We start from the raw sequence: 57,439 nt of genomic DNA on the forward strand, positions 1-57,439 counted from the left end.
GCCGCGTTTTGCTTCTCGATCTGTGAATGGAACGTGGTTTGGAGCTGCGAGGCGAATTGCGAAACTCAAAGGCCGTAAAAACCGTACAACCACGCTACAGCACTCAGCTTGAGCCACTCACTCTGAATTACGCTCAACACCAAGTAATACGGGGCATCCAGCCATGCCAACCTACGTTCACCTAAGAACGCCTTCTCTAGGCATACCAGTTCGCCCAGCAACTCATAATGTCTTGGTCGTAGGTTCGAGTCCTACTGGGCCCACCAAACTTAAAAGCCGCGCAATGCGCGGCTTTTGTGTGTCTGGAAGCCTGTAATATGCTCCCCATCGCCGCCCATACCGGAGCCCCCCCCTTGCCCGCCCTTGATGAAATCGACCGCCAACTAATAGCCGCCCTGCAAATCAACGCCCGCGAAAGCGTGGCCATGCTTGCCCGGCAGTTGGGCATCGCGCGCACCACGGTGACCTCACGCCTGGCGCGCCTGGAGAAAACCCAGGTGATCACCGGTTATGGTGTGCGTCTCGGCCAGCGGGTGGTGGACGGTGGTTTGCAGGCGTATGTGGGCATCACCGTGCAGGCACGCTCGGGTAAAGAAGTGTTGCGCAGACTGAGTGCCATGGCGCAGGTGCAACAGTTGTGCGCGGTCAGTGGCGAGTTCGATTACGTGGCCTGGCTGCGCACTGACTCGCCGGAGCAGTTGGACCAATTACTCGACCAGATCGGCAGTGTGGCCGGCGTGGAGAAAACCACGACCTCAATCATCTTGAGTAACAAATTGGATCGCGGTCAGCCAATCTGACCACCAATTTCGTCATTACGACTAAAAACAGTCCAATCCGACGACACTTTGCGTCTTATTAACGAACGCTACGCTCCCTAAACTGGCTGCCATCTTTTCCTATACTCAGCGGGTCACGTCCGCCCAGTCGCCAGTAAGGTCAGCCATGAGCATTCCGTCCAGCACCATCAGCAAGACCAATCGCCACCCTGCAGACGGTAAGAAACCCATCACCATCTTTGGCCCGGATTTTCCGTTTGCCTTTGATGATTGGATCGAGCACCCGGCCGGCCTGGGCAGCATCCCCGTCGCCAACCATGGCGCCGAAGTGGCGATCGTCGGTGCAGGGATCGCGGGCCTGGTTGCCGCCTACGAGCTGATGAAACTGGGCCTCAAGCCGGTGGTGTATGAAGCTTCGAAAATGGGCGGCCGCCTGCGCTCCCAAGCCTTTGAAGGCGCCGAAGGCATCATCGCCGAACTGGGTGGCATGCGCTTCCCGGTGTCGTCCACCGCGTTCTACCACTACGTGGACAAACTCGGCCTGGAAACCAAACCCTTCCCCAACCCGCTGACGCCAGCCTCCGGCAGCACGGTGATTGACCTGGAAGGCCAGACTCACTACGCACAAAAACTGTCCGATCTTCCTGCACTGTTTCAAGAAGTCGCCGACGCCTGGGCCGACGCCTTGGAAGCCGGCTCGCAGTTCGGCGATATCCAGCAAGCCATCCGCGACCGTGACGTGCCACGCCTCAAAGAGCTGTGGAATAAGCTGGTGCCACTGTGGGACGACCGCACCTTCTACGACTTCGTTGCCACGTCGAAGGCTTTCGCCAAGTTGTCGTTTCACCATCGCGAAGTATTCGGCCAGGTCGGTTTCGGCACTGGCGGCTGGGATTCGGACTTCCCCAACTCGATGCTGGAACTCTTCCGCGTGGTGATGACCAACTGCGACGATCACCAACACTTGGTCGTCGGCGGCGTGGCCCAGGTGCCGATGGGCATTTGGCGCCATGTGCCGGAGCGTTGCGCCCACTGGCCGGCCGGCACTAGCCTCAGTTCGTTGCACCGTGGTGCGCCGCGGGCCGGGGTGAAACGCATCGCTCATGCCGCCGACGGCCGCTTTGCCGTCACCGACAACTACGGCGACACCCGCGAATACGCCGCCGTGCTGACCACCTGCCAAAGCTGGCTGCTGACCACCCAGATCGAATGCGACGAAACCCTGTTCTCGCAAAAGATGTGGATGGCCCTGGACCGCACCCGCTACATGCAGTCATCAAAAACGTTCGTGATGGTTGACCGCCCGTTCTGGAAAGACAAAGACCCGGAAACCGGCCGCGACCTGATGAGCATGACCCTCACGGATCGCCTGACCCGTGGCACTTATCTGTTCGACAATGGTGACGATAAGCCGGGGGTGATTTGCCTGTCTTACTCGTGGATGAGCGATGCACTGAAGATGCTGCCGCAGCCCATCGATAAACGCGTGAAACTGGCCCTCGACGCGCTGAACAAGATCTACCCGAAAGTCGACATCAAGGCGCGCATCATCGGCGACCCGATCACGGTGTCCTGGGAAGCCGACCCGCATTTCCTCGGTGCCTTCAAAGGTGCATTGCCCGGTCACTATCGCTATAACCAGCGTATGTATGCGCACTTCATGCAGAAAGACATGCCCGCCGAGCAACGTGGGATTTTTATCGCAGGTGACGACGTTTCCTGGACCCCGGCCTGGGTCGAAGGCGCAGTGCAAACCTCATTGAACGCGGTATGGGGCATCATGACCCACTTCGGCGGCAGTACTCATCCGGAGAACCCAGGGCCGGGTGATGTGTTCGACGAAATCGGGCCGATCGCCCTGGCCGAATAAGGAGCTGAGCATGCGTGTTGCCCTTTACCAATGCCCACCACTGCCGCTGGACGTGGCCGGCAACCTCAAGCGCCTGCACCAACTGGCCCATGAAGCGTGCGGCGCCGATGTGCTGGTGCTGCCGGAGATGTTTCTCAGCGGCTACAACATCGGCGCTGAAGCGGTTGGCGCGTTAGCTGAAGCGCAAGACGGGCCATCCGCACAGGCGATTGCCGAACTGGCCAAAGGCGCCGGGCTTGCCATTCTGTACGGTTACCCGGAACGTGCCGAGGACGGCCAGCTCTACAACGCCGTGCAGTTGATCGACGCCCATGGCCAGCGCCTGTGCAACTACCGCAAGACGCATCTGTTTGGCGATTTGGACCACTCGATGTTCAGTGCCGGTGACGACGATTTCCCGCTGGTGGAACTCAACGGTTGGAAGCTTGGATTCCTGATCTGCTACGACCTGGAGTTCCCGGAAAACACCCGGCGCCTGGCCCTTGCCGGTGCCGAGTTGATCCTGGTGCCCACCGCCAATATGGTGCCGTTCGACTTTGTGGCCGATGTCACCGTGCGGGCGCGGGCCTTCGAGAACCAATGCTATGTGGCCTACGCCAATTACTGCGGGCACGAAGGCGAGATCCTGTACTGCGGGCAAAGTAGCATCGCTGCACCGAACGGCGAGCGTATAGCCCAGGCTGGCCTGGATGAAGCCTTGATTGTCGGTACGCTGGAGCGCCAATCGATCATCAATGCGCGCGCCGCCAATCACTATCTGCATGACCGCCGCCCCGAGTTGTACGGCGCGCTGTACAAGCCCTGACCCGACGGGTTGGGTAGCGGTTTGTTAATATAGCCACTTCCTATGTTTCGGAAGTGCCCATGCCTGCGCCGGCCCACCCTCATCACCTTCACCTGACCCTGGCCAATGGCTTGCGGGTTTCCTTGCATCATGCCCCGCGTTTGAAGCGTTGCGCTGCCGTTTTGCGGGTGTCGGCCGGCAGCCATGACGTGCCATTGGCCTGGCCGGGGTTGGCTCACTTTCTGGAACATTTGTTGTTTCTCGGCACCGAGCGTTTTCCCACCACAGAGGGGTTGATGGCCTACGTGCAGCGTCATGGGGGCCAAGTCAATGCGAGCACCCGTGAGCGCACCACGGCTTTCTTCTTTGAGCTGCCGGCGTCAACGTTTACGAGTGGCCTGGAGCGCTTGGCCGACATGCTGTCCCATCCACGCCTGGCGCTGGAGGATCAGCTACGCGAGCGCGAGGTGTTGCACGCAGAGTTTGTCGCCTGGTCCCAGGATGTCGGGGCGCAGCAACAAGTCGCGTTGCTGCAAGGCCTGGCCGCAGACCATCCGCTGCGGGGTTTTCATGCGGGCAACCGCGACAGCTTGCCGGTGGAGCGTGAGGCATTTCAGCAGGCATTGCGGGAATTCCACGCGCATTTCTATCAGAGCGGGCAGATGACGCTGAGCCTGGCCGGCCCACTGTCGCTGGATGAACTGCAAAGCCTGGCACAGCAGTTCAGTGAGCAACTGACCTCAGGACCTCTACGCCCACAATCTGCGCCACCGGCTTTGATGAAGGGTGAAGCGCGGAGCTATCAGCACATCGCCAATGACCACCTGCACCACGTCATCACTTGTGACGCGCCGCGTGAAGCACTGGATTTTCTCTGTGCCTGGCTGAATGCCTCGGCACCCGGCGGATTGCTGGCTGAACTGAAAGCGCGGCAACTGGCCAGTGCACTGCAGGCGTCGGTGCTTTATCACTTCGCCGGGCAAGCTGTGTTGGATATCGACGTCACGCTCAGCGCCCAAGATAAGTCGGCTACGCAGATAGAGGCGTTGCTGCACGATTGGCTGAGCTTTTTCGCACAGAGGGATTGGACTTCACTACGGGAAGAGTTCGCGCTGTTGGCCGTTCGTCAACGACAGGTCCAAGGCGCGCTGGCCTTGGCCAGACACGACAGCCAGGCTCTTTCGGAACAGGATGTCGTCGCCCTCAAAGCCATGCTTGGTTCGCTGCGGCTGCCACCCTCCGCGCACACTTGGCAACTGCCGCCGAACAACCCGTTCCTACGACCATCAGTCAAGGAAGAACGCGCCGGCCTGATTCGCGGCCAGACCAGCGCACACCGGGGGTTGCGCACCTTCGCCCAGGATCGCTCCCGCGGACGTCGGGAGGTGTCGGCATTGAACTTCAGCCAGGCGCTGGCGGATGACAGTGGTGAAGGTGCACTGTATTTGCAATGGCAGTCGGCCCCCACCGGCCTGGAGAGCGCATTGCAGGCGTTGCGTGAAAATGCGCGTCAGGCGGGTGTCGAATTGTCGTTCGAAAGCCTGGGCAATGACGCGCTGGTAAAAATGATAGGGCTGCTGGAACCCATACCCTCCGTGCTGGACGTGTTGGCGCAGAGTCTGATTCAACCGCAAGAGGCGCAACCTGCCTCACCGCCGATGATCGCCATTCGGGAGTTGCTCAAAGCCCTGCCCGCTTGCTGCACCGTTATCACGCCTCGTTCTGAATCGTGGGCCACCGCATGTTGGCAAGGCCTGGGACTGGGGTTTCCTGCCGCGTATGAGGCCGCTGTCAAAGCAGCAGCCGCCCGACTGCCCGGGCAACCCGCAAACATAAATCACAGGGTGCCATCCCTCAGCGGCCAACGTATCTGGCATGAAGTGAAAACCGACTCCAACGACGCCGCCCTGCTGCTTTTTTGCCCAACACCCGGTCAATCCCTGGCGGACGAGGCCGCGTGGCGACTGCTCGGCCATCTGCTCCAAGGGCCGTTCTACCAAAAGCTACGGGTAGAACTGCAAATCGGCTACGCCGTGTTCAGCGCCATCCGGCAGATAAACGGCCAGACCGGCCTGCTATTCGGCGTACAGTCCCCCAGCGTTTCCCTGGAAGGCATCGCCGAGCACCTGCAAACCTTCCTGGCGCAACTGCCAGCACTGATCAATGGCTGCGACGACCTCGGCAACCTGGATCTGGCGCAACAATTTTCAGCGCAGGCACTGCCCAATGCTCAAGCTGCCGACCTGCTCTGGCACGCCCATCTGGCTGGCCATCCGTCGGGTTATCTGGAACAACTGCAATCCCAGATCCAAGCCTGTAGCCTCGAAGCGTTGCAACTGGCCGCCCAGCAATTGAACGACGCCACAGGCGGCTGGCGCTGCGTCGCCAACGGCGCGCGCATTTCGGCTACCTGGCAAGCGGCAGACTGATCATTGCCGCCCTTGCAAAAGGCTTTTTCCACCAAGACAGCGCTAACTTTAAAATAATTGCGTAACATTCCCACGCATACCTGTGAACATCTCCGACTGGAGGTGGACTATATGTATTACTTGGTAGTGAACGTCCCATCCCTTCGTAGGAGTAAGAACATGACTTGGTCCAAACCTGCTTACACTGATCTGCGCATCGGTTTCGAAGTCACCATGTACTTCGCCAGCCGTTAATCCGCTGGGTAATACAACGCCTCGGTTCGCCCGGGGCGTTTTTGTTTTGAGCTTGATGGAGCGACCATGTTTGTCCAGATTTTAGGTTCCGCCGCCGGCGGTGGTTTCCCGCAGTGGAACTGCAACTGCGTGAACTGCGCTGGTTTGCGCGATGGCAGCCTGCGGGCGCAAGCGCGTACCCAGTCATCCATCGCGATCTCCGACGATGGTGTGAATTGGGTGCTGTGCAATGCCTCGCCGGATATCCGCGCGCAACTCCAGAGCTTCGCGCCGATGCAACCGGGCCGCGCCCTGCGTGACACCGGCATCAGCGCGATCATCCTGATGGACAGCCAGATCGACCACACCACCGGCCTGTTGAGCCTGCGCGAGGGTTGCCCGCACCAGGTGTGGTGCACCGACATGGTCCATGAAGACCTGAGCACCGGCTTCCCGCTGTTCACCATGCTGACCCACTGGAACGGCGGCCTGGCCTGGAACCGCATCGACCTGGACGCCAGCTTCAGCATCCCGGCCTGCCCCAACCTGCGTTTCACCCCGCTGCCACTGCGCAGCGCCGCACCGCCTTATTCGCCACACCGTTTCGACCCGCACCCCGGTGACAATATCGGCCTGATCGTCGAAGACCTGCGCACCGGCGGCAAACTGTTCTACGCCCCAGGCCTGGGCAAGGTCGACGCGCCACTGCTGGAAATCATGGCCGGCAGCGACTGCCTGCTGGTGGACGGCACGATGTGGGATGACGATGAAATGCAGCGCCGGGGTGTCGGCACCCGCACCGGCCGCGAGATGGGCCACCTGGCACAGAACGGCCCCGGTGGCATGCTCGAGGTGCTGGAGCAATTGCCCGAGCAGCGCAAGGTGCTTATCCATATCAACAACACCAACCCGATCCTTGATGAAGACTCCCCCGAGCGAGCGGAATTGGTGCGGCGCAATGTCGAAGTGGCGTACGACGGCATGAGCATTGAATTGTAGGAGCAGACAATATGACTGACGCACCGCTAACGCCCGCCGAATTTGAAGCAGCCCTGCGCGCCAAGGGCGCCTTCTACCATATCCATCACCCGTATCACGTGGCGATGTACGAAGGCCGTGCCACCCGTGAACAAATCCAGGGCTGGGTCGCCAACCGTTTCTACTATCAGGTGAACATCCCGCTGAAGGACGCCGCGATCCTGGCCAACTGCCCGGACCGTGAAATACGTCGCGAGTGGATCCAGCGTCTGCTCGACCACGATGGCGCACCGGGTGAAGACGGCGGTATCGAAGCCTGGCTGCGTTTGGGCCAAGCGGTCGGCCTCGACCCTGACCAGTTGCGTTCCCAGGAACTGGTGCTGCCCGGCGTGCGCTTTGCGGTAGACGCCTACGTGAACTTTGCGCGCCGCGCCAATTGGCAGGAAGCCGCCAGCAGCTCGTTGACCGAGCTGTTCGCGCCGCAGATCCACCAGTCGCGCCTCGACAGCTGGCCACAGCATTACCCGTGGATCGACCCAGCCGGTTATACGTATTTCCGCACCCGCCTGGGCCAGGCCCGGCGCGATGTGGAGCACGGGTTGGCGATCACCCTGCAGCACTACACCACCCGTGACGGCCAAGAGCGCATGCTGGAAATTCTCCAGTTCAAACTGGACATCCTGTGGAGCATGCTGGATGCCATGAGCATGGCCTATGAACTCAAACGCCCGCCGTATCACAGCGTGACCGAGCAGCGGGTGTGGCATAAAGGGATCACCCTATGAGCTTTGATCGCAGCAAAAAACCCACCTGGCGCCAGGGCTATCGTTACCAGTACGAGCCTGCGCAAAAAGGCCATGTGCTGCTGTATCCCGAGGGCATGATCAAGCTCAACGACAGCGCCGCACTGATTGGTGGTTTGATCGACGGCGAGCGCGACGTGACCGCGATCATCGCCGAGCTGGATAAACAATTCCCCGGCGTACCCGAGCTCGGCGAAGACATCGAGCAATTCATGGAGGTCGCCCGTGCTGAGCACTGGATCACCCTTGCCTGAAAAGCCAGCCATCGGACTGCCGCTGTGGCTGCTGGCTGAGCTGACCTACCGCTGCCCGTTGCAGTGCCCGTACTGCTCCAACCCGCTGGATTTTGCCGAGCAGGGCAAGGAGCTGAGTACCGAGCAGTGGATCAAGGTGTTTCGTGAGGCTCGCGAGATGGGCGCCGCACAACTGGGGTTTTCCGGCGGTGAGCCGCTGGTGCGCCAGGACCTCGCCGAGCTGATCGCAGAGGCGCGCAAGTTGGGTTTCTACACCAACCTGATCACTTCCGGCATCGGCTTGACCGAGCAGAAAATCAGCGATTTCAAGAAGGCTGGCCTGGACCATATCCAGATCAGTTTCCAGGCCAGCGACGAACAGGTGAACAACCTGCTGGCCGGCTCGAAAAAAGCTTTCGCGCAAAAACTGGAAATGGCCCGTGCGGTGAAAGCCCACGGCTACCCGATGGTGCTGAACTTCGTCACCCATCGGCACAACATCGACAAGATCGACCGCATCATTGAGCTGTGCATTGCGTTGGAAGCGGACTTTGTCGAACTCGCCACCTGCCAGTTCTACGGCTGGGCGCAGCTCAATCGTGTGGGGTTGCTGCCGACCCGGGAACAGCTGGTGCGCGCCGAACGCATCACCAATGAATACCGCGCCAAGCTGGAAGCCGAAGGCCACCCATGCAAGCTGATCTTCGTCACCCCGGATTACTACGAGGAGCGTCCGAAAGCCTGCATGAACGGCTGGGGCAGTATTTTTCTGACAGTCACGCCAGACGGCACCGCCCTACCCTGCCATGGCGCACGACAGATGCCGGTGCAATTTCCCAACGTGCGTGACCACAGCATGCAGCACATCTGGTACGACTCGTTTGGCTTCAACCGCTTTCGCGGTTACGACTGGATGCCCGAGCCGTGCCGTTCATGCGACGAAAAGGAAAAAGACTTCGGCGGCTGCCGTTGCCAGGCCTTCATGCTCACAGGGGATGCGAGCAATGCCGACCCGGTGTGCAGCAAGTCCGAGCAGCACGGCATCATCCTGCAGGCGCGGGAAGAAGCCGAACACGCGACCCAGACCATCGAGCAGTTGGCCTTTCGCAATGAGCGCAACTCACGGCTCATCGCAAAAGGCTGACGGCCTCAGCGCTTGGCGATGATGTACACCGCGTGGATAACGCCTGGGAAGTAACCGCACAGGGTCAGCAAGATGTTCAGCCAGAACGCGCCGCCGAGACCCACTTGCAGGAACACACCCAGTGGCGGCAGCAGAATGGCGATGATGATACGAATGATGTCCATGGGTAAGCTCCGAAAAATCGGCTCGTGCGAGCCGTGTAGCTAATCGACCTTGGGCGTTCGTGAGGGTTCAGTGGGATCTGGCGTTGGGCCATCCAGACAAAAAAACGCCCCCAACCAAAAGAATCAGGCTGGAGGCGTCGCGTAGACCGCGAGACGGTTCAGGAATAGGGATTAAACGGCGATGCCCTTGCGGCATTGCAACTGCCCGGTGCGCACCCGGGAAAAGGCACGGGCCAGGCGCAGGAGCATTTCGTCGATGTTACTTTTGCTCACCGTCAGGGCCGGGGTGAAACGCAGGCAGTTGGGTTGTGGGGCGTTGAGGATCAGGCCTTCATGCAAGGCCGCTTTTACCACCGCATCCGCAGAATCATCCGACAGCGTCAGGCCCCACATCAGGCCGTGGCCGCGCAGTTGGCCATGGTCGTAGCGATAGGCCAGGCGTGTCAGGCCTTCGCCGAGGTAAAGGCCGGACTCACGCACCTGCTCTAGAAAGCCGTGGTCCAGTACCGTATCGAGTACCGCCAGCCCGGCCGATGCCATCAACGCATTGCCATGATGGGTGCCTTCCAGTTCGCCCACCTCAAAACAGCAGGCTTTACCGCGAGCCAGCAGCGCGGCGAGGGGCACGCCGCCGCCCAGGCCTTTGCCGAGAGTGATGATGTCGGCACGTACGCCGTACTGTTGTTCGGCGAGCAAGGTGCCGCAGCGGCCTATGCCGGTTTGCACCTCGTCGAGGATCAGCAGGATCCCCAACTCGCGACAAAGCCTCTCGACCCCTTTGAGGTAGTGCTCCGTCGCAGGGATCACCCCGGCTTCGCTCTGGATCGGCTCGAGCAGGATGGCGACGGTTTGCGCATCGACTGCCGCATGCAGGGCCGGCAGGTCGTTGAAGGGTACGTGGCTGAAACCTGGCAACTGTGGTTCAAAACGGTTTTCAACAGTGCCCGCCGACGCCGACATCGCCGCAAAGCTGCGACCATGGCAACCACCGCTCACGCTGATGATGCGGTAGGCGCCACCGCGATGCAGCTGGCCCCATTTGCGCGCCAATTTGATCGCGGCTTCAACGGCTTCCGCACCGCTGTTCAGCAGATACGCCTGGTCACTGCCGGTACGGTGGCACAAGCGTTCGGCGAGGTTGAGTTGAGCGCGGTTGTACAGGCCGCTCCCCGGGTTGATCAGCGCCTGGGTCTGGTCGGCCAGCGCCTTGATCAACACCTGCGGGCTGTGGCCTAGGCTGTTGGCCGCGTTGCCCTGGCTGAAATCCAGGTAGGCACGGTCGCCACTGTCCCACAGCCAGGAACCCTGGCCGCGCGCAAATACTTGCGGCGATCGCCTTAGGGAGGGCATCAGGGATTCACTGGAAGGATTATCCCTGGGCGTCTCCAGCATCAAATCATCCAGGCTCGGCGCAGGGCGACGAAACAGATTCATAGCTCACCCCCAATAGCAACCGGACGTTGGTCGGTACAACGTGCCGATACGGCCTGGAGGTTTTTTGTCTTGCCTATGTAAACGCTATCAACATCAACGCTGTTCATTGCCCGATCCGGCCCTGTAAGCCCTGCGAATAGGCGCTAGACTAGGCGTCTCAAGGGCCAACGGCCATTTCGATTTTCCAGCTTTTTCGATAAGTAAGCCTTATGGATTTCAAGCAACTGCGTTATTTCGTCGCGGTGTATGAGGAAGGCCACGTAGGCCGTGCTGCGGAGCGCTTGTCGATCTCCCAACCGGCGCTGTCCCAGCAGATTCGCCACTTGGAACAGAACCTCGATGTGAGCCTGTTCGAGCGCAGCAGCAAGCGCCTGCTGCCCACCCTGGCTGCCCACACGTTGTACAACCATGCTCTGCCGCTGATCGATGGCATGCAGCAAGCCGTGGAGGCGTTGCGTAACTTCAAGGGCCAGGCGATGCGCACCTTGGCCATTGGCGTGCTGCAAACCGTGCACACCAGCCTGGTGCCGCAGATGCTCGAGCGCGTGCGCAAGGCCCAGCCGCACTTGGTGGTGCAGATCTACGAGTTGACCGGGATTGAGATTGAACGGCGATTGCTCAACGGTTCGCTGGACATCGGTATCAGCTACTTGCCGCCCCGCCAGCCGGGGCTGCACGGCGTGTTGTTGTATGAAGACGAATTGAAGGTGGTCATCCCGGAGGATCATCCCCTGCGCGAATTCAAGAAGGTCTCGCTGAAGCAGGCGGCGGAGTTACCCATGTTGCTGCTGGGCGAGGAGTTCCAGGTCAGGCAGATCTGGCAGGGCCAACTGGCCAACCTCGGCCGTCGCCCGCAAGTGCAGGCCGAGCTCAATACCATGGTGGGGATTCTCGACAGCTTGCCTCACACAAAGCTGGCGACAGTACTGCCGGGGCGCTCCCAGGACGAACACAATAGCCAGGCGCTGTTGTGGAAACCCTTGAGTGAACCCAGGGTGGCGCTGAAAGTGGGCTTGGTGTGCCGCGACGTGCAGCGCCAGCAGGCGACGGTGGCGTTGCTGCGCACCTTGCTGGAAGACGTGATGAATGCGCCGCAGGCACCGGCATGACTTTTTCGCAGGCAAAAGAAAACCCCGCCTAAGCGGGGCTTTGCAGACTGTTTCCCTGACATCCATTTCACTCCGCCGTCCTGGCAGAATCCTACGTGTCCGTGTTGTTGCTTTGCGCTTCCTGCGCGACGTCCATGTGAAGTAGATTAGCCGTGGATCCAATATGGCGATAGAGGACGAATAGCAGCACGTCATGTAAGAGAATGCTTACATGCCCTCCAATCCCTTAGAACAGGGCTTCATCCAGCAGAAACAGCGATTCGCTGCCGGCTTTTACCGACGCACTCAGCGAATGGATACGTGGCAACAGGCGCGCAAAGTAGAAGCGCGCGGTGCCCAGCTTGCTGGCGTAGAAGTCTTCTTCAGCCTCCTTGCCCAGCGCCGCCTTGGCCATGCGCGCCCACATATAGCCGTAGGCCATGTATCCAAATGCATGCAAATACTCAACGGACGCCGCGCCGATTTCATTCGGGTCTGTTTTGACGCGATCCAGCACCCAGGCGGTCAGTTCATCCAGGTCATCCACTGCCGCACTTAGCGGTTTGGTGAATTCAGCCAGCTCGGCACCGGCCGAGGCAATGAACGCGCGGATCTCATCGGCAAACAAGGTGTAGAACGCCCCGCCGCTGCCGACGATCTTGCGCCCCATCAGGTCCAGCGCCTGGATGCCGTTGGTGCCTTCGTAGATCTGGGTGATGCGCACATCGCGCACCAGTTGCTCCTGGCCCCACTCGCGAATATAGCCGTGGCCGCCAAACACTTGCTGGCCGAGCACCGTGGTTTCCAGGCCCAAGTCGCTCAAGAACGCCTTGGCCACTGGGGTCAGCAACGCCACCAGGTTATCCGCACGTTCGCGGGCAACGGCATCGTCGCTGAACTTGGCGATATCCAGTTGCGTCGCCACGTAGGTGGAGAAGGCACGGCCGCCTTCGTTCGCGGCCTTCATGGTCAGCAGCATCCGGCGCACGTCCGGGTGCACGATGATCGGGTCAGCCGCTTTTTCCTTGGCCTGCGCGCCGGTCGGCGCACGGCTTTGCAAGCGGTCACGTGCGTATTCAATGGCGTTCTGGTAAGAGCGCTCGCCGGACGCCAGGCCCTGGATACCCACACCCAAACGCTCATAATTCATCATGGTGAACATCGCCGCCAAACCACGGTTCGGCTCGCCCACCAGATAACCCACGGCTTCGTCGAAGTTCATCACACAGGTCGCGGACGCCTGGATCCCCATCTTATGCTCGATCGAGCCACAGCTCACCGGGTTGCGTGCGCCCAGGCTGCCGTCGGCATTCACCATGAACTTCGGCACCAGGAACAGCGAAATCCCCTTGGGACCGGCCGGCGCATCCGGCAGCTTGGCAAGCACCAAGTGGATGATGTTGTCGGTGAGGTCGTGTTCGCCACCGGTGATAAAGATCTTGGTCCCGCTGACTTTGTAGGAACCGTCCGCCTGCGGCTCAGCCTTGGTACGGATCATCCCCAAGTCGGTACCGGCATGGGACTCGGTCAGGCACATGGAGCCTGCCCATTCACCGGAATACATCTTCGGCAGGTAGGCGGCCTTGAGTGCTTCGCTGGCGTGCGTGGCAATCGACACGCAGGCGCCGGAGGTCAGCATCGGGTACAAACCGAATGCCAGGCTCGACGAGTTGATCATCTCTTCGACCTGGGCTGACACAGCCTTGGGCATGCCCATGCCACCGAAGGCAGGGTCGCCACCTACGCCAACCCAACCGCCTTCGGCGTAGGTTTTGTAGGCCTGCGGGAAACCGTCCGGCGTAAACACCGCGGTGTTGTCCCAGCGGCAACCTTGTTCATCGCCACTGCGACTGAGCGGGGCGATGGATTTGGCAGTGACCTTGCCGGCTTCTTCGAGGATGGCCTCTACGGTTTCGGCGTCAACGGTGTCTGCCAATGCCGGCAATTGGGCCCACGTGTCGGCGACCTCAAAGACTTCGTTGAGGACGAAGCGCATATCACGCAGCGGCGCTTTGTAATCAGCCATGGCAAACCTCGTAAGAACGTGAAAGTGATTCGGTAGGATCGGTTTTACAGGCTCCGAGTGTACCCGAACAACTTTTCAGACACATAGGGTCCACTTGTGACTGATAGGTATTTTTAAGTCATCACAGCGAAAATGCCTCCGCGGGCAGACTCATCAGGCATTCGCTGCCCGCTTCCACAGCCGCGCGGTGGGTGGCGGTACGCGGCAGCAGGCGCTTGAAGTAGAAGTCGCAAGTGGCCAGCTTGGCCTTGGCGAAATCAGCGTCTTGCTGGTCAAGGGCAGCAATCGCCATGCGCAGCCACAGGTAAGCGAGCACCACGTAACCGCTGTACATCAAGTAATCCACTGCCGCCGCACCGACTTCATCGGGGTTCTTCATCGCGGCCATACCGACCTGGGTGGTCAGTTCGCCCCATTCACCGTTCAGTTGATTGAGCTGCGCTACATAGGCCCTGAGTTGCGGATGCTCGGCCTGCGCGGCGCAGAACTTGTGCACGATTTTGGTAAACCCGCGCAGCAACTTGCCCTGACTGCCCAGCACCTTGCGCCCCAGCAAGTCGAGGGCCTGGATACCGTTGGTGCCTTCATAGATCGGCGCAATCCGCGCATCCCGGGCCAGTTGCTCCATGCCCCATTCGCGAATATAGCCGTGGCCACCGAAGACCTGCATGCCATGGTTGGCCACCTCCAGCCCGGTATCGGTCATAAAGGCTTTGCACAGTGGCGTGAGGAAAGCCAGCAGGTCTTCGGCGTCCTGGCGTTGGCCGGCGTCGCTGCTCAGGTGCGCGGTGTCGAGCAGTTGCGCGGTGAAGTAGGCCAGCGCGCGGTTGCCTTCGTTGAAGGCTTTCATGGTCAGCAACATGCGGCGCACGTCGGGGTGCACAATGATAGGGTCGGCAGCTTTTTCCGGAGCCTTGGCGCCGGTCAGCGAGCGCATTTGCAGGCGATCGTTGGCGTACTTGATCGCCCCCTGGAAGCTTGCCTCGCCGCTGCACAGGCCCTGCATGCCGGTGCCCAGGCGCGCATGGTTCATCATGGTGAACATGCAGTTGAGGCCTTTGTTCGCCTCGCCGATCAGGAAACCTCTGGCACCGTCAAAGTTCAGCACACAGGTAGCCGAGGCCTTGATGCCCATCTTGTGCTCGATAGAGCCGCAGTGCACCGCGTTGCGCTCGCCGGAATCGGCATGGAACTTGGGCACGATAAACAGCGAGATGCCCTTGGTGCCCGCCGGCGCATCCGGCAGCTTGGCCAGCACCAGGTGGATAATGTTGGTACTCATGTCGTGTTCGCCGGCAGAGATGAAGATCTTGCTGCCGGTGACCGCATAGCTGCCATCCGCCTGAGGCACGGCACGGGTCTTGATCAGGCCGAGGTCGGTGCCGCAATGGGCTTCGGTGAGGCACATGGTGCCGGTCCATTCGCCGGCGGTGAGTTTGTTCAGGAACGTATCTTTTTGCTCGGCGGTGCCATGGGCGTGGATCGCCGACATTGCGCCGTGGGTCAGCCCTGGGTACATGCCCCAGGAGGTATTGCTGGAGCCGATCATTTCGCTGAGCACCAGACCAAGTGACTGCGGCAAGCCCTGGCCGCCATAGGCCGGGTCCGCCGCCACGCCGTGCCATCCGCCTTCAACGTACTGGGCGAACGCTTCCTTGAAACCCTTGGGCGTGGTGACGACGCCATTGTCGAAATGGCAGCCTTCTTCATCACCGCTACGGTTGAGCGGCGACAGCACGTTCTCGCAAAATTTGGCGCCTTCTTCGAGGATCGCATTGACCATGTCCGGGCTGGCGTCGGTTGCACCCAACGCGGCGTAGTGGCCGTGGAAATCAAATACGTTGTCGATCAGAAAGCGCATGTCGCGCAGGGGAGCTTTGTAGTCAGGCATGGCGATGTCTCCGGCAGCAGATGGTTTAACCCTACTGCCGGCCACGGCTCTCGACAATCACTGTAGGGCTGCTGAATACAGCACCATTACTCAACCGGCAGCGCTTTCCCGCACAGCGCCACGGCGGGTCTGGCCAGCGGCGACCACACAGTTACGCCCGGCGCCCTTGGCGGCGTACAGCGCCTGGTCGGCAGACTTGAGGACTTCCTCCGGTGTGCGCTGCTCAGCCTGGCGTTCGGCCACGCCGATACTGATGGTCACCGAAACACTCGATGCGCCACTGCCCGCCCGTCGCTGGCGGCCTTGGTGGTCGTCCTGGGGGCGGTCCAGGTTGCGTAATTTGATAGCGTAATCGGCGATGATTACGCGGATTTCTTCCAGGTGCGGCAAGCATTCTTCCACCGTCTTGCCGGCGAACACCACGGCGAACTCTTCACCGCCATACCGGTAAGCACGCCCGCCGCCGTTGACCTTCGACAGCTTGCTCGCCACCAAACGCAGCACCTGGTCGCCGACGTCATGGCCATGGGTATCGTTGAAGCGCTTGAAGTGGTCGACGTCGCTCATCGCCAGCACATAATTGCGGCCCAACCGCTGCATACGCTCGTTCAGCGCGCGTCGTCCCGGCAAGCCGGTCAGCTCATCGCGGAAGGCCATTTGATAGGCCTCGTGGGCGACGCCGGCGGCGATCATCAGCATCACCTGGCTGCACATGATATTCAGGGTGAACGGCAGGATGAACGTCTGCGGCAACATCCAGAACAACCCCAGCAAACCCACCAGTTGCGCGGCGTGCAGCGGGCGCGGCTGGTACCAGTATTGCGCGGCCAGGGTCAGGAAGCCGATCAGGAACATCGGATACGACAGTTGGATCAGGCTCATCCAGGCGCCATGCAGCACTGGCCAGCGAATCTCCGCCAACCAGTTCACCACCGCCACGGGGAAACTCTGCTCGAGTGCCAGCGCCACGCTGCCTATCGCCAGCAACACTGCGCCACGGGCGACGAAATCACGGAACAGGTGTGTCTTCTCCTGCCACAGCGCGTAAATGCTGAACAACAACGGCAACAACAGGCAGCACAGGTGAAACACCACTGCCGCGTCTTCGCGCACGCGGCCGTTGTCGCGGTAGAAGTCGGTCTGGGTATCGAGCAGGAAGTAGGCGATATACACCGTGATCATCAGGAACAGTTCACGCTGACGCCGGTACACCGCGCAGTACGAACCGCCGAGCAACAGCACCAAGGTCGGCAACACATTGAACAGTGACGTGAAGAAAACGTTGAGGTCTTTGATATATGCAGCCGAGAGCCCGGCCAGCAACAGCAGTAACGAAGGGAGAAAATGACTGAAACTGACAGCGGACACGCGCGACAAGGGTAAAACTCCGACCCGCAAAAAATGGTGGCAATATGCCTCTACACAGACAGTTAAGCACAACCCGTCGCGCATGTATCACATTGCCATCACTGTAACGGCAGCCGGCCGCAATCCCTGAGTGCTGTGCTGCGGTTTTTTATCGCGCACAAAAAAGCCGCTGCTCTTGTCACGGAGCAGCGGCTGTGGAAGTGAACCTGGTGAGGCTTAGTAAGCCAGGCCGAAGTCTTCTTCTTTCATGTCCATCAGGTTGTTGGCGCCCGATAGCATGGTGGCTTTATGGGTCTGGGTACGCGGCAGGATACGCTGGAAGTAGAAGCGCGCGGTCTGCAGCTTGGCGGTGTAGAACGCCTCTTCGGTGGTGCCAGCAGCCAGTTTTTCGGCAGCCAGGCGCGCCATGTCGGCCCAGAAGTAAGCCAGGCACGCATAACCGGAGTACATCAGGTAGTCCACCGAGGCGGCACCCACTTCTTCACGGTCTTTCATCGCGGCCATGCCGACCTTCATGGTCAACTCGCCCCACTCTTTGTTCAGCGCAGCCAGCGGAGTAACAAACTCCTGAACGGCTTCGTTGCCTTCGTTGGCCTGGCAGAACTTGTGGACGATCTTGGTGAAGCCCTTGAGCGCTTCGCCCTGGGTCATCAGCACTTTACGGCCGAGCAGGTCCAGCGCCTGGATACCGGTGGTGCCTTCGTACAGCATCGAAATGCGGCTATCACGAACGTTCTGCTCCATGCCCCACTCGGCGATGAAGCCGTGGCCACCGTAGATCTGTACGCCGTGGTTGGCAGACTCAAAACCGACTTCGGTCATGAACGCCTTGGCGATCGGGGTCATGAAGGCCAGCAGGCCGTCAGCCTGTTTCTTGGCTTCGTCGTCGGTGCCGTATTTGACGATGTCCACTTGCTTGGCGGTGAAGTACACCATCGCACGGTTGCCTTCGGCGAAGGCTTTCATGGTCAGCAGCATGCGGCGCACGTCTGGGTGCACGATGATCGGGTCAGCGGCTTTTTCCGGCGCTTTCGGGCCAGTCAGCGAGCGCATTTGCAGGCGGTCGCGGGCGTATTTCAGGCCGCCCTGGAATCCGATCTCGGCGTGGGCCAGGCCTTGCAGCGCGGTGCCCAGGCGAGCGGTGTTCATAAAGGTGAACATGCAGTTCAGGCCTTTATTCGCCGGGCCGATCAGGAAGCCGGTAGCCGCGTCGAAGTTCATCACGCAGGTAGCGTTGCCGTGGATGCCCATCTTGTGTTCCAGGGAGCCACAGGTCACCGCGTTGCGCTCACCCACCGAACCGTCGGCGTTTGGCATGAATTTCGGCACGATGAACAGCGAGATGCCTTTGGTGCCAGCCGGTGCGTCCGGCAGGCGGGCCAGTACGATGTGGACGATGTTGTCGGCCATGTCGTGTTCACCGGCCGAGATGAAGATCTTGGTGCCGGAGACTTTGTAGGAACCGTCAGCCTGAGGCTCGGCCTTGGTGCGCAGCATGCCCAGGTCGGTGCCGCAGTGTGGCTCGGTCAGGCACATGGTGCCGGTCCATTCACCCGACACCAGTTTGGTCAGGTAGGCCTCTTGCTGCTCTGGGGTGCCATGCTCGGAAATGGTGTTCATCGCACCGTGGGACAGGCCCGGGTACATGCCCCATGACCAGTTGGCTTCGCCAACCATTTCGCTGACTGCCAGGCCCAGTGACTCCGGCAGGCCTTGGCCACCGTGCGCCACGTCGTGGGCCAGGCTTGGCCAGCCGCCTTCAACGAATTGCTTGTAGGCTTCTTTGAAACCAGCAGGGGTCTTAACGCCTGACTCACTCCAGGTGCACCCTTCGATGTCGCCCACGCGGTTCAGCGGTGCCAGCACTTGTTCACAGAACTTGGCGCCTTCTTCAAGGATGGCGTCAACCATGTCCGGGGTAGCGTCCTGGCAAGCCGGCAGGCTCTGATAGTGCGCTTCATAGCCGAGCAGTTCGTCACGAACGAAGCGAATATCACGCAAGGGGGCCTTGTAGTCAGGCATAGCGATAAACCTCTGCTGATGTATCTGGAATGAACAACCGCGTGGATGCGTTATGGCGGTCAAACAGGTGTTTGAAACATACGTTTACCACCTGGGGATGTCAAGCGTCGTCCGGATGCCGTTTGTCATGACGTGGGTCAATGGCGCGCACGGCAACGTCTGCGGCGGATTGCCACACCAAAATGAGTGTAGAAGTTCGAGAGGACGAAGCAGAACAAATGTGGGGCGGCTTGCCTGCGCTACAGGCGCCTCGCTGCATCAACAGGACCGCGCAGATGCTATCGCAGGCAAGCCATCTCCCACAGGAAAGCCGGTGTGCAGGCGCAGAGAGCGTTAAGCGTAGGTATCGATCAACGTGCCGAGCATTTCATCCGAAGCCTTGGCGACTTTTACGCCGAGCTCGACTTGGAACTTGCCTTGGGCCATTTCCACCATGTTGCTGGCCGAGTTGGACAGCTGGGCGCGGTCGTTGGCCTGCAGACGGTCGCTTTGCGCATCCGATGGCTGGGTCGTCGCGGCGCTGGCAATCTTGCCCGCAGCCTGGTCGACACGGTTCTGCCCGGCCTGAATAGTGCTCAGCCCCGAGTAAAACGCGCTGCTTCCAGAGATTTCCATGGCGTAAGCCTGCCTTTAGAGAATCGTGAGCTGTGATTGAAGCAGAGTTGCCCACAAAACACCCGACAAAAACACTAATGGCATAATGCCTCAGCGATAGCCAAAATCAGTCAAGCAAGTCTAACTGTAGGTACTCCGCCACGGTTTCAGCCCCCGCATGCTTAAGTTTCGGCACACGGCCCAGGCATGGCGCAGGCAACCGCTCTGCCAGGGTGGCGAGGTTTTCTTCCAGACGGGAGGTCTTGGGGTCGATGATATTGGCCACCCACCCGGCCAACTGCAAACCGTCTCGCGCGATGGCTTCGGCGGTAAGCAAGGCGTGACTGATGCACCCCAGCCGCACGCCCACCACCAAAATCACGGGCAGTTTGAGCGCCATGGCCAGGTCCGACAAATTCGCCTGATCGGCCAATGGCACACGCCATCCGCCGGCGCCTTCGATCAGGGTGAAATCCGCTTGCCTGGCCAGAACCTGCTGCATAGGTTTGAGCAAAGAGTGAACGGTGAGCGAGACACCCGCTTCCCGCGCCGCCAGATGGGGCGCGATGGCCGGTTCGAATGCCACCGGGTTGACCTCGGCATAACTCAGGGGCAATGAGCATTCGGCCAACAACGCCAGCGCATCGGCATTACGCAAGCCTTTGGGCGTGACCTGGCAGCCGGAAGCCACCGGTTTGCCGGCAGCGGTGCTTTTGCCAGCTTGCCGCGCCGCGTGTAACAGGCCGGCGGCAATGGTGGTCTTGCCGACATCGGTGTCGGTGCCAGTGATGAAGTAAGCGGCGGTCATAGCGGTTTCTCCAGTACGGCATACACCACTTGGTAAGTCGCCGGCAGGCCCTGGGCCTGACGGAACTGCTCATACGCTTGCACCAGTGCAACAATCCGCGCACGCCCCGTCAAGCCTCCCGGCCGGCCGGGGTTGAGGTTATGCGCGCCCAAGGCCTTCAGCTCATGGGTCAGGCTGCGCACGTCCGGGTAGTGCAACACATGGGGGCGGCGCTCCAGGCTCGCTACTCGCAGGCCACTGGCCGCGCACCGCTGCTGATAAGCCTCGAAGGTGCGAAAGCGGTTGACGTGGACCAGGCCATCCGCGGCGCGCCAGCTTTCGCGCAGTTCTTCCAGGGTGCCCACGCAAAGACTGGCAAACGCCAGAACACCCCCCGGTTGCAGCACACGATAGGCTTCACTGAGCACCGCCTCGAAGTTCGCGCACCATTGCACCGCCAGACTGGAGAAGATCAGCCCGCAACTGGCATCGTGCAGCGGTAAACGCTCGGCGTCCCCCGCGATGAAATGTCTAGCGCCACCCAACGGCCGCGCGTGGTTGAGCATGCCTTCTGCAATATCCAGCGCCACGCCCTGGCTGGCGGGCAACCGTTCACCCAACACACGGCTGAAATAACCGGTGCCGCAGCCCATGTCCAACCAGCGTTGCGGCGCGATGCCTGCTGGCAGACGCGCCAGCAATTGGCTGCCCACGGCCCGCTGCAACTCGGCAACGCTGTCGTAACTGGCCGCCGCGCGGGAAAAGGAGGCCGCCACCTGGCGCTTGTCCGGCAAGCCACCCGGCAGCGAGGCGTGGGATAAATCAGTCATCGACGCACTCATGCAAAAAGGCCTGGATGGCCCCCGCTACACCGTGGGGGTCTTCCAGAAGAAACGCGTGGCCGGCCTGTTCAATCAGGCCGATTTCAACATCGGGGAGCAGGGCCAGCAGGGCGCTGGCGGCTTCGGCGGGCACCAGCTCGTCCATGCCGGCAAACAGGTGCAGCTGCGGGCCACGGAAGGCCAGCAAAGCGTCGCGCGTATCGAGTTGGGCGAGCAGCTCTAGCCCGGGCATCAACACACTCGTCGGTGTATTCGGCGCGCCACTGACCAGCAGGCGCGACAGCCCGCGTGGGTCCTCCGCGCCCTTGGCACACAACAGGCCGAAGCGCTTGAGGGTGACCTGGGAGTCGGCATGGCAGCCGGCGAGGAACGCGTCAAAGGTCTCGGCGGGCATCGCACTCGGCCAGCCGTCATGGGCAACGAAACATGGATTGCTGGCCAGGGTCAGCAGGCCGCAGCAGCGCTCTGCGCGTCGCGCCGCCAGCGCCGAAGCGAGCATGCCACCCAGCGACCAACCGCCCAGCCAGGCGTTGTCCGGCAGCGTGGCGTCGAGTTCGTCGAGCCATTCATTCAGGTCACTGGAGCCCAGCGCCGGCAGCGGCTCGATCTGCACCCGCAGGTGCTCGTCCAGGCCTTGCAAGGCGGCGGCCAAAGGCTCCAGCGGCGATACGCCAAGGCCCCAGCCGGGCAGTAATATCAGTCGATCACGCATGGTTGGGCTCCGTGGCGCCTAACAAGCGGAAACACGCTTCCAATGCATTTAACAATAGCCGCACCTGCGCCTCACTGTGGGCCGCGGTCAAGGTCACGCGTAAGCGCGCGCTGCCAGCCGGCACGGTAGGTGGGCGGATCGCGGTCACCATCAAGCCGCGTTCGCGCAGCATGTGCGACAGACGCATGGCTTTGGCACTGTCGCCGATCAGGATCGGCTGGATAGGCGTAAAGCTGTCCATCAAGTCCAAGCCGAGCTGCTCCGCGCCCTGGCGGAACTGGCGAATGAGGCTGTTGAGGTGCTCGCGCCGCCAGTGCTCGGTACGCAACAGTTCCAGGCTTTTCAAGGTAGCGCAGGCCAGGGCGGGCGGTTGGCTGGTGGTGTAGATGTAAGGCCGGGCGAATTGGATCAGGCTTTCGATCAGTTCTTCGCTGCCGGCCACAAAGGCCCCCGCCGTACCGAAGGCCTTGCCGAGGGTGCCGACCAGCACCGGCACCTCCTCCTGGCTGAGGCCGAAATGCTCGACGATCCCGCCGCCGTGGGCGCCCAAAGGGCCGAAACCGTGGGCGTCGTCCACCATCAACAAGGCGCCCTTTGCCTTGGTTTCACGGGCCAGCGCGGGCAAATCCGCCAGGTCGCCGTCCATGCTGAACACGCCGTCGGTAACCACCAGCGTATTACCGGTTGCCTTCTCCAGGCGCTTGACCAGGCTTTCAGCGTCGTTGTGCAGGTAGCGATTGAAGCGCGCACCGGACAGCAGGCCGGCATCCAGCAGCGAGGCGTGGTTAAGCCGGTCTTCCAGCACCGTGTCGCCCTGCCCCACCAACGCCGTGACCGCACCGAGGTTGGCCATGTAGCCGGTGGTAAACAGCAAGGCGCGTGGGCGACCGGTCAGGTCCGCCAGGGCTTCTTCCAGTTCATGGTGCGGCGTGGCATGCCCGACCACCAAGTGCGAAGCGCCACCGCCCACGCCCCAACGGGAGGCACCGGCGCGCCAGGCCTCGATCACCTGCGGATGATTGGCCAGGCCCAGGTAATCGTTATTGCAAAACGCCAGCAACGGCTGGCCGTCCACCACCACTTCCGGGCCTTGGGGGCTACCCAGCAGCGGGCGTCGGCGATAGAGGTGTTCGGCACGGCGGGCAGCGAGGCGCGCGGCGAGATCAAAAGACATGCAGGCCTCATTTAAGCAGACTGAGCGCGGTCGAAGTGTGGGAGCGCATCCAAGGTGAGACCGGGGGGGGTCACACTGCGGCGTTATAGAACTGCTCACTGCTCTTCTGCTCCACCAACGCCTGCTCGATCGCGGCCTGATGCACTTCATCCGCGTGCTCTTCCCGCGCTTGCGGCAGGATGCCCAGGCGCGAGAACAGTTGCATGTCCTTGTCAGCCTGTGGGTTGGCGGTGGTCAGCAATTTGTCGCCGTAGAAGATCGAGTTGGCACCGGCAAAAAACGCCAAAGCCTGCATCTGCTCGTTCATCGCCTCACGGCCGGCCGACAGGCGCACGTGGGATTGCGGCATCAGGATGCGCGCCACGGCCAGCATGCGGATGAAGTCGAAGGGGTCGATATCCTCGGCATTTTCCAGCGGCGTACCGGCGACCTTCACCAGCATGTTGATCGGCACTGACTCAGGATGCTCAGGCAGGTTGGCCAGTTGGATCAGCAAGTTGGCGCGGTCGTCGAGGGACTCGCCCATGCCAAGGATGCCACCAGAGCAGATCTTCATCCCCGAATCACGCACATAGGCCAGGGTTTGCAGGCGCTCGCCATAGGTGCGGGTAGTGATAATGCTGCCGTAGAACTCCGGCGAGGTATCGAGGTTGTGGTTGTAGTAGTCAAGGCCGGCCTGGGCCAGGGCCTCGGTCTGGTCCTGGTCCAAGCGGCCGAGGGTCATGCAGGTTTCCAGGCCCATGGCCTTCACGCCTTTGACCATCTGCAGCACGTAAGGCATGTCTTTGGCCGACGGGTGCTTCCAGGCGGCGCCCATGCAGAAACGCGTCGAGCCGATGGCTTTGGCGCGAGCGGCCTCTTCGAGGACCTTCTGCACTTCCATCAGCTTTTCTTTTTCGAGGCCCGTGTTGTAGTGGCCCGACTGCGGACAATATTTGCAATCTTCCGGGCAGGCACCCGTTTTGATCGAGAGCAGCGTCGACACTTGCACACGGTTGGCGTCGAAATGCGCGCGGTGCACGGTCTGCGCCTGGAACAACAGGTCATTGAACGGCTGCACGAACAGCGCTTTGACTTCGGCGAGAGACCAATCGTGACGCAAAGTGGCGGTGGTGCTGGCGCTCATGGGCGATTCCTTGATTATGCTTTGGCAAACGCTGTGGGAAGGGCAATACCCACAGGCACGACACGGATGCTCGGCATATTTAAGGAAGATTCATGCACTGTCAACCAGAGCATAAACACCAGGTTTACATCTGGTTAAAAACCGTACAGACCTGCTTGATCTGCGATGAGGCGACGCAATCCACCCATTGTGTGTGCAACGTCTGCGAAACCGAGCTGCCTTGGCTGCTGGAGCACTGCGACGTGTGCGCCCTTCCACTGCCGATGGAGGGTTTGGTGTGCGGCCAATGCCAGAGACAACCACCGCCCTTTAAACAGGTGATCGCCCCCTGGACCTACAGCTTTCCCATCGACAGCCTGATCAGCCGCTTCAAACACCAGGCGCGCTGGCCCTTCGGGCAGATGCTCGCAAGACTATTGGCGCAACACCTGCAACACCGCCTGGACAACACTGAACTCACACGCCCGGATTGCTTGCTGCCGGTGCCCATGGCGCGCAAACGCCTGCGCGAGCGCGGCTATAACCAGGCCTTGATGCTGACGCGTTGGCTCAGCAGCGAGCTGAACCTCCCCCACGATGAACATGTGTTGTTACGCCCTCATGATACGGTCGCCCAGCAAGCCCTCGACGCCAAGACTCGCAAGCGCAATCTGCTCGGCGCCTTTGCCCTGGCCCCCGGCGCCCAAGTGCAAGACCGGCACTTTGCCTTGGTGGACGACGTACTCACCACCGGCGCCACCGCCCACAGCCTGGCGCAACTGTTGATGAAGGCCGGCGCGCGACAGGTTGATGTGTACTGCCTGGCGCGCACGCCCAAACCGGGCAGCTGACTTGACTCCAGCCAACCTTGCCCGCAACGTTCGGCCCATCTCATCGAAGCGTACCCACATGTCTCTGCCAGCCTCCCTCAGCCAGCACATCATCCGTCGCCCACAGCGCATTGCCTTGCTGGCGCATATCGCCGAGCAGGGCTCCATCACCCGCGCGGCGAAAAGCGCTGGTTTGAGTTACAAGGCGGCGTGGGATGCTATCGACGAGCTGAACAATCTTGCGCAAAAACCACTGGTGGAACGCAGCGTCGGCGGCAAGGGCGGCGGCGGCGCCAAGCTGACGGTCGAGGGTGAGCGAGTGTTGCGTCTTTACCAGCGCCTGCAAGTGTTACAGGCCCAAGTGCTGGGCTCTGATGAAGCCGCCAGTGACTTCAACCTGCTCGGCCGCTTGATGCTGCGCACCAGCGCGCGCAATCAACTGCATGGTCAAGTCTGCGCCATCGAGCATCATGGCCGCAATGATCTGGTCCGCCTGCAACTGGCTGGCGGGCTGACCCTGGATGCGCAGATCACTCACGACAGCACGCAGCGACTGGAGCTGGAAACTGGCGTGGAAGTGGTCGCACTGATCAAGGCGGGCTGGTTGGAATTGCTCGCACCCGAGGTTTCTGCAACAACTGGACACAATTGCATGAGCGGCACCGTCGACGCCATTCTCGATGCCGACGACGGCCCCAGCGAAGTCCGCATCGTGCTGCCCAACGGCCAGGTTCTATGCGCCCTGGCGCAGCGCGACACGCTCAACGCCCTCGGCGCAGCCAGAGGCCAGACGATCCTGGTGCAGTTCGCGCCGAGCAATGTGCTGCTGGGAACACCGGTGTAAGTCGCCACCTTCTTTTAACTGCAACAATTTCGTCACGCCCGCTCCTTAAGGTGTCTGCAAAAACCGCAGGGAGCCTGAGATGAGCCTATTAGAAGAAAACCAAGCCACCGACCTTGAGCAGATGGTCGGCCTCACCCGCCGCCGCTTTATCGGCGCCGGCGCTTTGTGCGGTGCCGCGATGTTCCTGGGCGGCAACCTGCTGACACGCAGCGCCCTGGCCGTCAACGCCGCCACCGCCAGCCCGCTGTTGGGTTTTACCAGCATCGCCGCCGCTACCAGCGACGCTATCACTTTGCCGCCGGGCTACAGCGCTTCGGTGTTGATCAGTTGGGGCCAGCCGCTGAGCAAGAGCGCGCCGGCGTTCGACCCGTCCGGCAACGGCACGGCCAACGCTCAGGAACAGCAGTTCGGTGACAACAACGACGGCATGAGCCTGTTCGCCTTCCCCGGCGACGACAACCGCGCCCTGATGGCGATCAACAACGAATACACCAACTACCGCTACCTCTTTGCCCACGGCGGCGCGCCGCAATCGGCCGAAGACGTGCGCAAGGCGCAGGCCAGCGAAGGCGTGTCGGTGATCGAAGTGCGGCGCAAGGGTGACACCTGGCAATTCGTCCAGGACTCGCGCTACAACCGGCGCATCCACGGCAACTCGCCGATCCGTCTGAGCGGCCCCGCCGCCGGTCACGAATGGCTGAAAACCAGCGCCGACACATCCGGCAAGAAAGCCCTCGGCACCTTCCAGAACTGCGCCAACGGCAAAACCCCGTGGGGCACTTATCTGACCTGTGAAGAGAACTTCACCGACTGCTTTGGCAGCAGCAACCCACAGCAAACGTTTGATGCCGGGCAGAAACGCTACGGCGCCGGCGCCGCCAGCAAAGACATCAACTGGCACCAGCACGACCCGCGCTTTGACCTGGCCAAGAACCCCAACGAGCTCAATCGCCATGGCTGGGTCGTGGAAATCGACCCGTTCGACCCGCAATCCACCCCAGCCAAGCGCACCGCCCTGGGCCGCTTCAAACACGAGAACGCTGCCCTCGCTGAAACCCGCGACGGCCGCGCCGTGGTGTACATGGGCGACGACGAGCGCGGCGAGTTCATCTACAAGTTCGTCAGCCGCGACAAGATCAACCATAAGAACCCCAAGGCCAACAAAGACTTGCTCGACCACGGCACCCTGTATGTGGCGATCTTCGACGCGGGCGACGGCAATGCCGACCACCCCAAGGGCAAGGGCCAGTGGGTCGAGCTGACCCATGGCAAAAACGGCATCGACGCCAGCAGCGGTTTCAACAGCCAGGCCGAAGTGCTGATCCACGCGCGCCTCGCCGCCAGTGTGGTGAAAGCCACGCGCATGGACCGCCCGGAATGGATCGTGGTCAGCCCCACCGATGGCCAGGTCTATTGCACCCTCACCAACAACGCCAAGCGCGGTGAAGACGGCCAGCCCGTCGGCGGCCCCAACCCCCGTGAGAAAAACGTCTACGGCCAGATCCTGCGCTGGAAAGCCGACGCCGATAACCACGCCAGCATGGCATTTACTTGGGACCTGTTTGTGGTAGCCGGCAACCCTGGCGTTCACGCCGGCACGCCGAAGGGCGGTTCGTCGAATATCAACCCGCAAAATATGTTCAACAGCCCTGATGGCTTGGGTTTCGACAAGGCCGGGCGGCTGTGGATTCTGACCGACGGCGACTACAGCAACGCGGGTGATTTCGCGGGGATGGGTAATAACCAGATGCTCTGCGCTGACCCGACCACCGGGGAAATCCGTCGTTTCATGGTTGGCCCTGTGGCCTGTGAAGTGACGGGCATCAGCTTCTCGCCGGATCAGAAGACGTTGTTTGTGGGGATTCAGCATCCGGGTGAAACCGGCGGCTCCACCTGGCCGGAGCACCTACCGAATGGCAAGCCGCGTTCGTCGGTGATGGCGATTCGACGGGATGACGGCGGTATCGTCGGCGCCTGATAGACCGCTTTCGCGAGCAAGTCGAAGCGTCGAACCGGCGGTTAGACGCTTCGACTTGCTCGCGAAGGCGTCCCCACAGCCACCACCTATCTATGCTCGTGTGCGTTACCATACCCGGCCGGACGCGGCGACCTGCTGCGCGCAGGAGTTTGCATGGCCCATCCGTTTGAAACACTCACTCCCGACCTGGTGCTCGACGCTGTCGAAAGTATCGGCTTCCTCAGCGATGCGCGCATTCTCGCGCTTAACAGCTACGAAAACCGCGTTTACCAAGTGGGCATCGAAGACTCCGAACCGTTGATCGCCAAGTTCTATCGCCCACAGCGCTGGACTAACGAGGCGATCCTTGAAGAACACCGTTTCACCTTCGAACTGGCCGAATGCGAAGTGCCGGTGGTGGCGCCACTGATCCACAATGGCGAAAGCCTGTTCGAACACGCCGGTTTCCGCTTCACCTTGTTCCCACGCCGTGGCGGCCGTGCGCCGGAGCCGGGCAATCTGGATCAGCTGTATCGCCTTGGGCAACTGCTTGGCCGTTTGCATGCGGTGGGTTCCACCCGCCCGTTCGAACACCGTGAAGCCTTGGGCGTGAAGAACTTCGGGCACGATTCCCTCACCACCCTGCTGGAAGGCAACTTCATTCCCAAGAGCCTGCTGCCGGCCTACGAGTCCGTGGCGCGCGACCTGCTCAAACGCGTGGAAGAGGTGTACAAGGCCACGCCGCACAAGAACATCCGTATGCACGGCGATTGCCATCCCGGCAACATGATGTGCCGTGACGAGATGTTCCATATCGTCGACCTGGATGACTGCCGCATGGGCCCGGCGGTGCAGGACCTGTGGATGATGCTCGCCGGAGACCGTCAAGAATGTCTGGGACAGTTGTCGGAATTGATGGACGGCTATCAGGAATTCCACGACTTCGACCCGCGTGAACTGGCGTTGATCGAACCGTTGCGCGCCCTGCGCCTGATGCACTACAGCGCCTGGCTGGCACGGCGCTGGGATGACCCGGCGTTTCCCCACAGCTTTCCCTGGTTTGGCAGTGAGCGCTATTGGGGCGACCAGGTGTTGGCATTGCGCGAACAACTCTCGGCCCTGAACGAAGAACCTCTGAAACTCTTCTGACGGCTTCTCTGTGGACGCCGGGCTTGCCCGCGATGCAGGCACCTCGGTTGTGCAGGAGAACCGAGATGATGCTATCGCGGGCAAGCCCGGCGCCCACAGAAAGCAGATCCCAATGCCTGAGAAATATCCTTACAATTACGCTTTGTTAGCTGCCTAAGCAAGGATTCCGCATGCAAGCCGCCAACCCCCGCAAGGGGTACATCCTGGGCCTTAGCGCCTATGTCATCTGGGGTCTGTTCCCGCTCTACTTCAAAGCCATCGCCAGCGTACCCGCCGCCGAGATCATCGTGCACCGCGTACTGTGGTCAGCGCTGTTCGGCGGTTTGCTGCTGATGGTGTGGAAACACCCCGGCTGGTTCCGCGAACTGCGTGACAACCCCAAGCGCCTGGCGATCCTGGCCCTCAGCGGTTCGCTGATTGCGGCCAACTGGCTGACGTATGTGTGGTCGGTGAATACGGGGCGCATGCTGGAAGCGAGCCTGGGTTACTACATCAACCCGCTGGTCAATGTGCTGCTGGGCATGCTGATCCTGGGTGAACGCCTGCGCCGTCTGCAATGGGTCGCCGTCGGGCTGGCTGCAGCGGGTGTGGCGCAACAGGTGTGGCAGGTGGGCAGCTTGCCGTGGGTGTCGCTGGTGCTGGCGTTGACCTTTGGCTTTTACGGATTGATCCGTAAACAGGCGCCGGTGAAAGCGTTGCCGGGGCTGGTGGTAGAAACCTGGATGCTGGTGCCCATTGCTGTCGCATGGCTGCTGTTCAACCCAACGGCCCACAGTGCGCAGCTGGAATTTTGGAGCACCTCAGAAGCCTGGTGGCTGGTAGCTGCGGGCCCGGTGACGCTGATCCCGCTGGTGTGTTTCAACGCCGCCGCACGGCATTTGCCTTACACCGCGCTAGGCTTCCTGCAGTATGTGGCGCCGACGCTGGTGCTACTTGAGGCCGTGCTGCTGTTCGGCGAACACCTGGCGCCGAGCACGTTGACTGCCTTCGCCTTTATCTGGGCAGGCCTGGTGGTGTACAGCGTGGATATCTGGCTGAGCGTGCGAAAACGCTGATCAAATAACGTACAAACCTCTGCAAGGCACGGTCGGCGTGACTTGCAGACACCCATCCCAAGGTTATCCACAACCTGATCCCCGCCATTTGTGCACAAGCCCTTGAAACTGCTCGTTTTTTGCTCAGTTGACGGAGAAGCCCGGCCGGTCTGGCCTGGCGCCGGGTCTCTACAGGTTATCCACAGGCCCATGCAAGATTTCCATGCATAACCTCATGGCCCGATTATTCCTCGTAGTGCAACTCCACCATCAAGTCATCCGCCAGGGTTTCCAGGGATAACTGCAATACATCCAGGGATAATGCTGCCGGCACCTGCAACAGCGCCTCGGCAGTGAACAACGGGTCACCGCTCATAGGGGCCGGGCGAACGTCAGTGCTCAGACTCGCCAGGTTCACCCCCTGCTGGCTCAGCAGCGCCGTGATCTCGCGCACGATGCCCGAACGGTCGTTGCCCACCAGCGTCATCACAATCGCTTTGGATGCTGAAGCCTGGCCAGTGCTGCCCTCACCCACCAGCACACGAATGCCGTGTGTGGATAAATCCTCCAGCGCGCCCACCAACGCCTGACGGCTCTGCGTCGGTACACTGACCCGCAGGATCCCGGCAAACTGCCCGGCCATGTGCGCCATGCGGCTTTCCAGCCAGTTGCCGCCGTGGGCGTTGATGTTCTGCGCAATGCGTTCAACCAGCCCGGGTTTGTCGGCGGCGATAATTGTGAGTACAAGATGGTCCATGGCAAAGCCCTCTGGAATTCAATCTACAAGGTGGACCCGGAAGCCCTTGAAAACAAATCGTGTACCATTTTTATATTTATCTGGAACAATCTAATAGTTTTTTGAGAACATCCGATTCTCCGCTGTGACCGTACGACCAAAGTGGGTCGCTAAACGACGTATTTAGTCTAATTTTCACAACCGCAAGTCATCATGTAGTATGCCCAACCGTGCACTACATAATGAAAATCTGAAAAAGCGCATAAGCTCCGCAGAGTGAGGCAAGCAATGACTGAACACGTTCAAGTCGGTGGCCTGCAGGTCGCCAAAGTCCTGTTCGACTTCGTGAACAACGAAGCCATTCCCGGTACGGGCATCACTGCCGACCAGTTCTGGGCCGGTGCCGACAAGGTCATCCATGATCTGGCACCGAAGAACAAAGCCCTACTCGCCAAACGCGACGATTTCCAGGTGCGCATCGATACCTGGCACCAGACCCACGCCGGCCAGGCTCACGACCCGGTGGCCTACAAAGCCTTTCTGCAAGACATCGGCTACCTGCTGCCAGAAGCTGCAGACTTCCAGGCCACAACCCAAAACGTCGATGACGAAATCGCCCGCATGGCCGGCCCTCAGTTGGTCGTGCCGGTGATGAACGCGCGCTTCGCACTCAACGCCTCGAATGCGCGCTGGGGTTCGTTGTATGACGCACTGTATGGCACCGACGCCATCAGTGAAGCCGATGGCGCCGAGAAGGGCCAGGGCTACAACAAAGTGCGCGGCGACAAGGTTATCGCCTTCGCCCGCGCTTTTCTCGATGAGGCCGCCCCGCTCAGCGCCGGCAGCCACGCCGAGTCCACCGGCTACAAGATTGCCGATGGCAAGCTGATCGTCAGCCTCAAGGGCGGCAGCAACAGCGGCCTGCGTGACGACGCGCAGTTGATCGGTTTCCAAGGCCCTGCGGCTGAGCCGATTGCGATCCTGCTGAAACACAACGGCCTGCACTTCGAAATCCAGATCGACGCCAGCACCCCGGTCGGCCAGACCGATGCCGCCGGCGTCAAAGACGTGCTGATGGAAGCCGCGCTGACCACCATCATGGACTGCGAAGACTCCGTCGCCGCCGTCGATGCCGATGACAAGGTGGTGATCTACCGCAACTGGCTCGGCCTGATGAAGGGCGACCTGGCCGAAGAAGTAGCCAAGGGCGGTAAGACCTTTACCCGCACCATGAACGCCGACCGCGTCTACACCGGCGTGGATGGCAAGGATGTCACCCTGCACGGTCGTTCGCTGTTGTTCGTACGCAACGTGGGTCACCTGATGACCATCGACGCGATCCTCGACAAAAACGCCAACGAGGTGCCGGAAGGCATTCTTGACGGCTTGCTCACCAGCCTCGCGGCGATCCACAGCCTCAACGGCAACAGCAGCCGCAAGAACAGCCGCACCGGCTCTGTGTACATCGTTAAACCGAAAATGCACGGCCCCGAAGAAGCGGCGTTCACCAACGAGCTGTTCGGGCGCATCGAAGACGTGCTGAACCTGCCGCGCAACACGCTGAAAGTCGGGATCATGGACGAGGAACGCCGCACCACGGTCAACCTCAAGGCCTGCATCAAGGCGGCCAGCGAGCGTGTGGTGTTTATCAACACCGGCTTCCTTGACCGCACTGGCGACGAAATCCACACCTCCATGGAAGCCGGCGCGATGGTGCGCAAGGCCGCGATGAAGGCCGAGAAGTGGATTGGCGCCTACGAAAACTGGAACGTCGATATCGGCTTGAGCACCGGCCTGCAAGGTCGCGCGCAGATCGGTAAAGGCATGTGGGCCATGCCCGACCTGATGGCGGCGATGCTCGAACAGAAAATAGCCCATCCATTGGCCGGTGCCAACACTGCCTGGGTGCCGTCGCCAACGGCAGCCGCATTGCACGCGTTGCATTACCACAAGGTCGACGTTTTCGCCCGCCAGGCCGAACTGGCCAAGCGCGAGCGCGCCTCGGTGGACGACATCCTGACGATTCCTCTGGCCAGCAACACCGACTGGTCTGACGAAGAAGTCCGCAACGAGCTGGACAACAACGCCCAGGGCATCCTTGGCTACGTCGTGCGCTGGATCGACCAGGGCGTCGGCTGCTCGAAAGTGCCGGACATCAACGATGTGGGCCTGATGGAAGACCGCGCCACCCTGCGCATCTCCAGCCAGCACATCGCCAACTGGCTGCGCCACGGCATCGTCAACGAAGCCCAAGTGATGGAAAGCCTCAAGCGCATGGCGCCGGTGGTGGACCGTCAGAATGCCGGGGATAAGTTGTATCGCCCGCTGGCACCGGATTTCGACAGCAACATCGCGTTCCAGGCGGCGGTGGAGTTGGTGATTGAAGGGACCAAACAGCCGAATGGGTATACCGAGCCGGTATTGCACCGTCGGCGGCGGGAGTTCAAGGCTAAAAACGGCCTGTAAATGAAAAAGCCCTGGTCGCGAGATCAGGGCTTTTTATTGGGTTTTGTGACGGCTGGACTGGCGCTTGCTCGCGAAGAGGCCGTCACCGTCAACACAGAGTCAGGACGCCATCCCCAACTCCCGCTTCACCAACTTCGCCAACTTCGCGCTATCAATCGGCTTCAACAAAAAATCCACCACACTCAAATGCATCGCATCGATCACATCCAGCGCTTCCGCGTCCCCCGACATGATGATGATCGGCAACGCCGCACGCGTGGATTCGCGAACCTGGCGGATCAGTTCCAGGCCATTGCTGGGCGCCATGCGCAGGTCGGTGATGAGCAAACCGATGGAGCTGCTGGAATTCAACATGTACCACGCCGCCTCACCATTCTCGGCGGTCATGCAGCGAATGCCGTCCAGGCCCAGGATTTCCGCCAGCAGTTCACGCGCGTCTTTGTCGTCATCGACGATCAACACGCGCTGTGGCGGTAGATCAGGCTCCAGCATCACAGCGCTCAGCGCCTCGCGCTCGGCATCGCTTAAAATATCGTGGTCGGACATACGGTTCTCAGCAGTTCTCATCAATCCCCTCCGCTCAGACGTCAGACATCACCGGAGGGTCAAACAATGTGCACTTCGTCGGAAAGTCTGACTAGTGGGCGTTCTACAGGTTTTGGACGATAGTCATGTAAGGCTTTCCCCTAGGTGAGTGCGGTTTGTATCGACCTAGACTTACGTCCAATGGGCACCCGCCGCGTGCGAGTCGACCATGAGGGACGATAACGACAAAAAATGCGGCCACTGTTATGAGTAAAGCTGATGCCTTCGCCCAGGCGGGGAAGACTGCTGTGTTGCAAAACATTCACGGCACCCTGCAGTTCTTGCAACGCTTCCCGCCCTTCAACCAGATGGAAAACGCACACCTGGCGTTTTTGGTGGAACAGTGCCAGCTGCGATTTTATGGCCCCGGCGACAGCATCCTTAAACCGTCGGGCGGGCCGGTTGAACACTTTTATATCGTCAAGCAGGGACGGGTCGTAGGTGAGCGCCCGGACAGCGCCGAAACCACTTTTGAAATCGCGACGGGCGAGTGCTTTCCCCTCGCGGCGCTGTTAGGTGAACGGGCAACCCGCACCGAGCACAAGGCGGCCGAAGACACCTTCTGCCTGCAACTGAACAAACCGGCGTTTATCAAGCTGTTCGCGCTGTCCAGCCCGTTTCGCGACTTCGCCCTGCGTGGCGTCAGCAGCCTGTTGGACACGGTTAATCAACAGGTGCAACAAAAAGCCGTGGAGACCCTCGGCACTCAATACTCACTGAACACCCGCCTGGGTGAATTGGCCATGCGCCACCCAGTGATGTGCAGCCCAACCACGCCGCTGCGCGAAGCGGTGACGATGATGCACGAACAACAGGTGGGCAGCATTGTGATCGTCGATGAGGGCCAGGCGCCCCTGGGCATTTTCACCCTGCGCGACTTGCGCCAAGTGGTGGCCGATGGCACCAGCGATTTCACCCAAGGCATCGAAGGCCACATGACCCAGGCGCCCTTCTTCCTGACCCCGGACCACAGCGCCTTCGACGCCGCCATCGCCATGACCGAACGGCATATCGCCCATGTGTGCCTGGTCAAAGACCAACGCCTGTGTGGCGTGGTGTCCGAGCGCGATCTGTTTTCCCTGCAACGGGTGGACCTGGTGCACCTGGCGCGCACCATCCGTAACGCGCCACGCGTGGAAAACCTGGTGGCGATTCGCGGCGAGATCGGCCAGTTGGTCGAACGCATGCTGGCCCATGGCGCGTCGTCTACCCAGATCACCCACATCATTACGCTGCTTAACGATCACACCGTATGCCGGGTGATCGAACTCACGCTGGCTGAAAAAGGCGACCCCGGCGTGCCATTCAGTTGGTTGTGTTTTGGCAGCGAAGGTCGTCGCGAGCAGACGCTGTACACCGACCAGGACAACGGCATTCTGTTCGATGCCAAGGACACCGCCGAAGCAGCGCAGATCCGTAGTCGCCTGTTGCCGCTGGCACAGCAGATCAACCAGAGCCTGGCGTTGTGCGGGTTCAGCCTGTGCAAGGGCAACATCATGGCCGGCAACCCAGAGCTTTGCCTGTCCCGAGCGGAATGGGCGCGGCGTTTTGCGGCGTTTATCCGCGAGGCGACGCCGGAGAATCTGCTGGGCTCCAGCATTTATTTTGACCTGCGCGTGGTGTGGGGCGATGAGCGTGGTTGCGAGCAATTGCGCCAGGGCATTCTCGACCAGGTCGCGGATAACCGCTTGTTCCAACGCATGCTGGCTGAAAACGCGTTGCGCCAACGGCCGCCCGTAGGACGCTTCCGCGAGTTTGTACTGACGCGTAAAGGCGGCGAAAAAGCCACTCTCGACCTCAAGGTGCAAGGCCTGACGCCGTTTGTCGACGGCGCGCGCCTCCTGGCCCTGGCCAACGGCATCCACGCCAATAACACCCTGGAGCGCCTGCGCCAACTGGTGGTCAAGGAAGTGATCGAGCCTCTGGACGGCGCCGCCTATGAAGAGGCCTACCACTTCATCCAGCAAACCCGCATGCAGCAGCACCAGCTGCAAACCCGCGAGAATCAGCCGTATTCCAACCGCGTCGACCCGGACAGCCTCAACCACCTGGACCGGCGCATCCTGCGAGAGTCCCTGCGCCAGGCTCAACGCCTGCAAAGCAGCCTGACGTTGCGGTATCAGTTGTGAGCCTGTTCAGTTGGCTGCGTACGAAAAAGCCTGGGCTGGATACCGCGCAGCAACAACGCCTGGAGCAACTGCGCAAGCCCACCGCGCTGGGCGAAGGTTCCTTGCGCAGTCAGCGCTGGGTGGTGGTGGACCTGGAAACCAGCGGCCTGAACCTCAACCGTGATCAGGTGCTGTCCATCGGTGCGGTGGTGATCGAAGACGGCGCGGTGGACTTTTCTCAATTGTTCGAGCGCACGCTGCAACGCGCCGACACCAAACTCAGCCCCAGCGTATTGATCCACGGCCTCGGCCCCAGTGCCATTGCTGCCGGCAGCGACCCGGTCGAGGCGTTGCTGGACTTTATGGCGTTTGTCGGCGACAGCCCATTGCTGGCCTTCCACGCACCGTTCGATCAGCACATGCTGTGCCGGGCGCTCAAGGACAGCCTGGGTTACCGCCTGACGCATCCGTTTCTTGATGTTGCCGACATCGCCCCGCTGCTGTGCCCCGAGGCGCATATACGCGAAGCCGGGCTGGACGATTGGATCAACCACTTCAACCTGCACGTGGGCGAGCGCCATCATGCCAGCGCCGATGCGCTGGCCACGGCGGAGCTGATGCTCATCCTGCTCAGCCGCGCACGCCAGCAACAGATCGACACCCCCCACACGCTGCAAGAGCGCTTGAGCCAGTGGACGCGGCGTAAACACGCGCCATCGTTTTAATACCCTCTCTCGACAGACGCCAATTGCACCCACCCCACGGCTCTGACACAATCGCGAATAATTCTCGTTAATTTAAACCTCTTGTTTATTCGGTGATGCCTTGTCGTCGGCCCAGAACCCACACAGTGAGCTTGTTGGCGCGTTGTATCGCGACCATCGTGGCTGGCTGCTGGCCTGGCTTCGACGCAATGTGGCCTGCCCAAGCCGCGCCGAAGACCTGAGCCAAGACACTTTCATGCGCCTGCTGGGCCGTGATGAACTGCGCGAACCCCGCGAACCTCGGGCGTTCCTGGTCGCCATCGCCAAGGGCTTGCTGTTCGACTACTTCCGCCGCGCCGCACTGGAACAGGCCTACCTCACCGAACTGATGCTGATCCCGGAAAGCGAACACCCTTCGCCGGAAGAACAGCAACTGATCCTCGAAGACCTCAAGGCCATCGACCGCCTGCTCGGCAAATTGTCGAGCAAGGCGCGCGCGGCCTTCCTCTATAATCGCCTCGACGGCATGGGCCATGCGGAAATCGCCCAGCGCCTCGGCGTGTCCGTGCCGCGCGTGCGCCAGTACCTGGCCAAGGGCATTCGCCAGTGCTACATCGCCCTGTATGGTGAGCCGCTGTGAACGGTTCCAGACCGGTCTCGGCCCATGTGCTGGATGCAGCCATTGCCTGGCAACTGTCCCTCGATTCGGGCGACGGCAGCCTGGTTGAGCGCGAAGAATTCGATAAATGGCTGGCCAGCAACGAAGAACACGCTCGCGCCTGGCGCCAACTGGGCATGCTCGGCCAGCGTTTCAGCGCCGCTTCGGGCCCGGCGCGGGTGGCGTTGTTGCAATCGCGGGAAGGCATTCGCCAGCGCGTGCGCAAGTTGGGCAGTGGCCTGGCGAGCATTGCACTGGTCATTGGCGTGGCGTTGTTTGCCGGTGAGCGCTACGTGCCGATCCACTATTGGCTGGCGGACCAACGTACCGCTACCGGCGAGCAGCGCACGCTGAAGCTGGCGGACGGTACGCTGATCAACCTCAATACCCACAGTGCTATCGATGTGCGTTTTGATGAGAAACGCCGGCTGATCGTGTTGCAGGAAGGCGAGATCCTGGTCGAGACCGGCCACAACGATGCGCGCCCGTTCTATGTACAAACCCGCGACGGCAGCCTGCGGGCGCTGGGCACGCGGTTTATCGTCAAGCGCGAAGACGACGCCACGCGCTTGAGCGTGTTGCAGTCCGCCGTGGCCGCACAGCCTGAGGCGCTGCATCAGGAACAGGTCTTCAAGGAAGGCCAGCAAGTGCTGATGCGCAGCGACGGCCTCGGCCCGCTGCTGGCTGTCACCCCCGCCACCGACGCCTGGACCCGCGGCATGCTGGTGGTCGACAACGCCCGCCTGGGGGATGTGGTCGAGGAACTCGGCCGCTACCGCGCCGGTTACCTGAGTGTGGATAAAGATGTGGCCGACTTGCGTATCACCGGCAGTTTCCCGCTGCACGACACCACGCTGGCGCTGAATGCGCTGCTGCCGACGTTACCGGTGCAGATTGAGCAGCACACCCCGTGGTGGGTGACGGTGAAGGGCAAGCCTTAGGTTCGCGATGCCCGTGCTATCGCTATCGCAGGCAAGAACACCCTGGAAAAATATTTTCACCCCGCCCTATCACTTTTCGGTTCTCGTTCGGCTCCTAGGCAATTGAGAAATATTTCCATTCAGGAGCCGCCGTATGTCCCGCACCCTAGACACCTTGTTGCGCCCCAGCCTGTTAGCCGTGGCCATCGCCCTCAGCGCCCCGCTGGCCAGCACTGTGCTGATCGCCGCCGAGCAGGCGTCCAGCGTGCGTGCGTACAACCTGCCGGCGGCGCCACTGGCCAGCACCCTGAACCAGATCGCCAGCCAGGGCGGCTTGGCGCTGACCCTCAGCCCGGCGCTCGCCGCCGGCAAGACCTCGGCACCGGTCCAGGGCCAGTTCGATGCGCCGGGTGCGCTGCGTGAAGCGTTACGTGGGACGGGGTTGCAACTGGAGCAGAGCAGCGCGGGGACTTACACCTTGGTGGCGATTCAAGAGGGCGTAATGGCGCTGCCGGTCACCAACATCACTGGCCAAGACAGCGGCCGGGAAAGTGCCTGGGGCCCGGTGCAAGGCTACCTGGCCACGCGCACTGCCGCCGGCACCAAAACCGACACTGCGCTGGTTGAAGCGCCGCGCTCGATCTCTGTCGCCACCCGCGAGCAGATGCAGGACCGCAACGTGCAGAACCTGGACGACGCCGTCAAATACATGCCCGGCATCGTGTCCGCCAGCTACGGCAGCGACACCCGCTACGACTGGATGCGCGTGCGCGGCTTCGAACCGACCCAGTTCCTCGACGGCCTGCCGCTACCACGCGGGGTGTACGCCAACCCGAAAACCGAAACCTGGAACCTCGACCGCCTTGCCCTGCTGCGCGGTCCGGCCTCATCGGTGTACGGCCAGACGCCACCGGGTGGCCTGCTGGACATGGTCAGTCGGCGTCCGAGCGAAGAGTCGAGCCATGCCATTCAGGTGCAATACGGCAGTGACAACTACCGCCAGATCAACTTCGCCAGCACCGGCAAGATCGATGATGAAGGCCAGTTCCTGTATGGCGTCAGCGGTGTGGTACGCGATGCGGGTACCCAGGTCGACCACATCGACAACAAGCGCTACAACATTGCGCCGAGTCTGACGTGGAATATTGACACCGACACCAAGCTGACGCTGCTGTCGCAGTTCACGCGTGACGATACTGGCGCCACCAGTCAGTTCTTGCCGATCGTGGGCACCAAGATCAAATCGCCATCGGGCGACGTATCACATCACAAGAACCTGGGCGATCCAGATTACGAGTTCTACGACCGCACTTACTACGCGCTGGGTTATGCCTTCGAGCATCGCTTCAACGATACCTGGCAGTTCAAGCAGAACCTGCGTTACACCAAGTCGGAGTTGTCGTTCCAGCAACTGACCGTGGGTTCCTATGCCTTCGCTCCAGTGGATGCAGCGGGCAACATGGATCGCCTCTCGACCAACGTCGACGAGAACATCGGACAGTTCGCGGTGGATAACAACTTCCAGGCCGACTTCGCCACCGGTGATGTCACCCACACCCTGTTGCTGGGTCTGGACCACCAGCGGACCGACACCTCGTACCTGTCGATCTTCGGGGGTGCCGGGCGTGTCAATATCTTCAACCCGGTCAATACCACGCCGGTAGTGCGCCCGGCGCGCTCCGATGCGTTCTACGACTACAACCAGAAAACCGTGCAGACCGGCCTCTACGTGCAAGACCAGATGGCCCTCAACAACTGGCGCCTGACCCTCGGTGGTCGTGAAGATTGGGTGCACCAAGGCACCACGTACTTCAACAAACAAGACGCGACCAACACCGACCGCAACAAAAACTTCAGCGGCAACGCGGCAGTCAGCTATGTGTTCGATTCGGGCTTCGTGCCATACCTGTCCTACGCCGAATCCTTCCAGCCAGCAAGCAACGCCAGCGCCGACCCGGTCAAGTCGTATAAACCCACCGAAGGTAAGCAATGGGAACTGGGAATCAAGTATCAGCCACCTGGCTCCAATACCTTGCTGAGTGCGGCGATCTATAGCCTCACTCAGAAAAACGTACTGGTCACCAGCACCGGAACGAGCGGCACCCCGATCACCGACCAGACCGGCGAAGTGAAAGTCAAAGGCCTGGAACTGGAAGCCGTTTCTGACGTGACCGAGAACCTCAAGGTGATCGCGGCGTACACCCTGGCCAAATCCGAAGTGCAAAAAGGCGACTTCAAGGGCAACCGCCTGCAACTGATGCCCAACCAGCAAGCTTCGCTGTGGACCGACTACACCTGGCACACCGGCGTACTCGACGGCTTCGGTATCGGCTTCGGCGCCCGCTACACCGGCAACACCTATGGCGACCAGGGCAATACCTGGCTGGGTAAGGCCAACGCCTACACCGTGTTCGACGGTGCGGTGCATTACGACTTGGGCCGCCTCGACAACAGCCTCAAAGGTGCATCGGTCAAACTCAACGCCACCAACCTATTCAACAAGGACTACATCTCCACCTGTGACGGTTCCTACTGCTACTTGGGCGACCAACGCAGCGTAGTCGCCAGCGCCACCTACCAGTGGTAATCGGCTGAGCCAACAACCAGGCCGCTCCCTTGAGCGGCTTGCGTGTGTCTGAAGGTTAGAAAATGAAAAGCAAAATCATCCGCCGCTGGTCCTTCATCCACACCTGGACCAGCCTGATCTGCACCGTTTTCCTGCTGCTGCTCGCCCTGACTGGCCTGCCGCTGGTGTTTCACCACGAGATCGACCACCTGCTGGGCAATGAGCCTGAACTGGCGCAGATGCCCGCCGATACCCCACGGCTCAACCTCGAGCAGCTTGTGGCTAAAGCTCAGGCTCATCGCCCCGGCGAAGCCATGCAGTACCTGGCCTGGGACGAAGACGACCAGAACGGCGTGATCGTAATCATGGCCGCTAGCGCCGGCACCGAACCCAACGCGTCGCACACTTTCATGCTGGATGCGCGCACCGGTGAAGCGGTGGAAACCCCGGCGGCCAACGGTGGGTTCACCCTGTTCCTGCTGCGGTTGCACGTGGATATGTTCGCCGGTCTACCAGGCAAGTTGTTGCTGGCGTTCATGGGCATTCTGTTTGTACTGGCGATTATCTCCGGCACGGTGCTGTACCTGCCGTTCATGCGCCGCCTGACATTCGCCACTGTGCGCCAGGACAAATCCACTCGCCTGCGTTGGCTCGACCTGCATAACCTGATCGGTGTGGTCACGTTGACCTGGGCGCTGGTGGTGGGCGTGACCGGTGTAATCAGCGCCTGCGCCGACCTGATCATCGCCGCCTGGCGCCAGGACAGCCTCAGCGCGATGATCGAGCCCTATAAAAGCGCGCCCCCCCTGACCCAACGCGCCCCGGCCACCGAGTTGCTGACCATCGCCGCCAAAGCCGCGCCGGGCATGCAGCCGGACTTCATCGCCTTCCCCGGCACGCGCTTTTCCAGTGAGCACCACTACGCGGTGTTTATGAAGGGCAGCACCCACCTGACGTCGCACTTGCTCACGCCGGTGTTGATCGACGCCAGTACCCTGGCCGTCACCGCCATCGCCGAACGGCCGTGGTACATGGACGCCATGGGCATGTCCCAACCGCTGCACTTTGGCGACTACGGCGGCATGCCGATGAAAATCCTCTGGGCCGTCTTGGATGTGCTGACCATCATCGTGCTGGTGAGCGGGATTTACTTGTGGATCGTGCGGCGCAAGGCGGGCAAGGCATGAAGCCGCGCCGGTCGAATTTCTGGAAGGTGTTTGGCATTCCCCTGGGGATTGGCCTGCTCAGCGCCGCCGGGTTGTTTGCGGCGTTGCTCGGGGATGGGCTGTGGGATTCGCTCAGTTGGGTGGGTTTAGGGGTGCCAGCAGTCATAGGCGTGCACGCGTTGTTCAAACGGCGCGGCTAAGGGCCTCGCCAGCCGTCATGCAACCCTCTAGGCTAGCCACGCCTATCTTGAGGAATGCCCATGTCCGCTCCCAGCATGACCCTGTTCCACAACCCCGCTTCACCGTTCGTGCGCAAGGTCCGTGTGCTGCTGGCCGAAACCGGCCAGCAAGATCGCGTGGCCCTGCACGGGTGCATGCCGACCCCGGTCAACCCGGACGCCCAACTGGTGCAAGGCAACCCGGTGGGCAAGATCCCGGCCCTGCGCCTGGCGGACGGCACGGTGCTGCACGACAGCCGGGTGATCCTTGATTACTTCGACCACCAGCACGTCGGCAACCCGCTGATCCCTCGCGACGGCTCGGCGCGCTGGCGCCGCCTGACCCTGGCTTCGATGGCCGACGGCATCATGGATGCCGCCGTGCTGGTGCGTTACGAGACCGCCCTGCGACCGGCGGAAAAACACTGGGACCAATGGCTCGACGAGCAGCGCAACAAGATCCGTCGCAGCCTCGCTGAGTTAGAAGCGGATGCAATCGCCGAACTGACCAGCCACTTCGACATCGCCGCTATCAGCGTGGCCTGCGCCTTGGGTTACCTGGATTTCCGTCATCCGGATATGCAATGGCGCTCGGATAACCCGCAGCTTGCCGCATGGTATGCCGAGGTCAGCCAGCGGCCTTCGATGCTGGACACCCAGCCGCCCATCTAAGATTCACCGTCATTCCCCTGGGGAGCGGGCTTGCTCGCGAATGCGGTGGCTCAGTTGAAACATCTGTGGCTGACATACCGCCTTCGCGAGCAAGTCCGCTCCCACAGTGGGCGGCGGCGTTATTAAGGAAGTCGACCATCCTCGCCTTCATTTGCTGATCCTCGCGCAACCCGATCATTGCACTGCCTCCAGGTCAAACTGCAGTGGCTCGGCCGCTTTGCGCTTGCCCACGCCATACCAGTCCAGTTTGCGCGTCAGCACCATCACCGTGCCCAGCAGGCCGAACAACAACAGCGAGCCCATCAGCAACGCGTAATCCTCGGCACTCAACAGCCCGTACAACAAGCCATACAACGCCGCCAACCCCGCCGAGAAGCCCAACCCATGGGCCACGCTGCGCAGCACATGGCACACGTAGAAACCAATCAACAACACGCAGGCACTGGCGGAGATAAGGTAGGCCATGGCGAAGCCTATATGCTCGGACAACGACAACAGCAGCAGGTAGAAAAACGCCAGCGCCACGCCCACCAAGGCGTACTGGATCGGGTGCACCGCCAGGCTCTTGAGCACTTCGAACAGGAAGAAACCGGCAAAGGTCAGGGCGATAAACAGCAACGCGTATTTGATCGCGCGGTCGCTCTTGAGGTATTGGTCCACCGGGTCGATGAAGTTGACGCCGAAGCTGCGGTTGTTGAAGTCGTCACAGCCTTGCCCGTCCAGGCAGGTCTGCAGGGCTTGCTCAAGGTTGGTGGAGAAGAATGAAGTCTGCCAGTTGGCGCTAAAGCCTTTGTCGGTGATCTCGCGTTGCGCCGGCAGGAAGTTGCCGATAAAGCTTGGGTGCGGCCAGTTGGACGCGAGTGACACTTGGCTGGTCTTGCCCACCGGCACCACTTGCAGTTGCTCGGTGCCTTGCAGGCGTAGGTCAAAGGCGAAATCCACCACGTAGGGCTTTTTAGTGTCCTGCTCCGGCAGCGCCACGTGCACGCCCTCACCGAGCCAGTCGACCTGGGAGCCCGGTTCGAACTCCAGCGGCTGGCTGCCCAGCTCAAGCTTCAATGCGTTTTCAATGCCGCGAATATCGCTGATACCCACCGCCAGAAATGCCGGCTCAAAACGGTAATCGGCAAAATTCTCGGTGATGCCCAACTGCGCAGGCAGCTCGAAACGCCCGCTGATGCGGTTATCGGCATGGAACAGCCGCGCCTGGTAGATGCCCCGCGCACGCAGTTCGGTCTGCACTTTGCCGTCGAGCTCAAAACGATCCGGCAGGAAATACAGACGACCACGCTCTTCGCGGGTGACTTCGTAGCGTTTGTTGAGCTTTTCATTGAGCTTCCACTCGCGCACGGTCTTGCGATACGGCACCACCATCACCGGGCCGGTGAGACGCTGGGCATAGCTGGAGCTGCGGGCGATGTCCATCAGTACGCCATCGCGCAGTTGCTGGCGGTCACTGATGATGCCGTTGATCATCAGCAACGGAATCAGCAACAGCAGGATCAGCAGCGCAATCGCGCCAAGTTTGAAAAGCAGGCTGCGGTTCATGGGTCTCTCCCTGTTTTGATGGGGAGAGTCTGAGCAGACTGTGTGGGGGATTTATGTGGGCAATGTGGAGACTGTGTGGAGATGCAGTACCACTTGCACGCCGCCTTGCACGTTGCCGATCTGCAACGCACCGCCGTGCAGCTTCATCACTTCCTCAACAAAGTTGAGGCCCAGCCCGGTGCTTTTGCGCCCGCTGGCCGGGCGTGGCAATGAATAGAAACGCTCGCTCAGGCGTGGCAGAGCGTAGTCGGGAATCGGCGCGGCCTGGTTGAACAGGCTCACTTGCACGTCGTTGTAACGCGCCTGCGCGCTGAATTTCAACTGGCCACCGGGCGGTGTGAAATCCAGGGCGTTGTCCAGCAGATTGCCCAGCGCCTGACGCAGCAGGAAGGGCTCGCCATACACCTGCACATCCGCCGCAATCGTCTGTTCAACGCACAATCCGGCGCCTTCAATGCGCGCGCACTGGGCCTTGATGACCTCATCGACCATCGCGGCCAACGGGATACTCGCCTGCTCTTCCAGGCCTTGGCGTTGCTCGACTTGCGCCAGGTTCAGCAAGCGCTCGATCAACTGCTGCAGGCGCGCACTTTCGCTGTCGATGTTGCCGACAAAACGCTGCTGTTGTTCGCGGGTCATATCGCCCTGCAACAACTCCGCCGCGCCGCGTATCGCCGCCAACGGGCTTTTCAATTCGTGGGTCAGGGTATGCACGTAATGTTCGACATAGGCCTTACCTTCCAACTGCGTACGCATGTGTTCCACGGCGGTGGATAACTGCTTGAGTTCGCCGCCCCTATAATGCGGCAACTCGGCACGCCGGCCTTCGCTGACCGCTTCGGCATAAGCCGTCAACCGGCGCAGCGCGGCGCTCAGCCACCACGACAGCAGTGCGCCCAGCAGCAGACCCAGAATCACCAGGCCCGCGCCGTACCACAGCAGGCGCCGCTCGGTGCGGTCGACATAGGGCTGCAATGAGCTGTTCGGTTTGGCCACGGTGACCACCCCGATGATCTGGCCATTGTCACGGATCGGCGCGCCCACGTGCATCACCGACGAGGTGGCGTCATCCGCTGCGCTGCGAGTGGACCGGGCGCCGTATTCACCGCGCAGGGTCAGGTAGACGTCGTTCCACTTGGAATAGTCCTGGCCCACCGCTTCGCCCGTGGAGTCGAGCAACACGGTGCCCTTGGCGTCGGTCACATAGATGCGGTGGTTGACCTGGTTTTTCGGCAGGCCCCAAATGGTCGCGCCCGGCTGGCGATTGCCGTAGGCCTTGAGCAATGCCGGCCAGTGGCTTTGGCCGAGGGTGCCGTTCTTGACGTCATCGCGCAGGATCTCGGCCAGCAGATTGGCGGTGTCCACCAGGGTTTCTTCGGTGGACTGGCGCACACCGGGGCGGATTTCCTTCATGACAGTGTTGAGCACGAAGTAGCCGGTGAGGCCGATAAACAGCGCATACACCAGGAAAATCCGCAGCCCCAAGCGCATCAGCTATTGCTCGGGCTGTAGCTGTAGCCGAGGCCGCGATGGGTCTGGATCGGCTCGGCATCGGCAGCCACGCTGCGTAATTTGCTGCGCAGGCTTTTGATATGGCTGTCGATATTGCGCTCGTAGCCGGCATCTGCCGCCACGCCGACCGCGTCCAATAATTGCTCACGGCTGAAGACACGCTCGGGTTGTTCCAGCAGGCTTTGCAGCAGGCGGAATTCATGGCGCGTCAGGCTCAAGGGCTGGCCGCGATAAGCGATCTGCATACGTTCCAGATCAACCTGGAACACTGTGGGCGCAGCACCAGGGCCGATTCGCTTGAGGATCGCCCTGACCCGTGCGGTCACCTCCCGCGGGCTGAAGGGCTTGACCACATAATCGTCGGCACCGATCTCCAACCCCACCACACGGTCGATCTCGCCATCCCGCGCGCTGAGGAACATCACCGGTACTTCACTGAAGCGGCGCAGTTGCTTGCAGGTTTCAAACCCCGTGATGTCGGGCAGGCCGATGTCGAGGATGATCAGGTCAGCCGGCGTCTGGCGCTGGTGGGCCAGCGCCTCCTGGCCAAGGCTCAGCCAGGTGGTGGTAAACCCCTCGCCTTGCAGGGCGAATATCAGCGTGTCGGCTATCGCCGCTTCGTCTTCGACAATCAGGATATGCACCATGGTGTTCCGTCAGCAGTCCGGTTTGTCAGCAGTGTAACGACGAGCCGGGTTTACCGCAGCGCCGAATTCACGCAGGGCCTTGGCGCCGATCAGCAACGGGTAGTTGAAGCTGCTGCGGTCGGTGAGGTTGACCTCGACGGTGCGCTTGACGTTGCCCAGGCACATTTCCAGATCGATTACCGGGCGCTTGGCCACTGTCGCTTCGTCTTTGTCATCGTCTTCGTCGGCGCGGCTCTTGATCTTGCTGATGCGCGAGACTTTGTGTTCGTAGACTTTGTTGGAGGCATCCTTGCCGCCGAGGCGGAAGCGCACCCAGTCGTCGCCATCACGGGTGAAGGTTTCGATATCACGCGCCGACAGCGAGGCGGTCAACGCGCCGGTGTCCATCTTGGCCTTGAAGGTTTCGCCGATCTCCGGCAATTGGATGTATTCGTAGCGACCGTAAAGGGTCGGTTCGGCAGCCATGACAGGCAGGGCAACCAGGGCGAGCGAGGCAAGGAGCAGTTTCACGAAGTGATTTCCTCGGAAAGAAGTAGGCGAATTCTAGACCGCAAAGGCAGCACTTAGTTAGCTCGCCCCAGCATACCCGGCACATTGTGAAACATTCGTCCGGTAATTTGCGATTTGGCCTCTAGACTCAAGCTGCTTATCATGACCCGCCCACAGGATTGCAAGAGTTGCTTATGCGCCGCCTGCTCACCGGCTGTTTTGTCTCACTGCTTTTATTGCTCAACACCCTGGTCCTGATCGGCCCGCTGATGGTGTTTGCCCTACTCAAGGTGGCGGCACCTGGTCGCACTCGTGACGCCATGTCGTGGGCGGTCATGTGGATCGCCGAAACCTGGGCCGAGATCGACAAGCTGATCTTCGCGCTGTGCATCCCGACCCAATGGGACATTCGCGGTGGCGCAGACCTACGCGGTGATACCTCCTACCTGGTCATCAGCAACCACCAATCCTGGGTGGATATTCCAGCGCTGATCCAGGCCCTCAACCGTCGCACGCCGTTCTTCAAATTCTTCCTGAAAAAAGAGCTGATCTGGGTGCCCTTCCTCGGCCTGGCCTGGTGGGCGCTGGATTACCCGTTCATGAAGCGCTACACCAAGGCATTCCTCGCCAAGCACCCGGAACTGGCCGGGCAGGATTTAAAGATCACCAAAGAGGCCTGCGAGCTGTTCAAGCGCCAGCCGGTGACGGTGGTCAATTATCTGGAAGGCACGCGGTTCACCGAGGCCAAGCGCAGGCAACAGGATTCGCCGTTTACCCGGCTACTCAAACCCAAGGCGGGTGGCGTGGCGTTTGTGCTGGCGGCGCTGGGGGAACAGCTGGATGCGGTACTCGACGTGACGGTTGTCTATCCGCAGCAAAAGATTCCGGGGTTCTGGGATTTGATCAGTGGCGCAGTGCCAAAGGTGATCATCGATATCCGTACCCATGAGCTGGACCCGGCATTGTGGCAAGGGGATTACGAGAACGATCCGGCCTTTCGCCAGACCGTCCAGAACTGGGTAAACCAGCTCTGGAAGGAGAAGGATGCGCGCATCGAGCAACTGCGCGCGCAAAGTCGTTAGCTGCCAGTGCCCCAGGCCTGGGCCAACTTGCCCAGCAAGGAGCTGTTGGCACCCTGCCCGCCGAGGTATTGCAGGATTACCGGCGCAAACTGGCTAACCATGCCGCTGTCCATGCCCAGTGCGCTGAACGCGGTGTTCAGGTCATTGGTGTTCTTCACGTTACCCAGCAGGCCGTCGAGGCCACTGGTCTTGCTGCCACCGGCCTGGCCGAGCATCCCGCTCAAGGCCCCGAGGCTGCCCAATGCGTTGTTGCCCGACAACTGGTCGAGGCCCGGCACGCTGTTGCCCAATTGCGAGTACTCGTTCCCGCTCAGCTTGTTCTTGGCCAGGCCCAGCATGGCGCCAGTGCCGCCGACCGCTTGTTCGGGGGTGATGTTGAGTTGAGAGGTCAGTGCGCTCAGCAAACCGGCCGTCTCGGAAGACGGTGCGGCAGCGGCAGCCTTGTTGTTGCCACCCTGCATACCGGAAATGGCATTGGCCGCGTCGCCAAGGCTGAAGCCTGCGGCGAACACCGGGCCGGCTGCCAGGGTCATCAGGCAGGAAAGGGCGAAACCGCGTGAAATCTTCATCGAAACAACCTCTGGGTGTAGGGGTGAAAGCAGGCGTTTGACTGGGCATCCGGCCCATTGTTCCGGGCAGTCCAAGGAACCCAATCGCAGGGTGGCAGTCCATGGAATGAATTCAAAAAAATGCCAGGAACAGCCGTATGAGCGCGACCCGCCCCCAAGTGATCGAGCAAAAACCCCCGTTCTGGAGCCGTCCTCGCGTGTTTATCGGCGTGTGCGTGGCCATCGTCGCCGGCCTCGGCGGCCTCGGCGGCGCGCTCTACACTCAGGACACCGTCAAATCCGCCGCTACGCTGGTGACCACCACCCAACAGCCGGCAGCGCAGGTCATGGCGCACAAGGATTACCTCGAAGTTGAACCGATCGCCACGGCGGCACCTGAGCCCGACCGCAGCCTGGAGCTGTGGGCCATGCCCGAGGGTGGCAAACCTGTTTCGTTGGGGCTGTTGCCGGAAGATGGCAAGGGCATCATTGGATTGAACCCACGCCAGCAGGCCAGCATTCGCAAGCCAGTGGAGTTGCTGGTGAGCTCGGAGACCAAGGGGGGGTCGTTGAGCAAGCAGCCAACCGGCCCGACGGTGTACCAGGGCGCACTGGCCTACCGCTGATACGCCAAAACCCTGTGGGAGCGGGCTTGCTCGCGAAGGCATTAGGTCAGTCAAAGAGGCTCTGACTTAACCACCGCCTTCGCGCGCACGCCCGCTCCCACATTTGGATCGCTGTGTGTCTGGGATTTACGCCGCGCTGAACATCTTATGCGGGTCAATCACAAACTTCTTCGGCACACCCGCATCGAACTCGCCATACCCGCGTGGCGCGTCATCCAGGCTGATCACCTGCACGCCCACGATTTCAGCAATGTTGATACGGTCCCACATGATCGCCTGCATCAGTGCGCGGTTGTACTTCATCACCGGGGTCTGGCCGGTGTGGAAGCTGTGGGATTTGGCCCAGCCCAGACCAAAGCGAATGCTCAGGCTGCCCATTTTCGCGGCGGCATCCACGGCGCCCGGGTCTTCAGTCACGTAGAGGCCTGGGATACCGATCTTGCCCGCCACGCGCACTACGCCCATCAGCGAGTTAAGTACGGTGGCCGGGGCTTCCGCCTTGACGCCTTCATGGCCATGGCCGCGCGCTTCGAAGCCTACGGCGTCGACGGCGCAATCCACTTCCGGCTCACCCAGCAGCGCAGCGATTTGTTCGTGCAGCGGGGTGTCCGTGGACAGGTCGGCAATCTCGAACCCTTGTGCCTTGGCGTGGGCCAGGCGGATGGGGTTGACGTCGCCGATGATCACCACCGCAGCGCCCAACAGGCGCGCAGAAGCGGCAGCGGCCAGGCCGACCGGGCCAGCGCCGGCGATGTAGACGGTGCTACCAGGGCCAACACCGGCGGTGACGGCGCCGTGATAGCCAGTCGGCAGGATGTCGGAGAGGCACGTCAGGTCGCGGATTTTCTCCATGGCCTTGTCGCGGTCCGGCAGTTTCAGCAGGTTGAAGTCGGCGTATGGCACCAGTACGTATTCGGCCTGGCCGCCGGTCCAGTCGCCCATGTCGACATAGCCATAGGCGCCACCGGCACGGGCTGGGTTGACGGTCAGGCATACGCCAGTGTGTTGTTCTTTGCAGGAGCGGCAGCGACCGCAAGCCACGTTGAAGGGTACGGAAACCAAGTCGCCGATCTTCAGGTTCTCGACGTCGCTGCCCTTCTCGATCACTTCACCGGTAATTTCATGACCCAGCACCAGGCCGGTCTGGGCAGTGGTACGGCCGCGCACCATGTGTTGGTCGGAGCCGCAGATATTGGTGGAGACCACGCGCAGAATGACGCCGTGCTCAATCTTTCTGCCACGGGGGTCCTGCATTTTGGGATAGTCGATTTTCTGTACTTCGACCTTGCCGTTGCCGAGATACACGACACCACGATTACCAGACATGCTTTCACCTCGCTGTTGTTTTTATGGAACCGCGTTGCCCGTTGGGTGGGCAGCGCGTTAAGTGCTCGGGTACAGATGCTGTTTTTGCGTTGTTAGTTGGGGCCTCTTCGCGGGCTTGCTCGCGAAGGCGTCAGTCAGAGCACCACAGTTCTATTGGCGTTGAGAAACACCCGCCGCTCAATGTGATACCCCACCGCCCGGGCCAGTGTCAGCCCTTCAATATCGCGCCCCTTGGCAATCAAGTCCTCGGGGTAGTGGCTGTGGTCCACCACCTCCACGCCCTGGGCAATGATCGGGCCTTCATCCAGGTCGTTGTTGATGTAATGCGCCGTGGCGCCAACCAATTTCACGCCCTTGTTGTACGCCTGGTGATACGGCTTGGCGCCCTTGAATCCCGGCAACAACGAGTGATGGATATTGATGGCCTTGCCATCCAGCTTGCGGCACAGCTCCGGCGACAGCACTTGCATGTAGCGCGCAAGAATCACCAATTCGGCGCCGGTGTCTTCCACCACCTGCCACACCTGGCGCTCCTGGGACGGTTTGTCGTTGGGGTCGAGGGGGAAATGGTAGTAGGGAATCTGGTGCCAGTCGGACAAAGGTTTGAGATCCGGGTGGTTGGACACCACCGCAACCACGTCCATCGACAGTTGGCCGATGCGCTGGCGGTACAGCAGATCGTTCAGGCAGTGATCGGCCTTTGAGACCATGATCACCACTTTTGGTCGGTAGTTCGGCGCCGTCAGCTCGAAGATCATGCCAAAGGCTTCACCGCGAGAGGCCAGGCCATCGCGGAAAGCTTGCTCGTCGAAACCGTCGGGCTGGCGAAATTCGACGCGAATAAAAAATCGCCCGGAAAGCCGATCATCGAACGAGTGGTGCTCGGTAACGTAGCAGCCCTGCTCGAACAGGTAGCGGGTGACCGCGTCCACCGTGCCGAGCACGCTGGGGCAGTCGGCGGTCAAAATCCATGTATCAGGTGCGCGGCTCATGGGTCACTCCTCAGGCTTGGACGCTCAAACCGAATTCAGCCGAGGCATCCTGCAACCACAACCACCAGTAATCCGAGAAGCTGCGACGAATCAGTAGCTCCCAGGTGTCTTCAGCGGTGTGACGGATCACCAGTTGCGACTTGGCGAACACCGTGCCCACCGCCTTGCCCACCGGGAAGTTGTTGGGGTGCACGTCATAGCTGGTGGACTTCATCAGCACGTCACGCACATTCGGGCCGCTGAGTTCGAGGATCTGCTGGCCGCCGCTGACGTTGACGATCTGAATATGCAGGTCGCCTAGGGCGGCACGCAGGTTTTGCTCGGCGGCGAATTCTTCACCGCTTGGCACGATCAAAAGCCACTCATCCGGACCGAGCCATTGCAGGCTGGTTTCACCTTTGACGATCACCGTCAAAGCAGCTGGCAGCTCAATACCGAGGGCCTTGTGCACGCCGGCGGCAAAGGCAGGGTCATGGCCGTCGCCGCGCAGAGTCAGGTGGCCCAGGAGTTTCTTCTCACGCACGGTCACACCGGCGTTCTTGCGCCCCTTGCCGACCAGGCTGGCGAGGTCGGCATGGTGCAGCGACGACTCGGCCTTGGCCCCGGTGGTTGGGCGTTGTTGGTATACATTGGCTGCTGTCATAAAGCACCTTTCCTGAATTCTGTTGTGCGGCTACTGGCGTCTTCGCGAGCAAGCCCGCTCGCACATTTTGGAATGCGCTCCCCCTGTGGGAGCGGGCTTGCTCGCGAAGGCCGCGACTCGGTCTATCAGATGTTCTGGCGTTCGCCTTTCGGGTCAAAGAACACCGAAGACACAATCTCTGCCTCGATCACACTGCCATCCGCCTGCGGTGAGAACACCCGCTCGCCGATGCGCTTCAAGCCGCCCTTCACCACGCCCATGGCAAACGAATAACCCAGGGAGTTGTGCGCATAACTTGATGTGACGTGACCCACCATCTTCATCGGAATCGACTGCTTCGGATCGAACACCAACTGCGCGCCTTCCGGCAGCCACACGGTTGGATCGATCGGTTTGAGCCCAACCAGCTGCTTACGCTCTTCACGCACGCAGTCTTCACGTTTCATGCCGCGCCAGCCGATCCACGAGAACGGTTTGGTGCGACCTACGCACCAGCCCATGTTCAGGTCGTCCGGGGTCATCGAGCCGTCGGTGTCTTGCCCGACGATGATGAAGCCCTTCTCCGCCCGCAGTACGTGCATGGTTTCGGTGCCATACGGGGTCAGGTTGTACTGCTTGCCGGCCTCGACGATTTTTTCCAGCACGCCCATGGCGTAGTCGGCCTGCACGTTGACTTCGTACGACAGCTCACCGGTAAACGAAATCCGGAACACGCGAGCCGGTACGCCACCGACCAGGCCTTCCTTCCAGGTCATGAACGGGAAGCCGTCCTTGTCCAGGTCGATGTCGGTCACTTCGGCCAGCAGCTTGCGGCTGTTGGGCCCGGACAGGGTCATGGTCGCCCAGTGGTCGGTGACCGAAGTGAAGTACACCTTGAGGTCTGGCCACTCGGTCTGTTGGTAGATTTCCAGCCACTGCAGCACACGGGCGGCGCCGCCAGTGGTGGTGGTCATCAGGAAGTGGTTGTCGGCGAGGCAAGCAGTTACGCCGTCGTCGAAGACCATGCCGTCTTCCTTGCACATCAGGCCATAGCGCGCCTTGCCCACATCGAGCTTGGTCCAGGCGTTGGAGTAGATGCGGTTGAGGAACTCTCGGGCATCCGGGCCCTGGATATCGATCTTGCCGAGGGTCGACGCATCGAGCAGACCAACGCTGTCGCGCACGGCCAGGCATTCACGTTTTACCGCGGCGTGCAGGTCTTCACCATTGCGTGGGAAATACCAGGGGCGTTTCCACTGGCCGACGTCTTCGAACTCGGCGCCGTTTTTCACGTGCCAGGCTTGCAGCGCGGTGTAGCGCACCGGCTCGAAGATGTGCCCACAGTGACGGCCCGCCACCGCGCCGAACGTCACCGGCGTGTAGTTCGGACGGAACATGGTGGTGCCCATCTGCGGGATAGTCACGTTAAGCGAACGCGCGGCAATCGCCAGGCCGTTGACGTTACCCAGCTTGCCCTGGTCGGTGCCGAAGCCCAGCGCGGTGTAGCGTTTGACGTGCTCAACCGACTCGAAACCTTCGCGGGTCGCCAGTTCGATGGCGGCGGCAGTCACGTCGTTTTGCAGGTCGACAAATTGCTTTGGCGCCCGTGCGGTGGGTTTGTCGTGCGGCACTTGGTAAACAGCCAGCGTCGGTTCTTCCAGGCGGTTCAGCGCTTTTGGCAGTGCGCCTTCCACCGGCGCAAAACCGGCTTCGCTGGCCGCGCGCACGCCGCCTTCAAAACCATCCGCCAGGGAATCGCCAAGGCCGTAGACACCGTTGATACCACCGACGCACACGCGTTTCTGCGGTGCTTCGCCCGGTACAAAACCGAGGATATCTTCACGCCAGGTCGGCTTGCCGCCCAGGTGCGAGGCCAGGTGGACCACCGGGCTGTAGCCGCCGGAGCTGGCCACCAGGTCGCAGTCCAGCCATTCGCCTGGGCTGGTGACTTTGTGTGCTTTCAGATCAATCGCGGCCACGCGGGCAGCGGTCACATGCTTGCTGCCACGGGCTTCGATCACGGCGCTGCCGGTGAGGATGCGAATGCCTTTGGCACGGGCTTCTTCAACCAGCGCGCCGCGTGGGTTGTGGCGCACATCGGCCACTGCCACCACATGCAGGCCGGCGTCGAGCCAGTCCAGCGCAACGCGATAGGCGTGGTCGTTGTTGGTCGACAGCACCAGTTTCTTGCCCGGCGCCACGCCGTAGCGGCGCACGTAGGTGGAAACTGCGCTGGCCAGCATATTGCCCGGCACGTCGTTGTTGCCGTACACCAATGGACGCTCGCACGCACCGGTCGCGAGGACGACACGCTTGGCACGCACACGGTGAATACGCTGACGCACCACGCCGATCGGCGCACGGTCACCGAGGTGGTCTGTGAGACGCTCGTGGATGGTCAGGAAGTTATGGTCGTGATAACCGTTGACGGTAGCGCGGGGCAGCAGCACCACGTCCGGCAGGGCTTTGAGTTCAGCGATCACGCTGGCAACCCAATCGGTAGCGGGTTTGCCATCGAGGCTTTCGCGCGAGTCGAGCAGCGAACCACCGAACTCTTCCTGCTCATCGGCGATGATCACACGTGCACCGCTGCGCGCAGCAGCCAGCGCAGCGGCCAAACCCGCAGGGCCTGCGCCGACCACCAGCACGTCGCAGTGACGGTTGAAGTTGTCGTAGGTGTCCGGGTCGTTCTCGGTCGGCGAGCGGCCAAGGCCAGCCGCCTTACGGATGTACTTCTCGTATGTCATCCAGAACGATTGCGGATACATGAAGGTTTTGTAGTAGAAACCCGGTGGCATCAGCTTGCCGCCGACCTTGCCGAGAATGCCCATCACGTCGGTGTTCACGTTTGGCCAGCCGTTGGTGCTGGTGGCGACCAAACCTTGGTACAGCGCTTGTTGCGTGGCGCGCACGTTGGGAATCTGAGTGGCTTCGGTGGCGCCGATCTGCAGCACCGCGTTCGGCTCTTCGGCGCCCGCAGCAAAGATGCCGCGTGGGCGCGAATACTTGAAGCTGCGGCCAATGATGTCGACGCCGTTGGCGAGCAAGGCGGCGGCCAGTGTGTCGCCTTCAAAGCCTTTGTAGCTCTGGCCGTTGAAGGTAAACGTGAGGACTTTATTACGGTCGATCCGGCCACCGTTGGACAGGCGATTGGTCTGGCTCATACCTTCTCTCCAGCAGCCTTGGCGGTGAATTGCGGCTTGGTGCCGATCTTGTAGGTTTCAAGAATTTCGTAGGTCACGGTGTCGCGCGTGGCGTTGAAATACTGGCGGCAACCGGCGGCGTGAATCCACAGCTCGTGGTGCAGGCCGCGCGGGTTGTCACGGAAGAACATGTAGTCGCCCCACTCTTCATCGGTGCAGGCGTTCGGGTCCAGCGGGCGCGGGATGTGCGCTTGGCCTGACGCGTGGAATTCCTCTTCGGAGCGCAGTTCGCCACAGTGAGGACAGAAGATATGCAACATAGGGAATTTCTCCTGTTAGTGGGCGACGGCTGCAGCGCCATGCTCATCGATCAACGCACCGTTGTGGAAACGGTCGATGGAAAAAGGTGCGGCCAATGGGTGCATTTCACCCTTGGCGAGGCTGGCGGCAAACACGTTGCCTGAGCCCGGAGTCGCTTTAAAACCACCGGTGCCCCAACCGCAGTTGAAGAACATGTTCGGAACCGGCGTCTTGGAGATGATCGGGCACGCATCCGGCGTGGTGTCGACGATGCCGCCCCACTGGCGGTTCATGCGCACGCGGGACAGCACCGGGAACATCTCGACGATGGCCTGGATGGTGTGCTCGATCACCGGGTACGAACCGCGCTGGCCGTAGCCGTTGTAGCCGTCGATCCCGGCGCCGATCACCAGATCGCCCTTGTCGGACTGGCTGATGTAACCGTGCACGGCGTTGGACATGATCACGCTGTCGATAATCGGCTTGATCGGCTCCGACACCAACGCTTGCAGCGGGTGGGATTCGATCGGCAGGCGGAAACCGGCCAGCGAGGCCATGTGCCCGGAGTTACCGGCCGTGACCACACCGACGCGCTTGGCACCGATGAAGCCCTTGTTGGTTTCCACGCCGATGCACACGCCGTTTTCCTTGCGGAAGCCGATCACTTCGGTCTGCTGGATCAAGTCCACACCGAGTGCGTCAGCCGCGCGGGCGAAGCCCCAGGCCACAGCATCATGGCGGGCCACGCCGCCGCGACGTTGCACGGTAGCGCCGAGAACCGGGTAGCGGGTGTTTTTCGAGCAGTCGAGGTACGGGATCTCGTCCGCTACCTGTTTGGCGTTGAGCAGTTCGCCGTCCACGCCGTTGAGGCGGTTGGCGCTGACGCGGCGCTCGGAATCACGGATGTCTTGCAGGGTGTGGCACAGGTTGTACACGCCGCGCTGCGAGAACATCACGTTGTAGTTCAGGTCCTGGGACAGGCCTTCCCACAGCTTCATCGCGTGTTCATACAAATGCGCCGACTCGTCCCACAGGTAGTTGGAACGCACGATGGTGGTGTTGCGTGCGGTGTTACCGCCGCCCAGCCAGCCTTTCTCGACCACGGCCACGTTGGTGATGCCGTGCTCCTTGGCCAGGTAGTAAGCGGTCGCCAGACCATGCCCGCCGCCGCCGACGATGACCACGTCGTAGACCTTTTTAGGGGTCGGCGTGCGCCACATCTTCTGCCAGTTTTCGTGGTGGCTGAGTGAGTGCTTGAAGAGGCCGAAGCCTGAGTAGCGTTGCATAGTCATTACTCCAAAACCGCGCTCAGCGATAAACCGGGAAATCAGCGCACAGGGCAGACACGTGCTTGGCCACGTTGGCCTCGACATCGGCGTCGCCGAGGTTGTCGAGGATGTCGCAGATCCAGCCCGCCAGTTCGATGCACTGCGGCACTTTGAAACCGCGCGTAGTCACCGCCGGGGTGCCGATGCGCAGGCCCGAGGTCACGAACGGCGACTGCGGGTCATTCGGCACGGCGTTCTTGTTGACGGTGATGTGGGCGCGACC

The 57,439-nt window shown here is 61.1% G+C and carries 52 protein-coding genes (1 of these 52 only partly in view); 26 read left to right on the forward strand and 26 right to left on the reverse strand.

Features of this window, described 5'->3' with window-relative positions; genetic code table 11:
• Window positions 1–353: 353 nt before the first annotated feature.
• The 9 genes from AACY30_RS21255 (at window position 354) to pqqE (ending at window position 9,233) form a co-directional block, all read left to right on the forward strand.
• The gene (locus AACY30_RS21255; protein ID WP_099488585.1) at window positions 354–800 is read left to right on the forward strand and encodes an Lrp/AsnC family transcriptional regulator; all 447 of its coding nucleotides are present in this window, start codon (window positions 354–356) and stop codon (window positions 798–800) included.
• Between the two features lie 166 nt (window positions 801–966).
• Entirely contained in the window at window positions 967–2,649 is a 1,683-nt protein-coding gene (locus tag AACY30_RS21260; protein WP_339541125.1) for a flavin monoamine oxidase family protein, read from the forward strand.
• 10 nt (window positions 2,650–2,659) lie between these two features.
• Entirely contained in the window at window positions 2,660–3,454 is a 795-nt protein-coding gene (locus AACY30_RS21265) for a carbon-nitrogen hydrolase family protein (RefSeq protein WP_339469788.1), read from the forward strand.
• A gap of 59 nt (window positions 3,455–3,513) precedes the next feature.
• Window positions 3,514–5,862 carry a pyrroloquinoline quinone biosynthesis protein PqqF gene (gene pqqF, locus AACY30_RS21270; protein ID WP_339541088.1) on the forward strand — a complete coding sequence of 783 codons (2,349 nt, stop codon included), beginning with the start codon at window positions 3,514–3,516 and terminating at the stop codon, window positions 5,860–5,862.
• 159 nt (window positions 5,863–6,021) lie between these two features.
• Entirely contained in the window at window positions 6,022–6,096 is a 75-nt protein-coding gene (gene pqqA / locus AACY30_RS21275) for a pyrroloquinoline quinone precursor peptide PqqA (protein ID WP_003194766.1), read from the forward strand.
• Between the two features lie 66 nt (window positions 6,097–6,162).
• Window positions 6,163–7,074, forward strand: coding sequence for a pyrroloquinoline quinone biosynthesis protein PqqB (gene pqqB, locus AACY30_RS21280; RefSeq protein WP_339469786.1), 912 nt, complete (start codon window positions 6,163–6,165; stop codon window positions 7,072–7,074).
• 11 nt (window positions 7,075–7,085) lie between these two features.
• Entirely contained in the window at window positions 7,086–7,838 is a 753-nt protein-coding gene (gene pqqC / locus AACY30_RS21285; protein WP_339469785.1) for a pyrroloquinoline-quinone synthase PqqC, read from the forward strand.
• Window positions 7,835–8,110 carry a pyrroloquinoline quinone biosynthesis peptide chaperone PqqD gene (pqqD, locus tag AACY30_RS21290; RefSeq protein WP_339469784.1) on the forward strand — a complete coding sequence of 92 codons (276 nt, stop codon included), beginning with the start codon at window positions 7,835–7,837 and terminating at the stop codon, window positions 8,108–8,110. The genes pqqC and pqqD overlap by 4 nt, the downstream gene beginning before the upstream one ends.
• The gene (gene pqqE / locus AACY30_RS21295; protein ID WP_015886197.1) at window positions 8,103–9,233 is read left to right on the forward strand and encodes a pyrroloquinoline quinone biosynthesis protein PqqE; all 1,131 of its coding nucleotides are present in this window, start codon (window positions 8,103–8,105) and stop codon (window positions 9,231–9,233) included. Before pqqD ends, pqqE begins: the two co-directional genes overlap by 8 nt.
• Window positions 9,234–9,238: 5 nt before the next feature.
• On the opposite strand, the gene AACY30_RS21300 is transcribed toward pqqE, so the two are convergent.
• Both AACY30_RS21300 and AACY30_RS21305 read right to left on the reverse strand, forming a co-directional pair.
• Window positions 9,239–9,397 (reverse strand): YqaE/Pmp3 family membrane protein, encoded by a 159-nt coding sequence (locus AACY30_RS21300; RefSeq protein WP_049711246.1) that lies wholly within the window; start codon window positions 9,395–9,397, stop codon window positions 9,239–9,241.
• A 171-nt stretch (window positions 9,398–9,568) separates the two neighbouring features.
• Complete coding sequence (locus tag AACY30_RS21305; RefSeq protein WP_339469783.1) at window positions 9,569–10,831, reverse strand: aspartate aminotransferase family protein; 1,263 nt, start codon at window positions 10,829–10,831, stop codon at window positions 9,569–9,571.
• Between the two features lie 209 nt (window positions 10,832–11,040).
• Here AACY30_RS21305 and AACY30_RS21310 point away from each other — a divergent pair, with 209 nt between their 5' ends.
• Window positions 11,041–11,940: a LysR family transcriptional regulator gene (locus tag AACY30_RS21310; protein WP_339427682.1), complete on the forward strand. Its 900-nt coding sequence runs from the start codon at window positions 11,041–11,043 to the stop codon at window positions 11,938–11,940.
• Window positions 11,941–12,166: 226 nt separating this feature from the next.
• On the opposite strand, the gene AACY30_RS21315 is transcribed toward AACY30_RS21310, so the two are convergent.
• The 10 genes from AACY30_RS21315 to bioB all read right to left on the reverse strand — a co-directional run bounded on the left by AACY30_RS21315 (window position 12,167) and on the right by bioB (window position 24,461).
• Window positions 12,167–13,945 (reverse strand): acyl-CoA dehydrogenase C-terminal domain-containing protein, encoded by a 1,779-nt coding sequence (locus tag AACY30_RS21315; protein WP_339469782.1) that lies wholly within the window; start codon window positions 13,943–13,945, stop codon window positions 12,167–12,169.
• A 121-nt stretch (window positions 13,946–14,066) separates the two neighbouring features.
• Window positions 14,067–15,836: an acyl-CoA dehydrogenase C-terminal domain-containing protein gene (locus tag AACY30_RS21320; protein WP_339415383.1), complete on the reverse strand. Its 1,770-nt coding sequence runs from the start codon at window positions 15,834–15,836 to the stop codon at window positions 14,067–14,069.
• Window positions 15,837–15,926: 90 nt separating this feature from the next.
• Window positions 15,927–17,213 (reverse strand): GGDEF domain-containing protein, encoded by a 1,287-nt coding sequence (locus AACY30_RS21325; protein WP_339469781.1) that lies wholly within the window; start codon window positions 17,211–17,213, stop codon window positions 15,927–15,929.
• Window positions 17,214–17,420: 207 nt separating this feature from the next.
• Complete coding sequence (locus AACY30_RS21330; protein WP_339415381.1) at window positions 17,421–19,226, reverse strand: phenylacyl-CoA dehydrogenase; 1,806 nt, start codon at window positions 19,224–19,226, stop codon at window positions 17,421–17,423.
• 333 nt (window positions 19,227–19,559) lie between these two features.
• On the reverse strand, window positions 19,560–19,841 hold the full coding sequence (locus AACY30_RS21335) for a pyrroloquinoline quinone biosynthesis protein PqqE (protein ID WP_339415380.1): 282 nt from the start codon (window positions 19,839–19,841) through the stop codon (window positions 19,560–19,562).
• A gap of 106 nt (window positions 19,842–19,947) precedes the next feature.
• Entirely contained in the window at window positions 19,948–20,628 is a 681-nt protein-coding gene (gene bioD, locus AACY30_RS21340) for a dethiobiotin synthase (RefSeq protein ID WP_339469780.1), read from the reverse strand.
• Window positions 20,625–21,437, reverse strand: coding sequence for a malonyl-ACP O-methyltransferase BioC (gene bioC, locus AACY30_RS21345; protein ID WP_339469779.1), 813 nt, complete (start codon window positions 21,435–21,437; stop codon window positions 20,625–20,627). The genes bioD and bioC overlap by 4 nt, the downstream gene beginning before the upstream one ends.
• The gene (locus tag AACY30_RS21350) at window positions 21,430–22,161 is read right to left on the reverse strand and encodes an alpha/beta fold hydrolase (protein WP_339469778.1); all 732 of its coding nucleotides are present in this window, start codon (window positions 22,159–22,161) and stop codon (window positions 21,430–21,432) included. Before AACY30_RS21350 ends, bioC begins: the two co-directional genes overlap by 8 nt.
• Window positions 22,154–23,335, reverse strand: a complete 1,182-nt coding sequence (gene bioF, locus AACY30_RS21355; protein WP_339541089.1) for an 8-amino-7-oxononanoate synthase — start codon at window positions 23,333–23,335, stop codon at window positions 22,154–22,156. The genes AACY30_RS21350 and bioF overlap by 8 nt, the downstream gene beginning before the upstream one ends.
• A 70-nt stretch (window positions 23,336–23,405) precedes the next feature.
• The gene (gene bioB, locus AACY30_RS21360) at window positions 23,406–24,461 is read right to left on the reverse strand and encodes a biotin synthase BioB (RefSeq protein ID WP_339469776.1); all 1,056 of its coding nucleotides are present in this window, start codon (window positions 24,459–24,461) and stop codon (window positions 23,406–23,408) included.
• A 92-nt stretch (window positions 24,462–24,553) separates the two neighbouring features.
• Here bioB and AACY30_RS21365 point away from each other — a divergent pair, with 92 nt between their 5' ends.
• The 5 genes from AACY30_RS21365 to rarD all read left to right on the forward strand — a co-directional run bounded on the left by AACY30_RS21365 (window position 24,554) and on the right by rarD (window position 30,275).
• Entirely contained in the window at window positions 24,554–25,291 is a 738-nt protein-coding gene (locus AACY30_RS21365) for a ComF family protein (RefSeq protein WP_339455938.1), read from the forward strand.
• Window positions 25,292–25,349: 58 nt separating this feature from the next.
• Window positions 25,350–26,114 carry a TOBE domain-containing protein gene (locus tag AACY30_RS21370; RefSeq protein WP_339469774.1) on the forward strand — a complete coding sequence of 255 codons (765 nt, stop codon included), beginning with the start codon at window positions 25,350–25,352 and terminating at the stop codon, window positions 26,112–26,114.
• Window positions 26,115–26,193: 79 nt separating this feature from the next.
• Window positions 26,194–28,092: a PhoX family protein gene (locus AACY30_RS21375; protein WP_339469773.1), complete on the forward strand. Its 1,899-nt coding sequence runs from the start codon at window positions 26,194–26,196 to the stop codon at window positions 28,090–28,092.
• A gap of 153 nt (window positions 28,093–28,245) precedes the next feature.
• A complete protein-coding gene (locus tag AACY30_RS21380; RefSeq protein ID WP_106575556.1) occupies window positions 28,246–29,220 on the forward strand; it encodes a serine/threonine protein kinase in 975 nt (324 codons plus the stop codon).
• 170 nt (window positions 29,221–29,390) lie between these two features.
• The gene (gene rarD, locus AACY30_RS21385; protein ID WP_339415371.1) at window positions 29,391–30,275 is read left to right on the forward strand and encodes an EamA family transporter RarD; all 885 of its coding nucleotides are present in this window, start codon (window positions 29,391–29,393) and stop codon (window positions 30,273–30,275) included.
• Between the two features lie 223 nt (window positions 30,276–30,498).
• Here rarD and AACY30_RS21390 read toward each other — a convergent pair whose 3' ends face one another.
• Window positions 30,499–31,011 (reverse strand): glycine cleavage system protein R, encoded by a 513-nt coding sequence (locus AACY30_RS21390; RefSeq protein WP_339541090.1) that lies wholly within the window; start codon window positions 31,009–31,011, stop codon window positions 30,499–30,501.
• 267 nt (window positions 31,012–31,278) lie between these two features.
• On the opposite strand from AACY30_RS21390, the gene AACY30_RS21395 reads away from it, so the two are divergent.
• A complete protein-coding gene (locus AACY30_RS21395; RefSeq protein ID WP_339541091.1) occupies window positions 31,279–33,456 on the forward strand; it encodes a malate synthase G in 2,178 nt (725 codons plus the stop codon).
• A 99-nt stretch (window positions 33,457–33,555) separates the two neighbouring features.
• Here AACY30_RS21395 and AACY30_RS21400 read toward each other — a convergent pair whose 3' ends face one another.
• A complete protein-coding gene (locus tag AACY30_RS21400) occupies window positions 33,556–34,002 on the reverse strand; it encodes a response regulator (RefSeq protein ID WP_339541126.1) in 447 nt (148 codons plus the stop codon).
• 245 nt (window positions 34,003–34,247) lie between these two features.
• Here AACY30_RS21400 and AACY30_RS21405 point away from each other — a divergent pair, with 245 nt between their 5' ends.
• From AACY30_RS21405 to AACY30_RS21440, 8 genes are all read left to right on the forward strand, one after another.
• Window positions 34,248–36,170 (forward strand): putative nucleotidyltransferase substrate binding domain-containing protein, encoded by a 1,923-nt coding sequence (locus tag AACY30_RS21405; protein ID WP_339436922.1) that lies wholly within the window; start codon window positions 34,248–34,250, stop codon window positions 36,168–36,170.
• Window positions 36,167–36,874, forward strand: a complete 708-nt coding sequence (locus AACY30_RS21410; protein WP_339541092.1) for a 3'-5' exonuclease — start codon at window positions 36,167–36,169, stop codon at window positions 36,872–36,874. The genes AACY30_RS21405 and AACY30_RS21410 overlap by 4 nt, the downstream gene beginning before the upstream one ends.
• Before the next feature lie 100 nt (window positions 36,875–36,974).
• Window positions 36,975–37,493 carry an RNA polymerase sigma factor gene (locus AACY30_RS21415; protein ID WP_339541093.1) on the forward strand — a complete coding sequence of 173 codons (519 nt, stop codon included), beginning with the start codon at window positions 36,975–36,977 and terminating at the stop codon, window positions 37,491–37,493.
• On the forward strand, window positions 37,490–38,452 hold the full coding sequence (locus tag AACY30_RS21420) for a FecR family protein (RefSeq protein WP_339541094.1): 963 nt from the start codon (window positions 37,490–37,492) through the stop codon (window positions 38,450–38,452). The genes AACY30_RS21415 and AACY30_RS21420 overlap by 4 nt, the downstream gene beginning before the upstream one ends.
• Window positions 38,453–38,585: 133 nt before the next feature.
• Window positions 38,586–41,018: a TonB-dependent siderophore receptor gene (locus AACY30_RS21425; RefSeq protein ID WP_339541095.1), complete on the forward strand. Its 2,433-nt coding sequence runs from the start codon at window positions 38,586–38,588 to the stop codon at window positions 41,016–41,018.
• A 62-nt stretch (window positions 41,019–41,080) separates the two neighbouring features.
• Entirely contained in the window at window positions 41,081–42,184 is a 1,104-nt protein-coding gene (locus AACY30_RS21430; protein ID WP_339541096.1) for a PepSY-associated TM helix domain-containing protein, read from the forward strand.
• The gene (locus AACY30_RS21435; RefSeq protein WP_339469763.1) at window positions 42,181–42,363 is read left to right on the forward strand and encodes a hypothetical protein; all 183 of its coding nucleotides are present in this window, start codon (window positions 42,181–42,183) and stop codon (window positions 42,361–42,363) included. The genes AACY30_RS21430 and AACY30_RS21435 overlap by 4 nt, the downstream gene beginning before the upstream one ends.
• A gap of 60 nt (window positions 42,364–42,423) precedes the next feature.
• Window positions 42,424–43,053, forward strand: a complete 630-nt coding sequence (locus AACY30_RS21440) for a glutathione S-transferase (protein WP_339469762.1) — start codon at window positions 42,424–42,426, stop codon at window positions 43,051–43,053.
• 174 nt (window positions 43,054–43,227) lie between these two features.
• Here AACY30_RS21440 and creD read toward each other — a convergent pair whose 3' ends face one another.
• From creD to rloA2, 4 genes are read right to left on the reverse strand one after another with little or no spacing between them, the layout of a single operon-like run.
• Window positions 43,228–44,601 (reverse strand): cell envelope integrity protein CreD, encoded by a 1,374-nt coding sequence (gene creD, locus AACY30_RS21445; RefSeq protein ID WP_339469761.1) that lies wholly within the window; start codon window positions 44,599–44,601, stop codon window positions 43,228–43,230.
• A 51-nt stretch (window positions 44,602–44,652) separates the two neighbouring features.
• Window positions 44,653–46,092 (reverse strand): two-component system sensor histidine kinase CreC, encoded by a 1,440-nt coding sequence (creC, locus tag AACY30_RS21450; RefSeq protein WP_339469760.1) that lies wholly within the window; start codon window positions 46,090–46,092, stop codon window positions 44,653–44,655.
• Entirely contained in the window at window positions 46,092–46,760 is a 669-nt protein-coding gene (gene creB / locus AACY30_RS21455) for a two-component system response regulator CreB (protein ID WP_339541097.1), read from the reverse strand. The genes creC and creB overlap by 1 nt, the downstream gene beginning before the upstream one ends.
• Before the next feature lie 9 nt (window positions 46,761–46,769).
• A complete protein-coding gene (rloA2, locus tag AACY30_RS21460) occupies window positions 46,770–47,270 on the reverse strand; it encodes a retropepsin-like aspartic peptidase RloA2 (RefSeq protein ID WP_339469759.1) in 501 nt (166 codons plus the stop codon).
• Between the two features lie 173 nt (window positions 47,271–47,443).
• Here rloA2 and AACY30_RS21465 point away from each other — a divergent pair, with 173 nt between their 5' ends.
• On the forward strand, window positions 47,444–48,331 hold the full coding sequence (locus tag AACY30_RS21465; RefSeq protein WP_339541098.1) for an acyltransferase: 888 nt from the start codon (window positions 47,444–47,446) through the stop codon (window positions 48,329–48,331).
• Here AACY30_RS21465 and AACY30_RS21470 read toward each other — a convergent pair.
• Window positions 48,328–48,900, reverse strand: coding sequence for a DUF2780 domain-containing protein (locus tag AACY30_RS21470; RefSeq protein ID WP_339469757.1), 573 nt, complete (start codon window positions 48,898–48,900; stop codon window positions 48,328–48,330). The genes AACY30_RS21465 and AACY30_RS21470 overlap by 4 nt on opposite strands.
• Window positions 48,901–49,037: 137 nt before the next feature.
• On the opposite strand from AACY30_RS21470, the gene AACY30_RS21475 reads away from it, so the two are divergent.
• Window positions 49,038–49,505 carry an anti-sigma factor domain-containing protein gene (locus AACY30_RS21475; RefSeq protein WP_339541099.1) on the forward strand — a complete coding sequence of 156 codons (468 nt, stop codon included), beginning with the start codon at window positions 49,038–49,040 and terminating at the stop codon, window positions 49,503–49,505.
• A gap of 126 nt (window positions 49,506–49,631) precedes the next feature.
• Here AACY30_RS21475 and fdhA read toward each other — a convergent pair whose 3' ends face one another.
• The 7 genes from fdhA to glyA all read right to left on the reverse strand — a co-directional run.
• Window positions 49,632–50,831 carry a formaldehyde dehydrogenase, glutathione-independent gene (fdhA, locus tag AACY30_RS21480; RefSeq protein WP_339469756.1) on the reverse strand — a complete coding sequence of 400 codons (1,200 nt, stop codon included), beginning with the start codon at window positions 50,829–50,831 and terminating at the stop codon, window positions 49,632–49,634.
• Between the two features lie 134 nt (window positions 50,832–50,965).
• A complete protein-coding gene (gene purU, locus AACY30_RS21485) occupies window positions 50,966–51,823 on the reverse strand; it encodes a formyltetrahydrofolate deformylase (protein ID WP_339469755.1) in 858 nt (285 codons plus the stop codon).
• A 10-nt stretch (window positions 51,824–51,833) separates the two neighbouring features.
• Window positions 51,834–52,466, reverse strand: coding sequence for a sarcosine oxidase subunit gamma (locus tag AACY30_RS21490; protein WP_339469754.1), 633 nt, complete (start codon window positions 52,464–52,466; stop codon window positions 51,834–51,836).
• Window positions 52,467–52,591: 125 nt separating this feature from the next.
• Window positions 52,592–55,609 carry a sarcosine oxidase subunit alpha gene (locus tag AACY30_RS21495; protein WP_339541100.1) on the reverse strand — a complete coding sequence of 1,006 codons (3,018 nt, stop codon included), beginning with the start codon at window positions 55,607–55,609 and terminating at the stop codon, window positions 52,592–52,594.
• Complete coding sequence (locus tag AACY30_RS21500) at window positions 55,606–55,908, reverse strand: sarcosine oxidase subunit delta (protein ID WP_065880153.1); 303 nt, start codon at window positions 55,906–55,908, stop codon at window positions 55,606–55,608. The genes AACY30_RS21495 and AACY30_RS21500 overlap by 4 nt, the downstream gene beginning before the upstream one ends.
• A 15-nt stretch (window positions 55,909–55,923) precedes the next feature.
• Window positions 55,924–57,174 carry a sarcosine oxidase subunit beta gene (locus tag AACY30_RS21505; RefSeq protein ID WP_010207084.1) on the reverse strand — a complete coding sequence of 417 codons (1,251 nt, stop codon included), beginning with the start codon at window positions 57,172–57,174 and terminating at the stop codon, window positions 55,924–55,926.
• A gap of 22 nt (window positions 57,175–57,196) precedes the next feature.
• On the reverse strand, window positions 57,197–57,439 hold the final stretch of the coding sequence (gene glyA, locus AACY30_RS21510) for a serine hydroxymethyltransferase (RefSeq protein WP_339541101.1). The gene runs 1,011 nt beyond the window's last position; the window shows 243 of its 1,254 coding nt (coding positions 1,012–1,254); its start codon lies beyond the right edge, outside the window; its stop codon occupies window positions 57,197–57,199.

Source organism: Pseudomonas sp. RA_5y_Pfl1_P24 (assembly GCF_963970945.1).
Taxonomy (GTDB): Bacteria; Pseudomonadota; Gammaproteobacteria; order Pseudomonadales; family Pseudomonadaceae; genus Aquipseudomonas; species Aquipseudomonas tritici.

What these genes read in the sequence shown, in the direction of transcription:
- AACY30_RS21265 (WP_339469788.1), top strand. Translation starts at nt 2,660, where the DNA reads ATGCGTGTTGCCCTTTACCAATGCCCACCACTGCCGCTGGACGTGGCC.
- pqqF (WP_339541088.1), top strand. Translation starts at nt 3,514, where the DNA reads ATGCCTGCGCCGGCCCACCCTCATCACCTTCACCTGACCCTGGCCAAT.
- pqqB (WP_339469786.1), top strand. Translation starts at nt 6,163, where the DNA reads ATGTTTGTCCAGATTTTAGGTTCCGCCGCCGGCGGTGGTTTCCCGCAG.
- pqqC (WP_339469785.1), top strand. Translation starts at nt 7,086, where the DNA reads ATGACTGACGCACCGCTAACGCCCGCCGAATTTGAAGCAGCCCTGCGC.
- pqqD (WP_339469784.1), top strand. Translation starts at nt 7,835, where the DNA reads ATGAGCTTTGATCGCAGCAAAAAACCCACCTGGCGCCAGGGCTATCGT.
- AACY30_RS21300 (WP_049711246.1), bottom strand. Translation starts at nt 9,397, where the DNA reads ATGGACATCATTCGTATCATCATCGCCATTCTGCTGCCGCCACTGGGT.
- AACY30_RS21305 (WP_339469783.1), bottom strand. Translation starts at nt 10,831, where the DNA reads ATGAATCTGTTTCGTCGCCCTGCGCCGAGCCTGGATGATTTGATGCTG.
- AACY30_RS21310 (WP_339427682.1), top strand. Translation starts at nt 11,041, where the DNA reads ATGGATTTCAAGCAACTGCGTTATTTCGTCGCGGTGTATGAGGAAGGC.
- AACY30_RS21315 (WP_339469782.1), bottom strand. Translation starts at nt 13,945, where the DNA reads ATGGCTGATTACAAAGCGCCGCTGCGTGATATGCGCTTCGTCCTCAAC.
- AACY30_RS21320 (WP_339415383.1), bottom strand. Translation starts at nt 15,836, where the DNA reads ATGCCTGACTACAAAGCTCCCCTGCGCGACATGCGCTTTCTGATCGAC.
- AACY30_RS21330 (WP_339415381.1), bottom strand. Translation starts at nt 19,226, where the DNA reads ATGCCTGACTACAAGGCCCCCTTGCGTGATATTCGCTTCGTTCGTGAC.
- AACY30_RS21335 (WP_339415380.1), bottom strand. Translation starts at nt 19,841, where the DNA reads ATGGAAATCTCTGGAAGCAGCGCGTTTTACTCGGGGCTGAGCACTATT.
- bioD (WP_339469780.1), bottom strand. Translation starts at nt 20,628, where the DNA reads ATGACCGCCGCTTACTTCATCACTGGCACCGACACCGATGTCGGCAAG.
- bioC (WP_339469779.1), bottom strand. Translation starts at nt 21,437, where the DNA reads ATGACTGATTTATCCCACGCCTCGCTGCCGGGTGGCTTGCCGGACAAG.
- AACY30_RS21350 (WP_339469778.1), bottom strand. Translation starts at nt 22,161, where the DNA reads ATGCGTGATCGACTGATATTACTGCCCGGCTGGGGCCTTGGCGTATCG.
- bioF (WP_339541089.1), bottom strand. Translation starts at nt 23,335, where the DNA reads ATGTCTTTTGATCTCGCCGCGCGCCTCGCTGCCCGCCGTGCCGAACAC.
- bioB (WP_339469776.1), bottom strand. Translation starts at nt 24,461, where the DNA reads ATGAGCGCCAGCACCACCGCCACTTTGCGTCACGATTGGTCTCTCGCC.
- AACY30_RS21365 (WP_339455938.1), top strand. Translation starts at nt 24,554, where the DNA reads ATGCACTGTCAACCAGAGCATAAACACCAGGTTTACATCTGGTTAAAA.
- AACY30_RS21370 (WP_339469774.1), top strand. Translation starts at nt 25,350, where the DNA reads ATGTCTCTGCCAGCCTCCCTCAGCCAGCACATCATCCGTCGCCCACAG.
- AACY30_RS21375 (WP_339469773.1), top strand. Translation starts at nt 26,194, where the DNA reads ATGAGCCTATTAGAAGAAAACCAAGCCACCGACCTTGAGCAGATGGTC.
- AACY30_RS21380 (WP_106575556.1), top strand. Translation starts at nt 28,246, where the DNA reads ATGGCCCATCCGTTTGAAACACTCACTCCCGACCTGGTGCTCGACGCT.
- rarD (WP_339415371.1), top strand. Translation starts at nt 29,391, where the DNA reads ATGCAAGCCGCCAACCCCCGCAAGGGGTACATCCTGGGCCTTAGCGCC.
- AACY30_RS21390 (WP_339541090.1), bottom strand. Translation starts at nt 31,011, where the DNA reads ATGGACCATCTTGTACTCACAATTATCGCCGCCGACAAACCCGGGCTG.
- AACY30_RS21395 (WP_339541091.1), top strand. Translation starts at nt 31,279, where the DNA reads ATGACTGAACACGTTCAAGTCGGTGGCCTGCAGGTCGCCAAAGTCCTG.
- AACY30_RS21400 (WP_339541126.1), bottom strand. Translation starts at nt 34,002, where the DNA reads ATGTCCGACCACGATATTTTAAGCGATGCCGAGCGCGAGGCGCTGAGC.
- AACY30_RS21405 (WP_339436922.1), top strand. Translation starts at nt 34,248, where the DNA reads ATGAGTAAAGCTGATGCCTTCGCCCAGGCGGGGAAGACTGCTGTGTTG.
- AACY30_RS21425 (WP_339541095.1), top strand. Translation starts at nt 38,586, where the DNA reads ATGTCCCGCACCCTAGACACCTTGTTGCGCCCCAGCCTGTTAGCCGTG.
- AACY30_RS21430 (WP_339541096.1), top strand. Translation starts at nt 41,081, where the DNA reads ATGAAAAGCAAAATCATCCGCCGCTGGTCCTTCATCCACACCTGGACC.
- AACY30_RS21435 (WP_339469763.1), top strand. Translation starts at nt 42,181, where the DNA reads ATGAAGCCGCGCCGGTCGAATTTCTGGAAGGTGTTTGGCATTCCCCTG.
- AACY30_RS21440 (WP_339469762.1), top strand. Translation starts at nt 42,424, where the DNA reads ATGTCCGCTCCCAGCATGACCCTGTTCCACAACCCCGCTTCACCGTTC.
- creD (WP_339469761.1), bottom strand. Translation starts at nt 44,601, where the DNA reads ATGAACCGCAGCCTGCTTTTCAAACTTGGCGCGATTGCGCTGCTGATC.
- creC (WP_339469760.1), bottom strand. Translation starts at nt 46,092, where the DNA reads ATGCGCTTGGGGCTGCGGATTTTCCTGGTGTATGCGCTGTTTATCGGC.
- creB (WP_339541097.1), bottom strand. Translation starts at nt 46,760, where the DNA reads ATGGTGCATATCCTGATTGTCGAAGACGAAGCGGCGATAGCCGACACG.
- AACY30_RS21465 (WP_339541098.1), top strand. Translation starts at nt 47,444, where the DNA reads ATGCGCCGCCTGCTCACCGGCTGTTTTGTCTCACTGCTTTTATTGCTC.
- AACY30_RS21470 (WP_339469757.1), bottom strand. Translation starts at nt 48,900, where the DNA reads ATGAAGATTTCACGCGGTTTCGCCCTTTCCTGCCTGATGACCCTGGCA.
- AACY30_RS21475 (WP_339541099.1), top strand. Translation starts at nt 49,038, where the DNA reads ATGAGCGCGACCCGCCCCCAAGTGATCGAGCAAAAACCCCCGTTCTGG.
- fdhA (WP_339469756.1), bottom strand. Translation starts at nt 50,831, where the DNA reads ATGTCTGGTAATCGTGGTGTCGTGTATCTCGGCAACGGCAAGGTCGAA.
- purU (WP_339469755.1), bottom strand. Translation starts at nt 51,823, where the DNA reads ATGAGCCGCGCACCTGATACATGGATTTTGACCGCCGACTGCCCCAGC.
- AACY30_RS21490 (WP_339469754.1), bottom strand. Translation starts at nt 52,466, where the DNA reads ATGACAGCAGCCAATGTATACCAACAACGCCCAACCACCGGGGCCAAG.
- AACY30_RS21495 (WP_339541100.1), bottom strand. Translation starts at nt 55,609, where the DNA reads ATGAGCCAGACCAATCGCCTGTCCAACGGTGGCCGGATCGACCGTAAT.
- AACY30_RS21500 (WP_065880153.1), bottom strand. Translation starts at nt 55,908, where the DNA reads ATGTTGCATATCTTCTGTCCTCACTGTGGCGAACTGCGCTCCGAAGAG.
- AACY30_RS21505 (WP_010207084.1), bottom strand. Translation starts at nt 57,174, where the DNA reads ATGCAACGCTACTCAGGCTTCGGCCTCTTCAAGCACTCACTCAGCCAC.